The organism is Streptomyces sp. NPDC059166, assembly GCF_042755185.1.
GTDB lineage: Bacteria > Actinomycetota > Actinomycetes > Streptomycetales > Streptomycetaceae > Streptomyces.
The window spans coordinates 1-57,077 of sequence record NZ_JBHZCI010000037.1 but is presented as its reverse complement, the minus strand read 5'-3'; the positions used below and the strand labels follow the sequence as shown (position 1 = coordinate 57,077).

Below are 57,077 nucleotides of genomic sequence, written 5' to 3'. Positions count from 1 at the left end.
CGAGGGCCTCGGCGGTCGACAGCCGCGCCCCGTACAGGAAGAAGAGCAGGGCCACCGCACCGGTGGACGCACCGCTCGCCACGTCCGCCCCGGTGCCCGAGACGGGCAGGAACACCGCGAGCACCACGGTGCCGATCAGCGCGAGGATGTACGCGTCGACCGGCAGCCAGGACGGCAGCGTGGGGATACGGCGGCTGATACTCATGTGCTCCGTGCTCTCTGGGTGATGTCGCGCCCCACCATCGTGCCCGCGAACACCTCCATCGGGAATCCCGTACACCGAACTGACTGTCATCACGCTTCGCGATAACCTCGTCCCATGTACGACCCGGTCCAGCTCCGCACCTTCCTTGCCGTCGCCCAGACCCTGAGCTTCACCCAGGCCGCGCGCCGGCTCGGCGTCCGGCAGTCGACGGTGAGCCAGCACGTGCGCAGGCTGGAGGCCGAGGCCGGCCGGCAGCTGTTCAGCCGCGACACCCACCGCGTCGACCTGACCGAGGACGGCGAGGCCATGCTGGGCTTCGCCCGGACGATCCTGGAGGCGAACGAGCGGGCCGCGGCCTTCTTCACCGGCACCCGGCTGCGCGGACGGCTGCGGTTCGGGGCCTCCGAGGACTTCGTGCTGACCCGTCTGCCGGAGATCCTGGAGTCCTTCCGGCGTGAGCACCCCGAGGTCGAGCTGGAGCTCACGGTGGAGCTGTCCGGCGCCCTGCACCAGCAGCTCGCGGCGGGGCGGCTCGATCTGGTGCTGGCGAAGCGCCGGGTGGGGGACACCCACGGCGAGCTGGTCTGGCAGGACACCCTGGTCTGGATCGGCGCCCCGCAGCTGAGGGTCGACCCGGACCGGCCCCTCCCCCTGATCGCCTTCCCGCCGCCGGGACTCACCCGGGCACGCGCGCTGGAGGTGCTGGAGGAACACGGCAGGGCGTGGCGCTTCGCGTGCACGAGCGCGAGCCTGAGCGCGCTGGTCGCGGCCGCCCGCGCGGGCCTCGGGGTGATGGCCCACACCAGGGGGCTGATTCCGCCGGGCCTCGCACCGGTACCGTCCAGGGCCGGTCTTCCGGATCTGGGTGATGTGGATTTCGTGCTGCTGCACGGGCACCGGAGGAACACCGCCCAGGAGGCCGCTGACGCCCTCGCCGCGGCGATCCTGGCGGGCGGCGACCGCCTCCACCGCGGTCCGGTCATGCCCCCGCACCCGGACCAGGGGTAATCGCGGCGTACAGATTCGGTGGAGATTTCCTCCCCCGCTGCTTACCCGGCGGTCAGAAGTGCGCCCGAGCCTTGCCCATCTGGCCCGATTTCTACGGTGTGCCTGGCCAGATGTCACGTTTTCCGGAGACTTCCTACTCTCCCGCGCACCCGTGCGGTGAGGTAGCGTCGCGGCGCCGTGCGGAGCCACAAGGAGCAGCTCGTTGCGTGAGTTCACCGTCCCACCCATGGCCGCCGCGCCTCAAGTCGGCGGCCTCGCCGATTCCGTCTTCGACTACGCGGAGGAGGACCCCCGCAGGACGGCGCTCGGCCGGAAGGACGCCGAGGGCCGCTGGCACGACGTGTCGGCCGCCGCGTTCCGCGACGAGGTGATGGCCCTGGCGAAGGGGCTGATCGCCCAGGGGATCCGGTTCGGTGACCGGGTGGCCCTGATGTCCCGCACGCGCTACGAGTGGACGCTCTTCGACTACGCCCTGTGGACGGTGGGCGCCCAGTCCGTGCCCGTCTATCCGACGTCGTCGGCCGAGCAGGTCCTGTGGATGCTGCACGACGCCCAGGTCGCCGCCGTCATGGTCGAGCACGAGGACCACGCGATGACCATCGGTTCGGTGATCGACCGGCTGCCGCACCTGCAACGGCTGTGGCAGCTGGACGCCGACGCGGTCGGGGAGCTCACCGAGGCCGGGGCGCTGATCGACGACGAGGTCGTCCACCGGCACCGCCGCGCTGTGACCCCCGAGTCGGTGGCGACCGTGATCTACACCTCCGGCACGACAGGACGTCCCAAGGGCTGTGTGATCACCCACGCGAACTTCATGTTCGAGGCCGACACCATGGTCGGCAAATGGCACCCGGTGTTCCTGTCCAAGGCGGGCGAGGAGGCCTCGACACTGCTGTTCCTCCCGCTGGCGCACGTCTTCGGCCGGATGGTGGAGATCGCCGCGCTGCGTGGAAGGGTGAAACTCGGCCATCAGCCCGAGCTGTCCGCGAAGGCCCTGATGCCCGACCTCGTCGCCTTCCGGCCCACGTTCATCCTGGCGGTGCCGTACATCTTCGAGAAGGTCTTCAACGGCGCTCGGCGCAAGGCGGAGGCGGAGGGCCGCGCCGGGGCGTTCGACAAGGCCGTGGAGATCGCCGTGAAGTACGCGGAGGCCATGGAGGAGCGGGCCTTCGGCACCGGTCCCGGCCCCTCCGCCGGGCTTCGGATGCAGCACCAGTTCTTCGACAAGGTCGTCTACCGCAAGGTCCGCGACGCGATGGGCGGCCGGGTGCGGCACGCCATGTCCGGGGGCTCCGGGATGGAACGCCGGCTCGGCCTGTTCTTCGCGGGCGCGGGCGTCACCGTCTACGAGGGCTACGGGCTGACCGAGACGACCGCCGCGGCCACCGCGAACCCGCCCGAGCGCACCCGCTACGGCACGGTGGGCCGCCCGATCCCCGGCTCGACGGTGCACATCGCCAGGGACGGCGAGGTGTGGGTGCACGGCGCGAACGTGTTCTCGGGCTACCTGGGCGATCCGAAGGCCACGGACTCCGTGCTCCACGACGGGTGGCTGGCCACCGGCGACCTGGGCGCACTGGACGAGGACGGCTACCTGACCATCACCGGTCGCAAGAAGGAGATCCTGGTGACCTCCGGCGGCAAGAGCGTCGCACCGGCGGGGCTGGAGGAGCGGGTCCGGGCCCACCCGCTCGTGGGGCAGTGCATAGTCGTCGGCAACGACAGGCCCTACATCGCGGCACTGGTCACGGTGGACCACGAGGCGGTCGAACACTGGCTCGCCATGCAGGGACGGGCACCCGTCCGCGCCGCCGACCTGGTGCGCGACCCGGACCTGGAGATGGAGGTGCGCCGGGCGGTGGTCGCCGCGAACACCGCGGTCTCCCAGGCCGAGTCCATCCGCACGTTCCGCATCCTGGCGCACCAGTTCACCGAGGAACACGGTCTGCTGACGCCGTCGCTCAAGCTGAAGCGGAAGGCGATCGAGACGGCGTACGCGGCCGAGGTGGACGCCCTCTACCGGTGAGCGGGACCACGAAGGCAACGGGCCACGGCCGGCGTCCCTGATCTCGGATCAGGACTTGGATCCGGTCCTTCCGGATCGCGCCAGCCGGGAATGCCTGAAGGCCCCCGCTCGTTGTCCCGGGGAGTAGCAACCGACAACGTTAGGATCGACCGCTCGTGAGCCAGGTCCCCACCATCACGCTCAACAACGGCCTCGAGATGCCGCAGCTCGGCTTCGGTGTCTGGCAGGTGCCGGACGACGAGGCCACCAGTGCCGTGACCACGGCCCTGGAGGCCGGGTACCGGAGCATCGACACCGCAGCGATCTACGGCAACGAGGCGGGCACCGGGAAGGCCATCGCCGCATCCGGTGTGCCCCGCGAGGAGCTCTTCGTCACCACCAAGCTGTGGAACGCGGATCAGGGCCACGACTCGACGCTGCGCGCGTTCGACACGTCGCTGGACCGGCTGGGTCTCGACTACGTCGACCTCTACCTGATCCACTGGCCGATCCCGTCCAAGGACGCCTACGTCGACACGTACAAGGCGTTCGAGCGGATCCTCGCCGACGGGCGCGCCAAGGCCATCGGCGTATCGAACTTCCACCCCGAGCACCTGGAACGGCTGCTGGGCGAGACCTCCGTGGTCCCCGCGGTCAACCAGATCGAGCTGCACCCGCAGCTCCAGCAGTCCGCCCTGCGCGCCGTGCACGCCGAGCACGGCATCGTCACCGAGGCGTGGTCGCCGCTCGGTTCCGGCCGGGGCCTCCTGGACGTCCCGACGGTGGCCGCCGTCGCGCACAAGCACGGCCGGACACCCGCGCAGGCGGTGCTCCGCTGGCACCTGCAGACCGGCCACGTCGTGATCCCCAAGTCCGTGACCCCGTCGCGGATCGCGGAGAACATCGACGTCTTCGACTTCGAGCTCGACGCCGACGACCTGGCCGCGTTCGCCGCGCTCGACGAGGGCAAGCGGCTCGGCCCGGACCCGGCCTCGTTCGACGCCGGCGCCTGATCCGGCCCGCGGAGGAGCCCCCGTCACGACGGGGGCTCCTCCGCGCTCCCTCCGGTCGGCGGCCCCGCAGGAGCGTCACCTCAGAGGGACTCCGCGAGGCGGCACCGCGGTCACGGCCGTACGCGGAACGCCATCAGCCGGAACTCGGGGTCGTCGCGTGCCCGGTCGGGGTCGGGCAGCGCGGTGAGCTCCGCCGCGAGGCGCTCTCCCGCCCGCCCGGGAAGTGACAGCCGGGACGCGTAGTCACCCCGAAGCGCCGCCCGGGCCACGCGACGCGGTGTGCGTCCCTGGCCGTGACCGGTGAACACGGTCTCACCGGCCGGCTGCATCCCGAAGCGATCGGCGTACCCGATGACGAGTTCGGCGGCATCGGCCGGCCCCGGCCGGAGAAGGGGTGCCAGTACGGCGTCGATGTCGCTGCCCACGTCGTGGCCGGCGTCCTTGTCGACGGTCGCGACGAACACCCCGCCGGGCCGCAGCACCCGGGCCGCCTCCCCCATCACCTCCTCGACCACACCGCCGCCACGGAGCAGGTGCAGCAGCCAGACCGCGCTCACCGCGTCGACCGTCCCGGCGGCCAGCGGCAGGTGCCGCACGTCGGCGAGAACCACCGCGCCCGTCCGCTCGTGCGCGAGCCTCGCCATGCCGAGGGAGGCGTCGGCACCGGCCACCCGGAGCCCCGGCCTGCCGCGCGCGATCAGCTCGGTGACCGACCCTGTCCCGCACCCGATGTCCAGCAGGGACCGCGCGGTCCGGGGCACGAGCCGCAGGACGGCCTCGGCCGCCGCCCGCGCGCGGGGCGTCCCCCCGCGGGTGGAGTCGTAGCGCGCTGCCTGTTCGTCGTAGTCCAGCACGGTGGCAACCCTACGTACTGCTCGGCAGGGGGTGTTGCCCAGGTGCGCCGTCACCCATAACGTGCGCGCATGGAGCTGGAGTTGCGTCACCTGCGCACGGTGAGGGCCATCGCCGACACCGGCAGCCTCACCAAGGCGGCCGCGGCACTCGGGCTCGCGCAGCCCGCGCTCAGCGCCCAGCTGCGGCGGATCGAGAAGGCCCTCGGCGGGCCGCTCTTCGACCGGGACCACACGGGTGCGCGGCCCACCCCGCTCGGCGAACTCGTGCTGGAGCGCGCCCGGGTGGTGCTGCCCGCGGTGAGCGGGCTTCAGGAGGAGGCCGTCCGCTTCGCCAACGCCTGGGCCACCATGGAGCGTTTCCGGCTCGGCGGCACCCACGGGCCGCTGCTCGGCGGACTCGTCGACCGGCTCGCCGGTGCGTATCCGACGGCCCCGGTGACCACGTACACCTCGTGGTCGGTCGCGGAGATCGCCTCGCTGCTGACGGACGGGAGGCTCGACTTCGCACTGATCGGCACCTGCGGGGAGAGCCCGCCACCCATGGCCGACCGGCTGGTCTGGGAGGTGATCGGCGTCGACCCGGTCTTCGTCATGCTGCCCGAGGCCCACCCCCTGGCGGGCCGGGAGGAACTGGAGCTCTCCGCCCTGGCGGACGAGTGCTGGGCCGATGTGCCCGGTGACGGATGCTTCGCCGACTGCTTCGCCTCCGCGTGCACGCGCGCCGGTTTCACACCGGTGTCGGTGTACGAGACGGACACCTCCTCCGTCGTCCACCTGGTCCAGGTGGGGCGGGCCGTCGGGCTGTGCCGCGCCACGTTCCCGCCGACACCCGGCCTGGTGACCCGCCCGCTCACCGGATCGCCGCTGAGCTGGCGCCATCTGCTCGGCAGGCATCCGCGTTCCCCGGCCGTCGGCGCCGCCGCCGGCACGGTGACCGGGCACGCCCGGTCGGCGTACGCGGAGGCGGTGCGACGCAGCGACAGTTACGCGCGCTGGCTCTCCGCGCACCCCCGCTTCGGTCCGGCCCCCTGATCTCCCGCGCCCGCGGGGCTACTTCGCCCCGTGCCCGGCGGCGACCGCCTCGACCCGCCCGGCGAGCTCCAGATCCTTGTGCGTCACGGCCCCTCCCGCGTCGTGGGTGTGCACGGCGAGTGCGACGGTGTCGAACCCCAGGGTCAGGTCCGAGTGGTGGTTGAGCTCGTCCTGGATCCGGGCGACGTGCATGGTCAGCGCGGCGGCAGCGAAGTGCGAGGGAAGCCGGTAGGTACGGGTGATCCGGTCCCCCTCCAGCTGCCAGCCGGGGAGCTCCCGGAGACCGGCCTCGACATCTTGGGCGGACAGCGGTTGGGTGGGCATGCGTGACTCCTCGGCTCATCGGTGCGGTCGTCGGTGCCCCGTGACGTTACGGTCCGCGTGCCCGGGCTGTCGCGTCCGACACGGTGGCCGGTCAGTCGGTCGGTGATCGGTGGTCGGCCGGCGGTCGCGGATCGCCCGGAGTCACGCTCATCCGCCCGTCCGCGGTCTCGTCCAGGGCGCGTCACCCCGTGCCAGCAGGAACGCCGCCGTGCAGGTACCGGCCAGGACGGCCAGTGCGAGCAGCAGCGGCAGGGCCGGGTGCCCGCCGCGCACCGCGAGCGCACCGCCCACCGCGCCTGTGAGCAGCGCCAGCACCGAGAGGCCTCTGCGCCCCACCCTTCCCCCCGGCCCCTTCACCAGCCGGCTGTCGGCGACCGCGCCCGTGAGGGTGCGGGTGAGGACGGTGGTGGTGAGATCGGGGACGGCGAGCGCCCGGACGGCGGCGTTCTGGACTCCGAGGGCGAGGCCGAGCAGGGCGATGAGCGTCAGACGGACGGTGCCGGTGTACGGCGCGTGCGACAGCAGCATCAGGAGCACGGCCACGCCGACGACCGCGGTCTCGACGAGCAGGGCGCGTCGCAACAGCCGGCCCCGGTGCTCCCGCGCCCGATGGGCGACGGCTCCGCCGGCCAGCGCCCCCACCACGAAGGAACCGAACGCCAGGAGGGAGGCGAGCAGCGGGAAGCCCTGGGAACCCGCCAGGGCGAAGCCCGTGAACACGACGTTCCCGGTCATGTTGGCGACGAAGACCCGCCCCAGGACCAGGAAACTGAACGCGTCGACCAGCCCGGTGAGCACGGTCAGCACGAGCATCAGCGGCGGCAGCGGGCCCTGCGCGCCGGCCATGTCGGGCAGGAGGGTGGCTCTGGCCTCACGCAGCACGGCGGACATGAGCGGCTGACTCCGATCCCTGGATGTGATCAGGATTCTGCCGCAGCGACGGCCCCGCACCGCCCGAACGCGCCGGGCCCAGGCCCGGTCACTCCGAGCGGGGACCGCGGACGGGCCGGGGTGGCGGTCCGCCTCCCCCGGCCTGCCCGCCACCGCCGACGCCCGGGCGCACCAGGCGTCCCCGCGGAGGTGCGGGAAGCCCCGGAGGAGCCGGCCCCTTGCGCGCCGTCAGGACGCCTGAGGGCTGTCTTGCGATCCCCGACGGGCCGTCCTCAGGCCGTGGCCGTGTACGCCTCCACCAGCTCGGCGAACTCCTCGGGTGTGGCCGTCCGGATGCCGAGTTCCTCCGCCTTGGCCCGCTTGGACCCGGCCTTCTCCCCCGCCACGAGCAGGCTGGTGCGCTTGGAGACGCTGGACGAGGACTTGCCGCCGGCACGCTCGATGAGTTCGTTCATCTGGTTGCGCGACAGCGGCTCCAGGATCCCGGTCATGGCCCCGGTGACCACGACCGTCATGCCGCTGAGCGGCAGAGCGGCCGAGGGCTCGCCTTCGGCGGGGTCCTCGTCCGGCCCGGCGGGAGGGGTCGCACCGGGTTCCGTCATGTTGACGCCGGCGGCCGTCAGCTTGCCGATCAGGGGCGCGAGTTCGGCGAGTTCGGTGACGACCGACGCGGCCTTCTCCTTGCCTATGCCGTCGACCCGCTGCAACGCCTCGGCGTCGGCCGCGACGATCAGTTCCATCGAGGCGAAGTGCCGGGCGATCCTGCGCGACATGGAACGGCCGGTGCCACGCACTCCCAGGGCGCAGAACACCCTGGACAGCGGGCGGGTCCTGGCGGTCTCGATGGCTGCGAGGAGGTTGTCCGTGGAGGTCTCCCCCATCCGGTCCAGCGAGAGGAGCTGCTCACGCTCCAGCGTGAACAGATCGGCGAAGTCCCGGACGAGACCGGCGTCGACGAGCTGGACGACCCGGGTGGCACCGAGCCCTTCGATGTCGAGCTGGTCGCGCCCCGCCGCGTACGAGACGGAGGCGACGAGACGGCAGTCACGGCCCCGGGTGCAGCGCCAGCGCTGCTCGCTCATGTCGATCTCCGAGCCGCACTGCGGGCAGGACTCGGGGAACTCGATCGGCTGCTCCTCGCCCGTCCGCAGATGGGCGACGGGCGCCTCGATGCGGGGGATGATGTCACCCGCCTTGTAGACCATCACGTGGTCGCCCAGACGCAGATCCCGGCGGGTGATGTCCGCGGGATTGTGCAGGGTGGCGTAGCCGACGGTCGATCCGTCGATCTCGACCGGCTCCAGCACGGCGCGAGGCGCGATGATGCCGGTCCTTCCGACGTTCCACTCGACGCCGAGCAGCCTGGTGACCTTCTCGACCGCCGGCAGTTTGTAGGCGATCGCCCACCGGGGCGCCCGTGTGCCCGTACCCGCGTCGCGCTGGTCCTCGGCCCGGTCCGCCTTGATCACGATGCCGTCGATCCCGAACGGCAGGGTGGCACGCCGCGCCGCGATGTCCTCGACACCTGCCAGCACCTCCTCCGCCGTACCGACGGTCCGCGGGGGCACATCGGTGCCCGCCGCCGTGTGCACGCCGAGCCCGGCGACGTAGGCCAGGGCCTCACTGTGCGGGAGCGTGGCGAGTGCGGCGGTCAGGTCGCCGGAGTCCTCGAGCGCGAGGGCCCCGTACGCGAAGAAGGTCATCTCCACGCGGTACGGGCGGTCCTTGGCCCGCAGGGTGCCCGCCGCGCCGTTGCGCGGGTTGGCGAAGGGGGCGGCTCCGTGAGCGGTGCGCACCGCGTTGGCCTGCTCGAACTGCTCGTCGGTCATGAGTATCTCGCCGCGCACCTCGAGGGTGACGGGCTCTCCTAGCCGGTCGGGCAGCCCCAGCACGGTGCCGATGGCGTGCGAGACGTCCTCGCCGGCCGTACCGTCGCCTCGGGTGATCAGCCGTTCGAGACGACCCCGGCGGTAGCGCGCGGCGACGGCCAGGCCGTCGAGCTTGGGCTCGACGCTCCATGCCGTGACCGGCCTGCCCGTACGCCGCTCGACGGACGCCGTCCAGGTGACGAACTGTTCGGCGGAGAAGACGTTGTCCAGCGAGAGCATCGGGACGGTGTGCGGCACGTCCCCGGACGCCGCGCCACCCGCGACCTTCCCGGTCGGCGACGCGTCGAGCACCTCCTCGGGGTGCTCCTCCTCGTAGGCCGCGATGCCCCGCACGAGCCGGTCGTACGCGTCGTCGTCGAGAGGGCTCTCGCCCGCGGTGTAGTACGCGGCGGCGGCACGCTTCGCCTCTTCCACTGCGGCGGCGTAGGCGGCGGTGTCGGCGAGCACGCCCGTTGGGTTCGTCGTCATGACCGCCATCCTGCCTGCCGCCACTGACAATGCCCCCGCCCGTCGGATCACCGGCCCGGAGGAAGGAGCGTCCTCCCTCGCCCGCCGTACGGGGAACGCCCGGAACCCGTCGGCATCCGGGACCCGTGTCGCATCTGCTGAACGCCTGTGACACGCCTGCGCCGAATCCCTGCGAGATACGTGGAAGGGCGCCGCCCGGCACGGTGACGGCGGCCGGTTCCGCGACCGTCTGCCGCCCGGAGCGGCTCCCGCGCTCCGGCACGCTCCGGGATCCCAGCGGGCGGCACCCAGGAAGCCAGGGCACGGGCACCCACGGCCGCGCCCGGGGCACGGCCGGCTGCTCCGAACCGGCTGTGCCCCCAGGGCCGTGACGTGCCACAACCCTTCGACTGCCCATCGGATCACCCGGTATAAAGACTGCATGACTGCCGATGTCTCGCCGCCCGTACGCCCTGCGACCCTGGAGGACGTGGCCGCGGTGGCCGGGGTATCGCGGGCCACCGTGTCCCGGGTGATCAACGGCGCGACCACGGTCGACCCCGCACTGCGACGGGTCGTGGAGGAGGCCGTGTCCACCACGGGCTACGTCCCCAACCGCGCGGCGCGGTCGCTCGTGACGCGGCGCACGGACTCGATCGCCCTGGTCGTGTCCGAGCGGGACCGGCGCAGCGTGTCGGAGCCGTCCATCGGCCGGATGTTCTCCGACCCGCACTTCGGGCGGGTGGTCGACGGGCTGATGGACGTACTGCGGCCGGCCGGAATCCAGATGGTGCTGATGCTGGCCGACGACGAGGTGTCCCGCAACCAGTTGCTTTCCTATCTGCGCCAGGGCCATGTCGACGGGGTGGTCCTGATCTCCTCCCACGCCGACGACCCGCTGCCGGACCTGCTGCACGACACCCGGCTGCCCGCCGTGCTGGCGTGGCGCCCCCGACGGCACTCCCCGCTCACCTGTGTCGAGGCGGACCAGCGGGCCGGGGCCCGGATGGCCGCCGACCATCTCGCCGGTCTGGGCAGACGGCGCATCGGATCGGTGACCGGGCCCCAGGACATGCCTGCGGGGCAGGTACGTCTGACCGGCTTCCTGGAGGCGCTCGAACGGCACGGGATCCGAGACGTGGTGACCGCCGAAGGGGGCTTCACCCAGGCCGGCGGGGCGTCGGCGATGCGTCGGCTGCTTGCCGAACGGCCCGACCTGGACGCGGTGTTCATCGCCTCCGACCTGATGGCTCTGGGCGCGCTCCCCGTGCTGCTGCGGGCCGGCAGGGAGGTCCCCGGTGATGTGGCGGTGGTGGGCTTCGACGACAGCAACGCGGCGGTGGCGTGCGATCCGCCGCTGACGACCGTCCGGCAGCCGGTGGAGGAGATGGCCTCGGAGATGGCCAGGCTCCTCCTCAAGCAGATCGGCAAGCCGGGTGGCGGACCCGCGCCATCTGTGGTGTTCCACCCCACGCTGGTGCGGCGCGAGTCCGCCTGACGAGATCTCAGCCGCGCTTTCCGGGTACGGCGTCATCGGCGGCGTCCGCCACGTCCTCCCCGTGGTCGCCGTCCGCGACGACGGGGAGGGGAGCGACCGCACCGACCGGCCGCGCGGAGTGTCCGGACGCGTCCCCGCCGGGCACCCCCGCACCGGCCGACGAGCCGGGGAACGGCTCGTCGGCCGCACCCGCCCCGGTGAAGCCGTCCTGGGTCAGCGGCACCTGCGGTCCGGAGAGTTCCCGCAGCCAGCGCGCCAGCACCCGGTGCACCGCCTCCGCCCCCACCGGGCCGGCCCGGACGGGCCCCGGCGGGGCCTCCGCGGCCAGGACGTCGAGCGGGTCGCTCAGGGTGCGGGGCCACAGCAGGAAGGGCCGTGACTGTTCCCCGCCGAGCCCGCCGTGCGAACCGATCTGCTCCTCGAAGGCGTGCACCCGGCCCGTCCCCGGTTCGTACATGGAGTTGACCATCACGTCCGCGACGTGCGGGAAACCGTCGGTGCGCCGGACGGCGTCCGCCGCCCCCTCACCGAACGGCGCGATCGGTCCCTCCCCGTCCGTCAGCTCGGCGACGGGGACCTCGGCCCCGCCCCTGCCCAGCACCACCGAGCCGTGCTTCTCACTGCGTACCAGCAGGAAGCCGATCCCCGGGTGCGAGGCGAGTGTGCCGAGCAGCGCGGGAAAGCGGCTGTCGAGCTGCTCGCGCGAGGCCCGGCCCTCGATGTCCGGGAAGGACAGCAGTCCGAGGTTCCCGGAGGCGAGCACGACGGGGTCGGAGGGCTTCGGGTGCTCGGTCTCCTTCTCGCCGGCCACCGGCCGGTGCAGAGCGATGCGCACCGCGTCGCGGGCCTCCGAGGCGCTGCGGGTGCGCTGGGCACTGCGCGGTACGGGCAGCCCGCAGCCCGCCCGTACGAGTTCCTTGAGCGTGAGGCCGTACCGTCCGGCGAAGGTCTCTCCCGGGCTCTGCCCGTGATCGGACAGCAGCACGATCCGGTAGGCGCGCGGGGTGTGGTCCGCGATCTTCAGGATGAGGCCCAGGGACCGGTCCAGGCGGGTCAGCACCTTCTCCGCGTCCCGGCTGCGGGGCCCCGAGTGGTGGGCGACCTCGTCGTAGGCGACCAGGTCGGCGTAGACGGCGGTGCGCCCGGCGAACATGTCCCCGATGACCGCGGCGACCACCACGTCGCGTTCGACGACTGTCGCGAACGCCCTGATGAAGGGGTAGAGCCCTCCGCGTTTGACCCGGGGCGACTCCTTGCGGACCCGGGCACGGACCGACTGGCCGATCTCCCGGACCACCTCCGCGGCGAAGGACAGCGCGGTGCGGACGGCGTTGGCCGGATCGGAGAAGTACGCGAAGTAGCCGGCGCGCGAGCGGCGTCCCTTGCCCAGCCGGGCGGCCATCGACAGGACCAGGGCGAGCTGGTCCGCGCCCCCGCTGAAGAGGTTGCCACGACTGGCGCCGTCCACGGTGAGCAGGCCGCCGTCATGGGTTCGGGCGATCGCCCTGCGCTGCAGTTCGAGGGCGCTCGCGGGTCTGCTGGAGACCATGACGGTGCCGCTCTCCTTCTCGTACCAGCGGAAGGCGGGCACGTCGAAGTTGCTCCCGTGCAGGAGGGCGAGCTGGCTGGCGCCGGTCTGGCTGGACCAGTCCGTGGTCCACGGGGTGAGCCGGTGGCCCGCCTCGTCGGCGAGCAGACCGGCCACCGTCGGCATGAGTCCGCCGGCGGCGGCCTTGCGCAGTACGTCGTGGCCCACGCCGTCGAGCTGCACGAACACCATGCCAGGTGGGCCGTCGCGCCCGCCGTCCGGGCTGTGGGGCGTGCCGCTGCGTCTGCGGCGCCGGTCGGCGAGGCGCGAGAGTCTGCGCCGGTAGGCGTCGTCGTCCCGCACGGCGAGGGCGGTGGACACCGCCGAGGCGACCGCCGACATGACGGCGGCCACCACCACGGCGGTCTCGGGGTTCGCGTCGCCCCGTCCGTCCGGGATCAGGCGCAGGGCGACGAGCAGCAGTGAGCCGTTGAGGAAGAAGACCAGAGCGCCCAGGACCAGGGCCGGCACGATGAGCAGGGCTCTGACGAGCACCGGCCACACCAGGGCGGACAGCAGGCCGAAGGCGCCCGCGCCCCAGGCCGCGGTGAACGCGGTCCTGGTGACGGTGTCACCGTCGTCGGCCTGGAGCCGGAAGTCGGGCAGGATCCCCGCGAGCGCCAGGAGGGTGAGGGAGGAGACGGCCCACACGGAGACCACGCGCAGCAGGGTCCCCCCAGCTCTGCGCCACCGCCGGTCACTCACGCCGTTCCACCTCACGTCCGGGCCCTCTGTCCGCCGTGGGCCCGCTCCAAGCCTTTCACAGGCCCTCCGTGACCCTTCGGGGCCCCGGGTCCCGCGGGCGGGTCAGCAGCCGTCGTACCCGGCGGTCGGCATGGAGAGCCTGCGGTGGACACCGGCCTTGGCGCGTGGGGTGTAGTCGGGTTCCTCCAGACCGGCGAACTCGAGACGTACGCCGCGCCGCTCGCACTCCGCGGCGAACTCCGGGACGGAGGCGAGCGCACGGGCCAGGACCCGGTCGTTGGGTGCGACGAACACGTCGACCTGCTCTCCGCCGGCTCCCGGCCACAGGGCCCGGTGGTCGGGGCGCAGGCCGTGGACGCGGAGCTGCCGGGTGATGACATAGCCACGGTCCTCGGCCCAGCGGGCGCACATGGCGTGCTGGCTCCGGGTGTCGACGAGGAACGGGTCACCGTCGAGCTCTTCCAGCGGTGTGAGGCTGGCGATGGCCGCCACCCTCACGTCCGCTCCGACATCGCTCATGGACGGATCCCCCCGTATGCGAATACTCCCCCGACCCTACCCCGGCCGTAGCGCTCCGTAGCCGCCTGTCACCCCGGGGGCACCGGCGCACGGGGGCGCGTCGGCGTGGTGGGGGCGCGGAGCGCCTACCCTCGTACGCGTACGGGGATGTCGGGGGCGTGGAGGAGGAGGGGCGACGGTGGAGGTCACCTGGTGGGGTCACGCCACCTGCACCATCGAGGACAGCGGGGTGCGGGTGCTGACCGATCCGCTGTTCGCGCGGCGGTTCGCGCATCTGCGCCGGCGCCGGGGCGAGGTACCGCCACCCGGGGCGGCGGTCGCCGACGCGGTGCTGATCTCCCATCTGCACTCCGACCACCTGCATCTCCCCTCCCTGGCCCGTCTGGCGCCCGGCAGCCTGCTGATCGCGCCCCGGGGCGCGGTCCGCGCGGTCCCCGGTCTCCGGGCGCTGCGGCGGATGCGCGGGCTGCGGATCGAGGAGGTCGCGGCAGGGGACGTGGTGAAGGTCGGTGAGGTCGCGGTCCGCGCGGTTCCGGCCCTGCACGACGGACGCCGCCTGCCGGTGGGCCCGCACCGGGTGCCCGCGCTCGGGTACGTCGTCGAGGGCGAGGCACGCACGTACTTCGCCGGGGACACCGGGCTGTTCGACGACATGGCCGAGGCGGTGGGGCCGGTGGACGTCGCCCTGCTCCCGGTCGGCGGCTGGGGGCCGAATCTGGGCCGTCACCACCTGGACGCGGCCCGGGCGGCGCGGGCGCTGACCGTCCTGGGCCCGCGGTCGGCCGTGCCGGTGCACTACGGCACGTACTGGCCGATCGGGCTCGACGGGGTCCGGCCGCACGAGTTCCACTCCCCGGGGGACGAGTTCGTGCGCCAGGCGGCACGGGTGGCGCCGGACGTCGCGGTGCACCGGCTGGGCCACGGTGAGTGTGTGAGACCGGAGGCCCGCAGGTGATGGCGGAAGTGCTGCGGCAACTGCCGACGGAGTCGACGCAGCAGGCCGTCGGCTATCCGACGCTGTTCCTGCTGGTGGCGGTGGGAGCGCTGGTTCCCGTGGTGCCGACGGGCGCGCTGGTGAGCACCGCGGCCGTGGTGGCGTTCCATCAGGGCTCACCGTTCGCCCTGCTGGTGGTGTTCGCGGTGGCCTCCGGCGCGGCGTTCCTGGGTGACCTGTGCCTGTACTGGCTGGGCAAGCGCGGGGTCGGGTCGCGGAACGGATCGAAGTGGCTGGAGGCGATCACCCGCAGGGCCGCGCCGGAGCGCCTCGCGCAGGCGCAGAGGAAGCTGGACGAGCACGACACCATGGTGCTCGTGCTGTCCAGGCTGGTTCCCGCCGGGCGCATACCGGTGATGCTGGCGTGCCTGCTGGGCGGGATGCCGCTGCGGCAGTTCGCACGCGGCGACGTGCCGGCCTGCCTGGCCTGGGCGGCGACCTACCAGCTGATCGGCATCCTGGGGGGTTCGCTGTTCGCCGAGCCCTGGGAGGGCGTACTCGCCGCGGTCGTGCTGACGGTGCTGATCAGCGGGACTCCGGCGTTGTTGCGGCGGTTGCGGTCGCGTCTGACGGGCCGGGACCGGCCGGCGCCGCCCGCGGCCTGACGGCCGGGGCCGGTGATCCGGACCGGGCATCAGGCGGCCAGGACCCGGGAGCCGCCGACGGGCAGGTCCCAGAGGTCACCGCGTGGGTGGCCTGCCCGCTGCCAGGCGGTACGGAGCCGGGTCAGCGGTTCGAGCACGGGCTCGGCGGAGAGCAGGAACGTCGCCCAGTGCATCGGGGCCATGGCCCGCGCACCGAGGTCCTCGTATGCCTGCACCGCCTCCTCGGGGTCGGTGTGCACGTCGGAGAGCCACCAGCGCGGCTCGTAGGCGCCGATGGGGAGCATGGCCAGGTCCAGGCCGGGGTAGCGGCGGCCGATCTCCTCGAACCAGTGCCCGTACCCGGTGTCCCCGGCGAAGTAGATCCGCCGTCCCTGGGAGTCGCCGAGCACCCAGCCGCCCCACAGGGAGCGGCAGGTGTCCAGGAGGGTGCGCTTGGACCAGTGGTGCGAGGGGACGAAGTCGAAGCGCACATCGCCCAGCTCCACCGATTCCCACCAGTCGAGCTCGGTGACGCGGGTGAAACGGCGCCGCCGGCACCACCGGCCCAGGCCGGCGGGGACGAGGAGCGGCGTGTCGCGGGGCAGTCTGCGCAGGGTGGGCGCGTCGAGGTGGTCGTAGTGGTTGTGGCTGATGAGGACCGCGTCGATGTGCGGCAGATCCTCCCAGCGCACCCCGACGGGGGTGATCCTCGCGGGGGTGCCGAGGATGCGCCGCGACCACACCGGGTCGGTGAGGACGGTGAGTCCGCCGATGCGGACGACCCAGCTCGCGTGCCCGGCCCAGGTGACGGCCAGGGTGCCGGTGCCGGCCGCGGGCAGGGGCTGGGGGGCGTACGGCAGCCTGTGGATGCCCCGTAGACCTTCGGCGTTGGGGCGGAGAGCACGCTCCCGCGCCAGGCGCGTCATGCCCCTGACACCTGGGAGGGGTGCGGTGAGCCGGTCGGCGAAAGAACGGGGCCAGCTCCGGATCTCACCGGGCCGGCGCGGCGTCGAGGCGGGGCGGCCCGGAGGCACGTGGCCGGCCCCGGCGAACGGACGCTCGGTCTGTTCCGTCATCGAGAGGCTCCTGTCATCGGAGTTCGTCGAGGGCTGCTGCGAAAATGCTCAGTGCTCGGGCGACATGGGGCAATTTCAGGGGCTCCACCGCAGTGAGGGACTCCATCTGCTGCTCCGGGGTTGAGCCGAGGAGGGGTCCGGTGCCCAGCCGCACCCGCAGCGAACCGAGTTCGTCTCCGAAGCGGTGCCCGCCCGGGACCGGGGAACCGAGCCGCCGTGTCAGGTGGTCCTCCAGTTCCATGGAGTCCGTGACCCCCCGGGCGGCGAGTCGCGACCGCAGCGGGCCGAGATCGGCGTAGAGGTGGCGCCCCGCCTGCGGGGGCCTGGCCAGAGCGCCGGCGGTGAGGACCACGCGGTGCAGCGCCTGGGCCACCTGGCCCTGGAGACGGGCGGACTGACCGATCCTTTCCGTGACGGCCAGGGGTTCTCCCAGCGCGTGCGCCGCGGCTCTGGCGACGGGTTCCGCGACCAGGGCCCCCAGGGCGGTGAGGAAGTCGAGGACGCGGGCACGGCGTGCGGCCGCGCGGTCGGTCGCGGGGAACCGCGCGACGGCGACCGGCCAGGCGGCGGGGGTCAGCGCCCCCGCGAGGTCGGCGAGGACGGTGACGTCGTCGGGGCACATCTCCGCGGGGCTGAGCAGCACGGTCTCGCGCGGCCGGTGCAGGGTGTCGCGCCATGTCTCGTCGCTGACGATGTGCAGCCCCTCGGAGACGGCGGCCTCACAGGTCTCCCGGAGCAGTTCCGGCGGCGCGAGGGTGGCCGTCGGATCGTCGGCCACCGAGATCAGGAGCAGCCGTGGCCTGCCGCCCTCGGCACGGACCCTGCGCACCGTCTCCAGCAGGGCGTACGGATCCGGGATGCCGCCGCACTCGGCGGGCGTCGGCACGTGGTAGGCGGGCCGGCCGAGGAACCGGGCCTGCGGCATCCACGAGGCGGGGCAGGGCCTCGGCATGAGCACATCGCCGCCGTGTGCGGCGATCAGCGCCAGGAGCAGGGGCTGGGCGCCCGGTGCCGCGGCGATGTGGTCCGCGTCCCCGTGGAGGCCCCGGCGTTCCCAGTAGCCGCCGGCCGCCTCCCGCAGGATCGTTCCTCCTCCGGGTGGTTCCGGTCGTGTCCACCCGGCCGAGGCAGCCAGCACCCCGGCGAGCTCGGGGAGCACGGGGAGACCCGGGTCGGGGGCGGGCGGCCCGTACCGGACCGGACCGTGCCCTTCGTCGGGACGACGGTGCCGCGTCCGTTCGCTCCCGTCCATCCCGGGGCCTCCCTCCGCCGGCGTCGCCCTCAGGGCCTTTATACGGAGGTTCCCCCGGGTCCGCCCGCGCACCGGCTCGGGAACGAGGCGGAAATACGCATGCCGGCCCATGTCCCACGTGGCCGACCGGGGCCGCGGCCGGAGGGGTTCACCGGCTCACCGGGTCGCCCGCACACCCGCGCACCCGCTCACCCGCTCACCCGCTCACCCGCTCACCCGGCGAACGGCGTGCCCGCGGTGCCGTGACCGGCGTCCGGCAGGACGAGCAGGGATCCCGACAGTGGGTGGGGCGAATCGAGGCCGGTGCGAGCCGTCGAGACGTACAGGTCCCGGAGCCCGGCTCCGCCGAAGGCGCAGGCCGTGGGGCGGCGCACCGGCAGTTCGACGATCCTGTCCAGACGACCGTCGGGGGTGTACCGCCTGACGGCCGCGCCGTCCCAGAGGGCGACCCACACGCAGCCGTCGGCGTCGACCGTCAGCCCGTCGGGCCATCCGGCGCCCTGTTCGACGGTGGTGAGGGGACGACGGTTCACGACGCGCTCACCCTCCACGTCGAAGACGTCGACACGCCGCGTGGGCGAGTCGATGTAGTACATCCGCCGGCCGTCCGGGCTCCATCCGGTGCCGTTGCTGACCGTCACCGGCCCCGGGACGGCGCTCACCGTGCCGTCCGGCGCGATACGGGAGAGACCGCCGCCGCCCTCCGCCTCGTCGTAGCGCATGGTGCCCGCCCAGAGCGCGCCGTCCGGTGCCACGGCGGCGTCGTTGCCCCGGCGCCCGGGAACTGGGTCGTGGACGAGCCACTTGAACGCGCCGCCGGCGTCGTACAGCCCCGTGCCGTCCCGGAGGACGACCACCAGTCCACCGCCGGCCCGCGGCTTCGCGGCGCCCACGTGCTGGCCGGTGGCCATCACCGTGCGGCGGCCGGTGGCGGGGTCGTAGGTGTGCACACGGGAGGCGAGGATGTCGACCCAGATCAGCCGGCGCTCCGCCGCGTCCCAGGTCGGGCCCTCGCCCAGTACGGCCTGCTCGCGCACGGCCACCTCCGCGCGGGCGCTCACAGCTGGCTCCGGTGGTGGCCGAGGCGGCCGGACAGTGCGTCTGCCCCGCCCGCCGCGAGCTGGGCGAGTTCCGCCTCGCGCTCCTCGCTCCAGCGGATCATCGGGACGGAGATGGACAGGGCGGCGACCACGCGGCCGGACCGGTCCCGGACGGGGGCGGCCACACAGCTGACGTCGGGATTCGATTCGCGGTGCTCCACCGCTATGCCCCGTTTGCGGACCACCGCGAGCGCCGCCCTCAGCTCCTCGCCGTCGGTCACGCTGTTCTCGGTCATGGCGACGAGTTCGCGGCCTTCGAGGCGGGCGTCGAGCTCCGCGTCCGGCAGCGCGGCCAGCAGGAGCTTGCCCACGGAGGTGCAGTGGGCCGGGAGCTTGCGGCCCGCGGCGGAGACCATGCGCACCGCGTGGGTCGAGTCCACCTTGGCGATGTAGATCACCTCGGCGTCCTCCAGGATCGCCACGTGGACCGTCTCGCCGCAGGTCTCGGCGACCTCGCGGGCCACCTGCTGGCCCTCGGCCGCCAGGTCGAGCTGTTCGGCGTAGCGGCTGCCCAGCTGGTACGTGCGCACGCCCAGCCGGTAGCGGCCCGGCTGTTCCGGCACCGCGACGAGGTAGGAGCGCGCGGCGAGGGTGGTGAGCAGCTCGTGGACCGTGGTCCGGGGCAGTTGGAGCCTGCGGGTCACCTCGGGGGCGGAGAGGGTCCCCTCCCCCTGCAGGAAGAGTTCGAGAACATCCAGCGCCCTGGTCACCGCAGGGACGAGTCGCCCCATGATCGCCCGCCAATCCGTTCGACACTCCGGCCAATGGCCGGAATCACGAACGCAGGCTAACGGCATGAAACTTGTCCGGGCAACGCCCTTGACCACACGAAGCGGGCGGGGCGGGGGCGAACCGTCACATTCCCCCACGAGACGGCCGGTGCCCGGCTCGGGCCCGCCGTGCGCGCCTCCTGGTTCACCGCCCGGTCTCAGGGTATTCGCTGTGCCATGCCGACTTCGAACAGTCTCCCGTCCCCAGGCCGCCTGCGGGCCTGGTTCCATCAACGCGATCTCGCCGTGTTCCAGCGGGTGGCCGACAGACACTGGCCCGGCGCCGAGCCGGTCCTGCCACGGCTGAGCCGCAGCGCCAATCACGGCCTGCTCTGGTTCGGGGCCGCCGCGGGCATGGCGGCGCTGGGCTCCAGCGCGCGTTCCCGCCGGGCGGCCCTGCGCGGGGTCGCCTCCCTGGCCGTCGCGTCGGCCGCGATCAACACGGTGGGCAAGGGAGCCGTGCGCAGGGAGCGGCCGATAGTGGATCTGGTCCCGGTCATGAGGCAGTTGAAGCGCCAGCCGTTCACCACCTCCTTCCCTTCCGGGCACGCGGCGTCGGCGGCGGCCTTCGCGACGGGCGTGGCCCTGGAGTCGAAGGGCTGGGGTGCGGTGGTGGCCCCCGTGGCGGCCGCGGTCGCCGCGTCCCGTGTCTACACCGGGGTCCACTATCCGAGCGACGTGGTGGCCGGTGCGGCGCTCGGTGTGGGTGCGGCGTTCGCACTGCGGGGTGTCGTACCGACCCGCGGCCAGCTGCCCGCCCCCGGGAGGCCGCCCGCCTCGGCCCCGGCGCTGGCCCAGGGCGAGGGTCTCGTGGTGGTGGTCAACAGGGAGTCGGGCTCCGCGACCGCCACGGCGGGCCTCATCCGGGACGTGCTGCCGCTCGCGGAGACGGTGGAGTGCGCGCCCGACGACCTGTCGGCCTGCCTGGAGAAGGCGGCTCGCGAGGGCAAGGCCCTGGGGGTGTGCGGGGGTGACGGCACGGTCAACCTGGCGGCCGCCGTGGCGGCGACCCACTCCCGCCCGCTCGCCGTGTTCCCGGGCGGCACCCTCAACCACTTCGCGTACGACCTCGGCATCGAGACCGTGCAGGACACCGCGGCGGCCCTCACCTCGGGGGACGCGGTGCGGGTGGACGTCGGCCGCTTCCGTCCCGGCCCGAACGGGCCGGGCGGCGCCCACGGCTACTTCATCAACGCCTTCAGCCTGGGCGTCTATCCGGAACTCGTACGGACCAGGGAGCACTGGGCCCCGAGGATCGGCGGCTGGCCCGCGGGGGTGCTGGCGGCCTTCGAGGCACTGCGCGGCAGCCGTCCGCTCACGGCCGAACTCCAGGGCAGGCGACGGCCGCTGTGGCTGCTCTTCGTGGGCAACGGCATGTTCCGGAGGGTCGGCCCCGCCCCGGGCCGCCGGCACAACCTGGCGGACGGGCTGCTGGACGTACGAGTGGTCCACGGCGGGCGCACCCCGGGACTGCGGCTGCTCGCCGCGGCGGTCGCCGGCCCGCTGACACGGTCGCCCGTCCATGCGGCGGTCCGCCGCCGCAAGGTACGCATCGCCGGACTCACCCCGGGCACGCCCTACGCATATGACGGTGAAGTGGCGCACTCCGGTACGGAGTTGATCATCGACAAGCTGCCCGAAGCCCTGACCGTCTACTGCCCCATGCCCATCTGACCGATCACATGGTGAGACGCCCATCTCAGGATGCGACATTGCGGCGTACCGTTACGGCATCGCCTGCAACTGAGGCCCGAGAGAGGACGTACGGCCATGCCGAAGGAAACAGCGGTCTACACACACGGCCACCACGAGTCGGTCCTGCGGTCCCACCAGTGGCGGACCGCCGCCAACTCAGCGGCCTACCTGATCGGCGAACTCCGCCCGGGTCAGACGGTTCTGGACGTCGGATGCGGACCGGGCACCATCACGGCGGACCTCGCCGCCCTGGTGGCGCCCGGCCGTGTGACGGCTGTCGACTCCAGTGCCGGGGTCCTGGAGCAGGCGGCCTCGGCGGCAGCCGAACGGGGCCTGGAGAACGTGGAGTTCGCCACCGCCGACGTCCACTCCCTGGACTTCCCGGATGATTCCTTCGACGTGGTCCACGCCCACCAGGTGCTCCAGCACGTGGGCGATCCGGTCCAGGCCCTGCGGGAGATGCGGCGCGTGTGCCGCCCGGGCGGCGTGGTCGCGGCCCGCGACAGCGACTACGCGGCGATGGCCTGGTACCCGGAGGTACCCGGGATGCGGGAGTGGCAGCAGCTGTACGACCGGGTCGCCCGGGGCAACGGCGGTGAGCCCGATGCGGGCCGCCGGCTGCTGTCGTGGGCGCGGCAGGCCGGGTTCACCGACATCACCCCGACGGCGGGCAACTGGTGCTTCGCCACACCCGAGAGCCGAGCCTGGTGGAGCGGCCTCTGGGCGGACCGCACCACCGCGTCCGTCTACGCGAAACTGGCCGTGGACGGCGGACACGCCGACGAAGGACAGCTGAAGGCGATCGCGGACGCCTGGCGTGCCTGGGGCGCCGAGCCCGACGCGTGGTTCATGGTCCCGCACGGCGAGGTGCTCTGCCGGGTCTGATCCGGTTCCGGCGGGCGAACCGATCACATCGCACGGGGCAGGCAACTACCCTCGGACGCATGGAGATCCTGGGAACCACGCTGCGCATCTGCGTCGACGACCTGGAGGCCTCGGTGGCCTTCTACGAGGGCCTCACCGGCACTCCGGCACTGCGCTTCGAGCGCGGCGGGGTGTCGGTGGCCGCGATCGGGTGCTTCCTCCTGATGAGCGGGCCGGAGTCGGAGCTGGAGATCCTGCGCAAGGTCTCCGCGACGATCGCCGTCAAGGACGTCGACGAGGCGCACACCGCGCTGACCAGGGTGGGCGCGAGGATCGTGGCCGGCCCGGTGCCCACACCGGCCGGCCGCAATCTGATCGCCCTGCACCCCGACGGATCGGTCTTCGAGTACGTCGACCGCAACGTGCCCGCCTGAGACCGGGCCCGTCAGGCCCCCTCTTCGGCGAAGGCGCCGACGACCAGGTCGGCCAGGAGGTCTCCCGCGGTGTCGTCCGGATCCAGATCGGGATCGTAGATCGTGACGTTGAGCCCCACGCAGCGGGGCGACCGCACCAACGGGGCCAGGAGAGCAGCGAGTTCACGGGGCTGGAGCCCGCCGTCGTCCGGGCTGTCGACGGCGGGCATCACACCCGGGTCGAGGACGTCCGCGTCGAGGTGCACCCAGAAGCCGTCGAGGACGTCCGCCTCCAGCGTCCGCACCACCGCGCGGGAGATCTCGGCCGGGCCCCACTCCCTGATCTCGCCGACCGTGGCGTGAGTGATCTTCAGGGCCGTCAGCTCGGCGCGGTCCTCGTCACCGTCGCGCATTCCGAACAACCGGATGTCCTCGTCCTTGAGATAGGGGCCCAGGCCGTCCAGATCGGAGAGGCCGGCCTGTCCTCGTCCGGTGGACAGGGCGAGTTCCTCACCGCCCGCCGCGCCGACGTGCTCGCTGTTGCCCGGGTGGCGGAAGTCCGCCGAGCCGTCGATCGCGGCGAGTCCGAATCTGCCGATCCGTCGCAGGGCGAGAGCCGCGCCGAGCTGGATCGAGCAGTCCCCGCCGAGCACCACGAGGAGTTCACCCGCCCGGACGTGGCCCTCGATGCGGTCGGCGAGCGTGCGGGTGTAGCGGGCGATCGCGTCCGCGTGGAAGACACCGTCTCCCTCGCGCCAGTCCCCGCGGTCGTAGCGGGGCGGTACGACGACACCGCCCTCCAGCGCCCCGAGACGCTGGACGATACGCCGCTCACGGAGCGCACCGGCGAGTTTGTAGCAGCCCGGCACCGTTCCGGGGGCGGGAGGCCGCAGCCCCAGGTTCGACGGGGCGTCGAGCACGACACGGGTACGCATGCGTCCATCCTCACCTCACCGGCCGCCGCGTGTCAGCCCGTTCGCGGAGGCCCCGTGGACATCCCTCACCGCCGGACGGATCTCAGCCACGCGTCCTGGCGACGCACTCCCTCACCACGTCGCGCAGACCGTCCGAGCGGGAGAGCAGCTCGCGCTGGGCACGGGCCCCGGTGCCCCTCGTGAGGACGGCCCGCATGCCCTCTTCCGCCCTTCGGACGTCACCGCAGTCCTCCAGCGCGTCGCCGACGTGGTCGAGCAGGGCTCGTACGACGTCGGCCGCGGGCTCGGGGCGCATGGTCAGCGGATGCAGCAGTCTGCCGTCGAGGCCCGAGCGGGCGGCCTGCCACGCGGACATCCGCAGGACGCCGACCGGGACCGCGGACGGCGGCTCACCCGCCTTCCAGGCTCGTGCGGCCGTCTCCACCAGACCGCGGGCCAGGGTGGCCAGCAGAACGGTGTCCGCGGGGTCGAGACAGACGTCGGCGACTCTGATCTCCACGGTGGGATAGCGGTGCGAGAGCCGTGCGTCGAAGTAGATCATCCCCTCGTCGCGCAGCACCTCGGTGTCGATCAGCGCCCGGACCTGCTCGTGATAGCGGTCCGCCGATCCGAACACCTCAACGGGTCCCGCCGAGGGCCAGCGCCCCCAGACCATGCTGCGATAGCTGTCGTACTCGCTGTCCTGGCCCTGCCAGAAGGGGGAATTGGCGCTGAGGGCGAGCAGGACGGGAAGCCAGTCCCGTACCCGGTCGAGCACCGCCACGCCCTCCTCGTCCGACTCCACCGACACATGGACGTGGCAGCCGCAGGTCAGCTGCTCCTGCGCCGTCAGACCGAACTTCTCGGCCAGCCACCGGTAGCGCTCTCCCTGCCCTATGGCAGGTCCGACCGGCAGCGGCGAGGTCGCCAGGGCCGCCACCGCGGCGCCCGCCTCGGCCGCGCTCCGGTCCGCCTCCGCCCGCGAGCGGCGGATCTCCTGGGCCAGCTCGTCCATGGCGTCGCGCGGCTCGGTCGCGAACTCCAGCTGTTGGTCGTGCAGTTCGCTCTCGAATACCGAGTCGCCCTCGGCCCGGCGTTCGGCGAGGGCCAACACCGCCGTGGACAGGGCCCTTGGTTCGCCGCTCTCCTCATCGACGAGCAGGAGTTCTTCCTCGACTCCGACAGTCCGCACGCCCTCATCCTCTCCGCCGACCGCGGACGTCCGACCGTCGTGGTGCCCGCTGACCCCCGCGTACCCCCGGTGGCACCGATCAGGCCGGCCCTGTCGCGGGGCACGGCCGGTGGGGGGTGGACGACGGGAGGAGCGCGCTACCGGGAGGATCTGCTGCGGAACAGGTAGGCCCCGCAGAGCCCGCCCACCACGAAGACACCGAGCAGGGCGGCCCAGAGGGGCATGGTCACCTTGGGAATGATCACGCGGATGGTGACCTCGTCGGTGTTCACGCAGATGAAGACGATCGCCAGGGCGGCCAGCACGATGACGGCGATCCTGGCGGGAGCGAAGGCGCCCTTGGACTCGCTGGACACATCCTTGGGACTCATGACGGCCCGCCCTTTCGCCGGTTCCTGGTGCCGGGGCCGGAACAGCGGCACCCCGGACCTCAGGATGACCCGACGGGAGGTCCGGGGTGCGGTGGAGCGGGGCCGTACGGGTGACGGTCAGCCGACGACGGGCAGCTCCAGCACTCCCGTGTCCTGCGGGGCGCTGACCACGGTCACGGGCTTGATCCCCCGGTTGCCGAAGTACGCCGTGTCACTCCCCGCGATCACGAAGCGCATCCGGTGTCCGGCCTCGAACCGGTGCACGATGCCGGGCAGCTCGACGGTGAAGGGGCGGGTGACGTCGGGGACACGCACCGGGGCGACCAGCCGGTTCACCAGCTTCTGGGTGCCGTCGGGTGCGACGTCGTACAGCTTCGCGAACAGCACGAGCCTGTCCGCCGCGTCCCCACTGTTCTGGACCCGTTCCGTTTTCGGTGAGACGACCTTCAGGCCGGCCTTCGGCGCTCCCACGACGTCCACGGGGGCGGCCAGCGGGGCACCGGTCCAGGCGAGGTGGGTGCCCTTGGTGTCGTACGGGGCCGGGTCGGGCAGGCCGATGAGTCCGGCGAGGGAGCTCTCGGAGTGACTGGTCGGCAGCGGCAGGTTGGTGTACCCGCGACTGCCCCGGGTGACCTTCGAGCGGCTGTCCACGAGGGAGCCGTCGCCGGAGAGGTACACGGTGCGGGACAGGGCCGGTACGGCTGCCGCCGTACCGTATCCGCTCTCCCAGTCGCGGTAGTAGGCGAACTCGGGTCCGGTGCCCGCGCTTTCGTCGTGCCGGAGGTAGCGGTCGAACCAGGAGAGGATGCGCTGCCCGACGTAGCTGGTCTCCAGATTGCCCTGGCCGAGGTCGAGTTCACCGGGCACGGAGCCGCCGCTGTGGCCCCAGGCCTGCCAGATCATCTTCGTCTCGGTGCCCTGGGCCTCGAGCGTCCGGTAGGTGGCGGTGGCCTCGTTGAGGTTGAAGAGGCTGTCCGCCTGGCCCTGGACCAGCAGGGTGGGGGCCGTGACCCCGGACAGGTAGGAGACCGGCGAGACACCGCGCGCGTACGTCAGCATCTCCTGGGTGGCCGCGGCCGGGTAGCGGCCGGAGTTCAGGAGGCGGACGGTGTCGCAGGCCTGAGCCGCGAAGTGGAGGCAGGAGAGGCTGCCGAAGCGCGAGGGGTCCAGACTCGGCACCAGCAGGGGCTGCCCCTCACCCATCAGGTAGAAGCCGTTGCTCCACTGCCATTTGAAGACGCCGGGCGTGCCGGAGGTCACGCCCCGGGCCGCACCGGTCGCGTTGGGGGCGAGCGAGTACGCGAGGTCGTTCCAGGTGATGAGCGGGACGAGGGCGTCCACCCGGTGGTCGGTGGAGGCCGTGGCCATCTGGATGGCCCCGCCGTAGGAACCGCCGATCATGCCGACCACCGGGTCGCCCGGCGCGTCGGAGCTGACGTAGTCGGCCCGGGTGCCGTCGTCGGCGGCGCGGGTTCCGGCGAGGAAGTCGACCAGCCCGGAGGCCGCCTCGCCGTCGATCGCGGGGTCGTTCAGCGTGATCAGGCAGCCGGACCTGCCGAAGCCCAGACCCGAGTAGACGAGGGAGACGTAGCCGCGCCGGGCGAAGGACGCGCCGATGACGTCGGTGGAGCCGTCGTCCTTGCTGCCGCCGAAGCCGTTCGTCGCGAGGACCGCCGGGGCGGGGTGCTGTGCGTCGACGCCGTCCGGCCGGTAGAGGTCGGCGTCGACGGTGCAGGACCGGTCTCCGGCTCGGACGGTGAACTCCAGCGGGGTGACCGTGTACCCGTCGGCCGCCACGGCGGGCTGAGTGGCCGTCAGGGCGAGTGGGACGACCAGGGCCGCCCCGGCGATCAAGGTGAGCGGACGGCGGAATCTGGGCACAGCACGCGACACATGGACCTCCACAGCGAGGACACCCTACCGACCGGTAAGTACCGGGCCCGGCCCATGCTGTGACACAGCTCATACCGCTGTCAACGCACGGGAGCCGAGTTTCCGGATGGTGTCCCGCCGCAGCGGACGCCGGCCGCTCGCGAGGACGACGGCCCGCCCCCCGGTCCTCACACCAGCGCGGGCACCTCGAACGTGAGGGTGCACCGGCGGCCGTCCGCGGGCGCGTCAAGCACCGCCGGCACGCCGAGCGGTACGGTCAGCGCCGTGGGGCCGTGCCCGAAGCCCAGCTCCTCCACGACCGGGATCCCGAGGCCGCCGAGCCGGTCGGCGAGCACCGCCCGCACCCCCTCGTAGGGCCCGCACCCCTCCCAGGAGCCGCACACCACCGCCGCCACGCCTTCCAGAGCTCCGATCCGGAGCAGCCGGGTGAGGATGCCGTCGAGCCGGTACGGCTCCTCCCCCGTGTCCTCGATGACCAGGAGCCCTCCCTCGGCGGACGTCCGCGCCCCGGGCGTCCCCGCGTCCGCCGCGAGCAGGCTGACGCAACCGCCGTAGGTGACGCCCCGGGCGGTGCCCGGCACGAGGGCCACCGCCGTGCCGAGGCCGATGGTGCGCACCGCCTCCGGCTCGAACAGGGTGGTGCGGAGCGCCTGCTGGGTGGGCGAGTCCTTGAGGAAGACCTCGGTACCGATCATGGGGCCGTGCAGGGTCGAGAAGCCGGCCCGCAGCGCGAACGCCTCGTGCAGCACGGTGATGTCGCTGTAGCCGACGAACACCTTCGGCCCGGCGGCCCGGATGGCGGCCCAGTCGAGCAGGTCGACCATCCGGTGGGCGCCGTACCCGCCCCGGGCGCACAGCACGGCGTCCACGGACGGGTCGCACCACGCCTCCTGGAGATCCGCGGCGCGGTGCTCGTCCGTCCCGGCGAGGTGCCCCAGTCGCGGGTGGGTGTCGCGGGCATGCGGCGCCACGACGGGGTCGAGGTCCCAGCCGCGCAGGAGGTCGAGACCGCGCTCCAGGCGGTCGGCCGGTACGGGCCCGCTCGGCGCGACGACGGCGACCCGGGCGCCGGGCCGGAGCCGGGCGGGGCGGGTCAGGGGCTCCAGGGTCACTTCCGCAGCTCCAGCCGGGGGACGTCGGTACGGTCGAGGCCGAACGTCTGGGCGTACAGGGAGAGTTCCGCCTCCAGGGCGCGCCGGACGGTGTCCGCACGGCGGAATCCGTGCCCCTCTCCCTCGAAGGCGAGGTAGGCGTGCGGGATGCCCCGTCCTTCGACCGCGGCCAGGAAGCGCTCGCACTGGACCGGCGGGCAGATCGGGTCGTCCAGCCCCTGGAGCAGGACGAACGGCGCGGTGAGGCGGTCCGTGTGGTGCACGGGCGAGCGTTCGTGGTAGCGCTCGGGCACCTCGGCGTACGGGCCCACGAGGGACTCCAGGTACTGCGACTCGAAGTCGTGCGTCTCACCGGTCGCCCAGCCGGCGAGATCGAGGATCGGGTAGCTGATGGATCCGCAGGCGTAGACGTCGGTCTGCACCAGGGAGGCGGCGGCGGTCCAGCCCCCGGCGCTTCCACCACGGATCGCCAGCCGCGCCGCGTCCGCCGATCCCTCCTCCGCGAGTCCGACGGCGACGGCGGCGCAGTCCTCGACGTCGACGACGCCCCACTGCTCCCGGAGGCGTTCGCGGTAGGCACGGCCGTAACCGGTGGACCCGCCGTAGTTCACCTCGGCGACCCCGATCCCGCGGGAGGTGAAGTACGCGACCTCCAGGTCGAGCACGAGCGCCGACCTGCCGGTGGGCCCGCCGTGCGCCCAGATGACGTAGGGCGGCAGTTCGCCCTCGGGTCCGGTGAAGCCCGGGTTCCGGGGCGGGTACACATGGGCGTGGATCTCCCGGCCCCCCGGTCCGGCGAAGGTGCGGATCACCGGATCGGGGCAGAGGGCGGGGTCGACGGCGTCCTGGTGGGGCGCGCCGATGGCGCGGGTGTGTCCGGTGGCGGTGTCGAGCTCCACGACCTCGTACGACGTGTGCGGGCTCGCGGCGATTCCGACGACCCTGGTGTCCTGGACGGCGATCGTCTCGGCCCACGCGGTCCACGGGCCGACGGCGTCGACGAGGTCGCCGGTCTCCGGGTCGAGCACTCCGAGGGAGGTGGTTCCACGGCCGTGGACGACCGCGATCAGGCCGTTGTCGAGGAGGTGGAACCATCGCAGGCCGATCCTCCAGAGCGGCCCGCCGAACTCCTCGTCCCGGCCGCCGCAGAGCCGGTGGCGCGAGGCACCGCCGTCCGCCGCGTCGGGGCTGATCCGCTGGAGCTCCCACCAGCCTTCGGCGTCGGACACGAAGAGCAGCGTCCCGTCTCGGTCCCATTCGACCTGCACGACCGACTCGTCCACGCCACCGGCCAGGGGGCGGGCGTTCCCGAAGCCGCTCCCGTGGACGTCGGCGACCATCGCGACGGTACCGTCCCACGGCATGCGCGGGTGGTCCCACGCGATCCAGGCGGCCCGGCGGCCGTCCGGGGAGAGCCTGGGTCCGGTGACGAACCTGTGGCTGTCGTCGCTGAGTTCGCGGACGGAGCCGCGGTCGCGTGCCGCCGACCCGTCCAGCGGTACGGCGGCGATCACCCGCCGGACATCGGTGGGCGACGGACCGGTGAACTCCTCCATCACACACCAGACCTCGTCGCGGTCGAGGTGCAACTGCGGCTCCACCCAGCGCAGTCCGCCGCCGAGTGCGGAGACCGGGGTGAGCGGCCACGGCTCGTCGGGCCCGTCCGGCGCGTAGGCGTACAGCCGCTGGTCGGGGAAGTGGACGAAGACGACGAGGGGGCCGCCGTCCTCACGTGCCGCGCCCGCCCAGGGCAGCCCGCCGTACTCGATGACCCGGCTGCGCGGGTTCCACGGTTCGGGGAGCACCGACCGGATGGTGCCGTCGGCGGTGCGGCGTACGAGGGCGCGGCGGCCGCCCTCCGCGGGGCGCGGTTCCGTCCACCACACCTCGTCGCCGACCGTTCCGACGAACTCGGGCCGTCCGTCGTGGGACGCGGTGAGCGCCGCGTCGATCGGTGACGGCCACGTGCCGTACGCCGCTGTGGACACCATGGTCGGGTTTCCCCCTCTTCGGTCGGGCGCGGAGCTCGGTGGGAGCACGTCGCCGCGTTCGGTTCGGCCGGTTCGTACGCGTCCGGGGTCAGGCCTGACGCAGGAAGTGGTCCAGGACCCTCACACCGAAGTGCAGGGCCTCGACGGGGACCCGTTCGTCCACGCCGTGGAAGAGTGCCTGGTAGTCGAAGCCGACGGGCAGCTTCAGCGGGGAGAAGCCGTAGCCGGTGATCCCGAGGCGCGAGAACTGCTTGGCGTCGGTGCCGCCGGACATGCTGTAGGGGACGGCGTGGGCGCCGGGGTCGAAGAGCTCGACGGCCGTGCGCATCTTCGCGAACGTCGGCGAGTCGACGGGGGCCTGGAGCGGGATCTCCCGGTGGTCGAACTCCCAGTCGACCCCGGGGCCGGTCAGCCTGTCGAGCGTCTCGTGGAATTCGTCCTCGCCCCCGGGGACCATCCGTCCGTCGATGCGGGCGGTGGCATGTCCGGGGATGACATTGACCTTGTAACCCGCTTCCAGCATCGTCGGGTTGGTGCTGTTGCGCACGGTCGGCGCGATCAGGGCGGCCGCCGGCCCGAGCTTCGCGAGGACCTCGTCGACGTCGAAGCCGGGTGCGTCGGGGTCCACCCGGATGTGGTGGAGTGCGGCGATCTCGACGAGGGCCGCGCGGACCGTCGGGGTGAGCCTGACCGGCCACTCGTACTCGCCGATCCGGGCGACGGCCGCGGCGAGCCTGCTGACCGCGTTGGCCCGGTTTACCTTGGATCCGTGGCCTGCCCTGCCCTCGGCGGTCAGCTTGAGCCATCCCGTTCCGCGCTCCCCCGCCGCGATGGGGTAGAGCGACATCCCCGGTCCGGCGTGGAAGGTGAAGGCCCCCGACTCGCTGATGCCCTCGGTGCACCCCGCGAAGAGGTCCTTGTGCCGGTCGGCCAGGAATCCCGCGCCGTCGTGCGCGCTGGCCTCCTCGTCGGCCGTGTAGGCCACCACGATGTCGCGGCGGGGCCGGACGCCCGCACGCGCCCAGGCCCGGACGACGGCGAGGACCATGGCGTCCATGTTCTTCATGTCGATCGCGCCGCGCCCCCAGACGACGCCGTCGCGTACCTCACCGGAGAAGGGGTGCACGGTCCAGTCGGCCGCCTGGGCGGGCACCACGTCGAGGTGACCGTGGACCAGCAGGGCGTCGGCCGACGGGTCGGTGCCCTCGATCCGCGCGACCACGTTGGTCCGGCCCGGCGTCCGCTCGAGGAGCCGGGGCTCCAGTCCTGCCTCGGCGAGCCGCTCGGCGACGTACTCGGCGGCGGGACGCTCCCGGCAGTCTCCGTCGCCGCGGTTGGACGTGTCGATCCTGATGAGCTCGGAGGTGTAGGTGACCGATTCGGCGAGAGCCTGCTCGTCGACGGGTCCGGTGGGGTGGTCCGCCTCAGCCATACTGCTCCTCCACGGCGGCCGACACGATCGTCGTCACCGCCTTGAACGTGCGAATACCTTCGTACATCGTCTTGCTGGTGTAGCCGACGCGCCGTTCGCCGCACACCGCCACACCCGGGACCACCGTCGCGGCGGCCGCCAGGTGCTCCGCGTCGAACTCCAGCTCCACCCGGTAGGAACCACCGGTCACCGGCGGACGTCGGACGGCCAGCGCGGTCGCCTCGGCTGCGGCAGCCCTGATGTCGGCGGCGGTCCGTGCGGGGGTGCGGCACACGGCGGCGTACCGCGAGACGTAGTCCTTGACCGCGACCGTACGGGCGTCCGGGGCGTACCCGGCGGCGTCCGCGCAGGTCAGGTCGTCGCCGGTGACCAGGACGACCGGGACCCCGTACTCCGCCGCGACATGGGCGTTGAGCAGCCCCTCGCTCGCTCGGACGCCGTTCAGCCAGACGCCGGTGATGGAGTTGGCCAGGTAGGTGTGGGCGAGCACGCCCTCCGTCCCGGCACCCGTGTGATAGCCGACGAAGGCGACGCCGTCGACGTCCCCGTGCTGGATCCCCTCGACCATGGAGAGCGACTTGTGCTTGCCGGTGAGCATCTGGACCCGCTCGTCGAGCCGCTCCAGCAGCAGGTTGCGCATGGTCCAGTGCGCCTCGTTGACGAGCACCTCGTCCGCTCCGGCGTCGAGGAATCCGAGGGCCGCCGCGTTGACGTCGGAAGTGAAGAGGGAACGGCACCTCTCCCACTGCGGGGTGCCCGGCAGCACGTCGGCCGGCCAGGTGACTCCGGTGGCGCCCTCCATGTCGGCGCTGACGAGGATCTTCACGGTGCGCGGTCCTGTCGCTGGTCGGTCGCTCCTCCGGCCGTCGCCGGCCGGAGGATCTTCGTGCCGCATCACCGTACGCGCCGGGACAGCACCGGGCCAGAGCCCTGATGATCTGTCACTGGTCCAGTCCGGTGAAGCCTCCGCCGCACGGTGGCCGTACGGCGGAGGACCCGGGGCGGTGCCCCTCGTCAGGGACGGGCGGTGCCCTTCACCAGCTCGGCGATCCGGGCGAGCTCGTCCTCGCCGAACTCCAGTCCGCGTACGGCCTCGACGCTGTTCTCCAGCTGGACGACGCTGCTCGCGCCGACGACGGCGGAGGTGACCCTCCCGCCGCGCAGGACCCAGGCGAGGGCCATCTGGGCCAGGGACTGGCCGCGTTCGCGCGCCAGGTCGTTCAGCGCGCCCAGCCGGCTCACCAGGTCGGGGGTGACGGCCTCGGCGGAGAGGAACGGGCTGCTGCCCGCCGCGCGCGAACCCTCCGGGATGCCGTTCAGGTAACGGTCCGACAGGATGCCCTGCTCCAGCGGTGAGTACGCGATGGATCCGCTGCCGAGCTCGTCCAGGGTGTCCAGCAGTCCGTCCTCCACCCAGCGGTCGAGCATGGAGTAGCGCGGCTGGTGGATGAGGAGGGGGGTGCCCAGCTCCTCGAGGATGCGGGCGGCCTCGCGGGTCTGCTCGGCGGAGTAGTTGGAGATTCCCGCGTAGAGCGCCTTGCCCTGGCGCACCGCCGTGTCGAGCGCGCCCATCGTCTCCTCGAGCGGGGTGTCGGGGTCGAAGCGGTGCGAGTAGAAGATGTCGACGTAGTCGAGACCGAGCCGCGTCAGGCTCTGGTCCAGCGAGGACCGCATGTACTTGCGGGAGCCCCACTCCCCGTACGGCCCCTCCCACATGTGGTAGCCGGCCTTGGTGGAGATGACGATCTCGTCGCGCAGGCCCGCGAAGTCCGACTTCAGCGCGCGTCCCATGGCGGTCTCGGCGGAGCCGGGGGGCGGGCCGTAGTTGTTGGCGAGGTCGAAGTGGGTGATGCCGAGGTCGAAGGCCCGGCGGAGGATCTCGCCCTGGCTCTCCGGGGTCCGGTCGCCTCCGAAGTTGTGCCAGAGACCGAGCGACAGCGCGGGCAGCAGCAGGCCGCTGCGTCCGGTGCGCCGGTAGGGCATGGCGTCGTAGCGGTCGGCGGACGGAAGGTACATGCGGGCACTCCACGAGGGCAGGGCGTAGCGCTCCGGGTCCGGAGCGGTGTGCCCAAGCCTGGCGGAGAACGATCCAGCGGTCCAACAGGAGATTCCGCTGGGATTGATCGGATAGGTTGCTCAATCATGGAACTGCGTCAGCTGGAGCACTTCGTCGCCGTCGCCGAGGAGCAGCATTTCACCCGGGCGGCCGAGCGGCTCGCCGTGTCACAGTCCGGTCTGTCGGCTTCGGTGCGCGCTCTGGAGCAGGAGCTGAGGACGCCCCTGTTCAGCCGTACCACGCGTTCGGTGCGGCTGACGGAGGCCGGGGCGGCCCTGCTGGTCGAGGCGGAGCGCACCCTGGCGGGCGCCCGGGCGGCACGGGACGCCGTGGACGCCGTACGAGGGCTGCTCCGCGGCACCCTGACGCTGGGGGTGGAGCAGTGTGTGGCCGGGGTCAGCACGGCCCGGCTGCTCGCGGCCTTCCACCGGGAACACCCCCACATGGAGATCCGGCTCCGCCAGGAGGGCACGTCCCGCCTGCTGGAAGGGGTCGCGGGCGGGCGGCTGGACCTCGCCTTCGCGGCGACCGTCAGCCCGCCCGAGTGGCGGGGCGGACTCGTCCCGCTGGCGCGGGAACCCATGGTCGTCCTGTGCGCTCCGGGCCACCGGTTCGCCGGGGCGGACGCGGCGCCCGGGTGGGAGGATCTGCGCGGCGAGTCGTTCATCGACTTCCATCCGGACTGGGGTCCCCGCCGGGCGGCGGACGAGGCCTTCGCCGCGGCGGGCGTGCGCCGCACGGTGGCACTGGAGGTCAGCGACGTGCACAGCCTGCTGGAACTGGTGCACGAGGGCCTGGGGATCGCCGTCGTACCCCACCACTTCTCGCGCAAGCCGGAGGCGGGCGGCCTGGTCGCGGTGGAACTCGCCGGTTCCCGGAGCCGGTTCTACGAGAGCGTGGTGGTGCTCCCGCCCGCCGGAGCCCTGAGCCCCGGGGCGCGGGAGCTGATGAGACTGGTGCGGGAGTCCGGCCCGCACTGAGCGGGACGGCCCACGGGCGCCCCCGCGCCGAGCGGGACAGCCTGTTGATGCCCCCGCGCCGAGCGGGACAGCCTGCCGACGCCCCCGCGCCCCGGACGCGGCGGCGCCCCCTCCCCGGCGCCCGCCCGGACACCGCACCCCCGGAGTGCGCCGGCGCGGTGCCCCGACCCCCGGAGCCCCCTGGCCGGAACGGAGCGAGGTCGGCCAGGGCCTCACGGCGGAGGCCACGCGCCTGCTGCCGTGGCACCGGGGGTGTGCGGACGCACCGCACACCCCTGCGGCCCTGTCCCTCAGTCCTCGTGCCCCAGTTGCAGGTCACGCTCCGTCCGCCCGCCACCGGGGAGCTGGAGCACGGTGGCCACCGGCGGGTAGCCGGCGGCGATGACCGTGTACTCGCCGGTCGACAGGTCCACGAACCGGAAGGCCCCGTCGGCACCGGTGGTGAGGGTGTTCACCACGTTGCCCGCGGCGTCCAGGAGCGTGACCCTCGCGTCCTCGACGGCACGCCCGCCAGGCGCGCGGACGACGCCGCGCAGCACGGCTCCTCCCGCGAGTTCGATGTCCTGCCTGGTCTCCCGGGCCGCCTGCACGCTGACCGGGAGCGCCGCGGGACGGAAGGCCGGGGCGCTGGCCGCGAGGGTGTACTCCCCCGCGATCAACTCGGTGATGACATAGGCGCCTTCGCGCCCTGTACGGGTGGTCGCGACGACTTCGCCCCGCACGTCGGTGAGGGTGACGGCAGCGTCCCTGACAGGCGCGCCGTCGGGGGTGAGGACCGCCCCGGCAAGCCGTCCGGCCCCGCCCAGGACCACGTCGAGCTCGACCGGTCGCTCGCCCACCGTGACGCTGACGGCCTGCGGCTGATGGCCACCGGCCGCGGCGATCAGCACATAGGCGCCCGCTGCCGGGGCGTTCAGCGCGTAGCACCCGTCGTCGCCGCTCGCACCGCGTCCGACCTGACGCCCCTGACCGTCGATGAGGGTGAGGGCGGCCCTGCCCACCTTGGTGCCGTCGGAGTGCTGGACGCAGCCGCACACCGGGATCCCGTGCGTCGGCACGGACTGCGCCGGCCCCGGGTCGGTACGGGCGGCGGGAATGGACTGGGTGACGGACGGATCGGCGTCCGTGTGGGAGGTGGGGTGGGACACCAGAGGTTTCTCCTTGAGGAAGAAAGCGAGGAGGAGGCCGAGCAGGAGCACCGGCACGAGGTACAGGAAGATCCGGGGCATGGCGTCGGCGTACGCCTGGATGTACGCGTCGCGCAGCGCCGGTTCCATGGTGTGGACCAACTGGGGGGTGATCGACTCGGCGTCCGGCAGATCGGCCCCGGTGGGCAGCCGTACCCCGAGCGCGTCGGCCAGGCGGCCCGCGAACAGGGTGCCGAAGATCGCGGCTCCGACGCTTCCGCCGATCTGGCGGAAGTAGTTGTGGGCGCTCGTGGCCGTCCCGAGGTCGGAGGGGCGTACGGAGTTCTGCACCGCCAGCACCAGGATGGACATCACCAGGCCGATCCCGATGCCCAGTACGGCCTGCCAGAGGCCGTACTCCAGCGAGGAGGTGTCCGTGTCCAGCCGGGAGAGCAGCCACATGCCGACGGCCGAGACGGCCGCGCCGACGAGGGGGTAGACGCGGTACCGGCCGGTGCGCGAGACGAGTTGGCCCGAGACGACGGAGGAGATGACGATGCCGCCCATCATCGGCAGCATCAGCAGCCCCGACTCGGTCGCCGACACCCCCTCGACCATCTGGAGATAGCTCGGCAGGTAGCTGGCCGCGCCGAAGAGCGCGACCCCGATCACCGCGCCCACGAGCGAGGTGACGTTGAAGACCGAGTCGCGGAACAGCCTGAGCGGGATGACCGGTTCGGCGGCCCGGCGTTCGACGGCGAGGAACAGCAGGGTGGTCACGACGGCGCCCGCGGTGAGTCCCACGATCGTCCTGGAGCCCCAGGCGTACTCGGTGCCGCCCCAGCTGGTGAGCAGGACGAGACAGGTGGACGCGACGGCGAGCAACAGCGCGCCCAGCACGTCGAGTCGGGGACGGACCGCCGGCTTGGGGAGTTTCAGCACGACCGCGATGACGGCGAGGGTCACGATGCCGAAGGGCACGTTGATGTAGAAGCACCACCGCCAGGAGGCGTGGTCGGTGAAGAAGCCGCCCAGGAGCGGGCCGGCTACCGAGGCCAGCCCGAAGACCGCCCCGATGAGGCCCATGTAGCGCCCGCGCTCCCGGGAGGGGACGATGTCGGCGATGATCGCCTGGACCCCGATCATGAGTCCGCCGCCGCCGATGCCCTGGACCGCCCGGAAGGCGATGAGTTCGTCCATGGTGCGCGACCAGCCGGCGAGCGCGGACCCGATGACGAAGACGATGATCGCGAACTGGAAGACGCCCTTGCGGCCGAAGAGGTCGCCGAGCTTGCCGTAGATCGGAAGACCGATCGTCGAGGCCAGGAGATACGCGGTGACGGCCCAGGACATCTTGTCCAGCCCGTGGAGTTCACCGACGATCTTCGGCAGCGCGGTGGCGACGATCATCTGGTCGAGGGCCGCGAGCAGCAGGGTGAGCATCAGCCCGAGGAAGACGAGCCTCACCCTGCGGGGGCCGAGGTCGGGGGACGGCGCGGCCGGCCCGGACAGAGCCGGCGGGGGCGGTCCGTACTCCGGCCCGCCGGAGACGTCCGCCTCCCCGGGCGGCCCGTACTCGGTTCCGCCCTCGTCCTTCACCAGAGTGATCCCACCCACCACGTGACGCTCCCCTCGTCGCAGCTGCGCCGCTCATTTCTCGCATCAGCGAGCAAGAGGGGGCAAACGCGACCGGGCGCACGCACGGCGCACTCAAACGGCTTATGCGCCGGTGGGAGGCGCTACGGCGCACAACCGGCCACTCCGGAAAACCACCCGTTCCGGTGAGGCCGGCGTGACGCCAACAGGGGTACGGGCGAGGCTACTTCTCGACCTCGCGCGCCAGGTTCTGCAGCAGCTCGGCGTAGATCCGTCCGAGGCCCTTGGGGGCGAAGGTCTTCTCGAAGAAGCCGCCGATGCCGCCCGCACCCTTCCAGACGGTGGTGACGACCGCCTTGGACCTGCCCTCACCCGCCGGGGTGACCGTCCAGGTGGTGACCATCGTGGAGTTGCGGTCCTTCTCAACCAGCTGCCCTCCCCCGTAGCCTCCGGCATGGGAGGCGCCGCCAGGCTCCGTGACGTCGAGCAGGCAGTCGCGGACACGCTTGCTGGTGGCCTGGAGCTTCCAGTGGACGAGAGTGCCTTCACCGTCCCCGCCCTCGCGGACCTCGTACTCACTGAAGTGCCCGGTGAGCACCTTGCCGCGGACCTCCTTGTAGTCGGCGAGCGCGTCGAACACCGTATCTGCGTCCGCCGCGATGATCCGCTCCGTCGTGGCCTCGACCTGCGCCATGCCTGCTCCTCCAGCACTCGGTTGTTCGGGGTGCTGCCGAGCCAACCACCTCGGGCACGGCCCCTCAAAATCGGCCCCCGGACCGAGCCCCGCACGATCAAGGGAACAAGTGTTCTATTCTCTGCGCAGTACTACCGAGGAGGCGTCCATGCGCTGGGACAATCTGGCAGAGAACACCACGAACAGCACGGACGGTGCCCTCTTCGCCGCGGACGCGGTGACGACGCGCACCTTCGACACCCCTGAGTTCAGGGGGATCACCTTTCACGAGATCCGGGCCCGTTCGATCGTGAACCGCGTCCCCGGGGCGTCCCGCATGCCGTTCGAGTGGACGGTGAATCCGTATCGGGGCTGCACGCACGCGTGTGTCTACTGCTTCGCCCGCCGGACCCACGGCTACCTGGACCTGGACACCGGCCTCGGATTCGACTCCCAGATCGTCGTGAAGGTCAACGCCGCCGAACTGCTGGGCCGCCACCTCTCCTCCGACCGGTGGCACGGCCAGCACATCGCCATGGGCACCAACGTCGACTGCTACCAGCGGGCGGAAGGCCGCTACCGGTTGATGCCCGGCATCATCGGGGCCCTGCGTGACCACGCGAACCCCTTCTCCGTGCTGACCAAGGGCACCCTGATCCTCCGGGACCTCGATCTGCTCCGGCAGGCCGCCGAGGTCACCGAGGTCGGCGTCTCCGTGTCCGTGGGGTTCACCGACACCGAGCTGTGGCGCACCGTCGAACCAGGCACTCCGTCGCCCGGGCGCCGGCTGGACGTCGTGCGCGCCCTCGCGGACAGCGGGATCGGCTGCGGGGTGCTGATGGCGCCCGTGATCCCCTTCCTCTGCGACAGCCCCGAGCAGCTGCGCGAGACGGTCCGCGCCATCGCCGCCGCCGGGGCCACCTCCGTGACCCCGCTCGTACTCCATCTGCGCCCAGGTGCCCGCGAGTGGTTCATGGCCTGGCTCGGACGCCACCATCCGCATCTCGTGGAGCGGTACGACCGGATGTACGCGGACGGGGCGTACGCGCCGACCTGGTACCAGCGGGCCGTCACCCGCCGTGTCCACGAGTTCGCCGCCGAGTTCGGCATCGGCCCGGCGGACCGCGGCGGCGCACACCGCGCCGCGCCCCGGACGCCAGGAGCTCCCGCGAGCGGCCCCACCCAGCTGAGTCTGCTCTGACCGCCTCCGCCTCCCGGCCCCGAACGGGTCAACTCTCGGCCTCACGCGTCCCCCCGGCCCCGGATACGGGAAGCATGCGGCGGGGCTGTGCCACCCACAGCCGCGTTGCCCATCACGGGAGGCCCCATGACGAAACGTTCAGGAATTCTTGTCGCGGTCGGCGCCACGGTCGCGGGTCTGGTGACCGCCGCGCCGTTCACCCCAGCCGCCGCGGCGGCGCCCGCGGCCGCCCCGCTCAAGTGGACCGCCTGCGGGACGAAGGCGTATCCCAGGCTGCAGTGCTCGACGGTCACCGCCCCGCTCGACCATGACAACCCGTCAGGCAGGCCGGTCACCCTCGCGCTCTCCCGCATCCCTCACACGGCGAAGAAGTCTCAGGGCCCACTGCTGGTCAACCCCGGCGGGCCGGGCGGCAGCGGGCTCTCCATGGCCGGCTTCGTGGCCGCCTCGCTGCCGAAGAAGCTCGCCGCCCAGTACGACGTGATCGGGTTCGACCCCCGTGGGGTCGGGAAGAGCCGGCCCGCCCTGGACTGCCTGCCGAAGTACTTCGCCCCGGTGCGCCCGGACTCGGTGCCGGACTCCGCCGCGTCGGAGCGGACGTCCCGCAACCGGGCCGCGTCGTTCGCCGCCGCGTGCGGCGAGAAGCACGGCGACCTGCTGCCGTACATGGACACCGTCAGCGCCGCGAAGGACCTGGACGTCATCCGCCGGGCGCTGGGCGCGAAGCGGATCAACTACTTCGGCTACTCCTACGGCACCTATCTCGGCGCGGTCTACGCCAAGCTGTTCCCCGAGCACACCCGCCGCCTGGTCCTGGACTCGGTCGTCGACCCGGACGGGGTCTGGTACGAGGACAACCTGGGGCAGGACCACGCGTTCGACGCCCGGCACAAGGCCTTCGCCGCGTGGGTCGCGAAGAACGACGCGACGTACCGCCTCGGCAAGGACCCGGCGGCCGTGGAGGCCGCCTGGTACGCCATGCGGGACGCGGTGAGGAAGCGCCCCGCGGCCGGAAGGGTGGGCCCCTCCGAGCTCGAGGACACGTTCATGCCCGGCGGCTACTACAACGGCTACTGGCCGCGCCTGGCGGAGGCGTTCGCCGCCTACGTCAACGACAAGGACGAGGACGCGCTCGCGACGGCGTACAAGGACTTCGCCGAGGTCGACCGGAGCGGGGACAACGGGTACTCCGTCTACACGGCGGTGCAGTGCCGCGACGCCGGCTGGCCGCGGGACTGGAGCGACTGGCGCGGCGACACCTGGCGGGCACACGCCAAGGCGCCCTTCATGTCATGGAACAACACCTGGTACAACGCCCCGTGTGCCACCTGGCCCGTGGAGCCGCTGGAGCCCCTGCGGGTCACCAACGACGAGATCGGCCCCGCCCTGGTCCTCCAGGCCACGGATGACGCGGCCACCCCGTACGAGGGCGGCGTCACCATGAGCCGCGCACTCAAGGGCTCCGGACTCGTGGTCGAGCAGGGCGGCGGCAACCACGGCATCACGCTGAGCGGCAACGCCTGCCTGGACAGGCACCTGGTTCGCTACCTGACGGACGGCACCCTCCCGGCAGCCCCGGGCAGCGGCCCGGACGCGGTCTGCGACGCTCTGCCGGAGCCGAAGGCGGCCACGGCCACGAAGGCGGGCGCGAACACGAAGGGCAGCACCCTGCACGGGTTGCTGGGCTTCCGGGGCTGATCCGCGCCGGGCCCGCCGGGGGCGTACGCCGGGAGTGTGCCGCGTGCTTCACGCGGCACACTCCCCCGTACGCCCCGGCGTGCGTGCCGGGGCGCGGCACCTGCCGACGAGGACCTGGCGGGGGCTTCGGTGCCCCGAGGGCTCAGATGGTGGCGGTGTCGATCACGAAGCGGTAGCGCACGTCGCTGGCGAGCACCCGCTCGTACGCCTCGTTGATCTGGTCCGCCCGGATCAGTTCGATCTCCGCGCCGAGCGCGTGCCGCGCGCAGAAGTCGAGCATCTCCTGCGTCTCGCGGATCCCGCCGATCCCGGAACCCGCGAGGGTCTTGCGGCCTCCGATGACGGAGAACAGGTTCAGCGAGACCGGCTCCTCCGGCGCTCCGACGTTCACCATGGCGCCGTCGGTCTTGAGCAGCGCGAGGTACGCGTCCAGCGGCAGGGGTGCCGAGACGGTGGAGATGATCAGGTCGAACGAGCCCTTGAGCTGCTCGAACGTCTTGGGGTCGCTGGTCGCGTAGTAGTGGTCGGCGCCCAGCTTCAGCCCGTCGGCCTCCTTGCGCAGCGTCTGGCTGAGCACGCTCACCTCGGCACCGAGTGCGTGCGCGATCTTGACACCCATGTGCCCGAGGCCGCCGAGGCCGACGATCGCGACCTTCTTGCCGGGGCCGGCCTTCCAGTGGGCGAGCGGCGAGTACGTGGTGATGCCCGCGCAGAGCAGCGGTGCCGCCTCGTCGAGGGCGATGCCCTCGGGGATGCGCAGGGTGTAGTTCTCGTCGACCACGATGTGGGTGGAGTACCCGCCGTAGGTGGGTTCGCCGTCCTTGCCGACGGCGTTGTACGTGCCGATGTTGCCCTCGGAGCAGTACTGCTCCAGACCGGCCAGGCAGTTCTCGCACGTACGGCACGAGTCGACCATGCAGCCGACGCCGACGCGGTCGCCGACCTGGAACTTCGTCACGCCCGGACCGACCTCGGCGACGACGCCCGCGATCTCGTGGCCGGGCACCATCGGGAAGATGCCCTCGCCCCAGCCGTTGCGTGCCTGGTGGATGTCCGAGTGGCAGATCCCGGCGTACTTGATGTCGATCAGTACGTCGTACTCGCCGACCGGGCGGCGCGGCACGGTCGTGCGCTCCAGCGGGGCCTTGGGGGCGGGGGCGGCGTATGCGGCGACGGTGGTGACAGTCATCCGGAAAGGATCTCCTCAAAGGTGGGGTGGTTCTCCTCCACTGTGCCTCCTACCCGGCCGTCAGGGTCACACCGGCCCTCGTGCCGCACCCGGATACCGGGAGGGGGACCCGGCGCGCCTGGCTCGTGGACGCTCGCGACGGGTGACGTCCCGGTGCCCGCAGTGGCCGGAAACGGGCCGATTGCGGCTGAGCGCCATGGCGAACCGCGCGGCGCGCCGGCCGCCCCTGCCGACGAGCGGATCGCCACCCTCGAGGTGCGTCCGCTCAGGGCCGCCCGGCTCGTACAGGGCCGGAGCAGGGGTCGGGCCGGGCAGCCGGAGGCGGTGTGCGTCAGCTCGTCGACGGGTTCACGGTCAGGGTGGCCGTGTTGTTCGTCAGGTCGGGGTCGAAGGTGCGGACGGCGGGCTCGTAGGCGTCGTTGTAGACGGCGGCTCGGGCGGTGGCGTCCGGGACGACCTCGTCGATGTGGAGGGTGAAGGGGAAGGTGTGGGCGGCGGCCTTGCCGGATTCGGTGAGGTAGATGGGGGTGTTGCAGCGGTAGCGCGTCTCGGACCGGGACCAGCAGGTGTCGGGTGCGGAGGCGACCGATGTGCCGGCGGGGATGTCGATGTCGACGGTCGCGGCGGGTTCGCCCGCGCCGAGGGAGGCGACCCAGGCGGGGCCCGCGTTGTGGACGGTGACGGTGGCGGGGACGGTGTCGCCGGCCGCGCCGGAGACGGTGGAGGCGGTCAGACGGTAGTCGGCCTGGTTGACGGTCTTCACCGTGAAGCTGCGGTACGGCTGGAGCTCGTCGGAGGGGGCGGCGGCCGGGGTGAGGTTCAGCTCCGGGCCGGCACCCGGCGTGAAGGCGCGGCCGGTGCGGGCCTCGGCGAGCGCCTGCTCCGAGTAGGGCTGGGCCGAGTAGTCGACGCGGTCGAAAAGGGCTATGTCCTTGGTGCGGAACTTCAGCGGGAGGGAGTGGTACGAGCCCGGGGTCGTCCGCTCGTCCAGGACGCAGAGGAACGTACGGCCGGTGACGGCGTTCGTGGACTCGCAGTTGGAGGGGACGGACATGCCGAGGCGGATGCCGCGGGAGGTGAAGACGGTGAGCAGGGTGCGGTCGGCGGTGCGGTTGCCCTGGTTGCCGAGGACGACGGAGGAGTCGAAGGGCTGGTCGGGGGCCATGCCGGTGCGGTACTCGGCCTGGGTGAGGCCGAGCGCGGGGCCGTCGTTGACGGCGACGTAGGTCTCGCCCGGGTAGGCGTTCATGCCGCCGGCCTGGGCGGTGTAGCGGATGTAGCCGTCGTTGCCGTCGGTGGCGCCCGGCTTGGTGGTCAGGCCGATCCGCGCGGCGGGGGCGTTGGCGCCGCCGGGGAGTTCGGGGGTGGTGCAGACGGCGGTGGTCTCGTTCTCCGGGCGGCAGTTCGCGGGCCAGGTGACCTCGGCGAACGAGGCGACTCCGGAGGCGTCGACGGTGAGCGTGCCGGCCGGCACGGTGGTCGCCGTGTTGTCGTGGCTGATCTGCACGGTCAGCGACTGCGACGGTGCGGGGGAGCCGTCCTCGGACGGGCCCGGGAGGGTGAGCTCGTACGGGTCGGACCAGAGCCACAGGGCGTCGGAGGCGGCCGCGGGGGGGGCCGCGGCCGGGCCGGTGACGGCGGCGAGCGCGCCGAGTGCGGCGGCAAAGGCGATGAGCGTCTTCTTCACGGGGATCAAGACAGCGGAGATCGGCGGATGGTTGCACGGGTGAGGAGGGCCGGTTTCGGTCCGCCGGGTCGGCCGTGCGGCCGTCGAGGATGCCCGAGCGGGCGATGAGGTAGCCGAGTTGGGCGCGGCTGCCGCTGCCGAGGGTGAACGTTCGGCGATGTGGCCGCGGCAGGCACGGGCCTTCACGCCGAGGCGGCGGGCGATCCTTCGTCGACGGGGGTCTCGGCGAGGAGGTGGGCGATGGCCGGCTGGGTGCCGGTGATCCCGTCGGGGCGGGCTCCGTGGGGGCATTCCTCGGACCGGTGCCACCCCCGGGCAACCCGCGCCCGCCGTCACCCCTCCCGCCCTCACCCCGCCGGCAGCCGCCCCAGCGCCTCCTCCGCCGCCGCGCCGAGTCGCGGGTGCGGCAGGGCCGCCTCCAGTACGGGGCGGGCCCTGCCGTCTCCCAGGGCTCCGAGTCCCTCCACGCACGCGAGGGCCACGCGCCAGTGCGGCTCCTCGGGGGCCAGGAGCCGGTGCAGGGTGCTGACCAGCGCGGGTACGGACTCCGGTGCGCGCAGCGCGGTGAGCAGCCGCACCGGGTGCAGGGCGTAGGCCGTGCGCATGGTGTTGGTGGCGAGGGCGGCGGCCGCGCGGGGGGTGCGGGGGTCGTTCAGCAGGCGGAGCGCGTGCGCCGCCGAGACGCACCGTTCGGGATCGCGATGGTTGAGGAGGAGGACAAGCGCTTCGAAGGAGCGGCGGTCCCCCAGGCAACCGAGCCGGAACGCCGCGATCTCCCGGGCCCAGAGCGGGCGTTCGCGTTCGACCAGCACCCCCGCGAGCTCTTCGGGGTCCTCGGTGGCGATCAGCCTGCGAAGGGCCTCCGGCTCCCGCGCCTCGCGCCCCAGCCTGTCGGTCAGTGAGCGGAACTCCTCGTCCATGACGATGAGTTTATCGACGAGGACGCTGCGTGTTCGGCGAACTGTGTGCCGGCGCACAGGCCGCCAGGGCTGGCGCGCTCGTTACTCGCCGGTTAGTCTCAGGTGAGCGGGACACACACCCGCCGGCTCCAGTGGCCTGGTGACGCAGCCACCCGGAGTGCTTGTCGGTTCGGCAGTTCGTGAGACGAGGCTCGGGGCAGAGCCCGTCACCCCTCCCCCGGTGCGCCGTGCGCGTCCGGGGACCGTGCACCACGACACGCAATTCCCTCGCACCGAGCGCCGGTCGGGCTTCCGCCCACGCGCGCCGTGCCCCGCCTCAGTCGTCACTCACCCTGGAGTCCCGTGATGGACACCCCGCTCAGCACCATTGCCGTGGTCGGCCTCGGCACGATGGGAACCGGCATCGCCGAGGTCCTGACCCGAGCCGGCCGCGAGGTCATCGGCATCGACGTCGACGAAGCCGCCGCACGGCAGGCAGTCGCCGCCCTGGAAGCCTCCACGGCGCGCGCCGTGCTCCGTGAGCGCATCACGGAGCAGGAGCGGCACGACATCCTGGCGCGGTTCCGTACCTTCTCCGATCTGCGGGCCGCGGCCGACGCGGAGCTGGTCATCGAGGTCGTGCCGGAGAACTACGAGATCAAGCAGCAGGTCTTCCGGGAGCTCGACGCGGTGGTCTCCCCCACCACCATCCTCGCGACGGGCACCAACGCCCTGTCGGTGACCAGGCTGGCCGCCGAGTCGCAGCACCCCGAGCGGGTGCTCGGTCTGCACTTCTTCAATCCCGCACCGGCGATGAAGCTGGTCGAGGTGGTCTCCTCCGTGCTGACGGCTCCGCCCGCCGTGGAGAGCGTCACCCGGCTCGCCCGCGAGCTGGGCAAGGAACCGGTCGCGGTCGGTGACCGGCCGGGGTTCGTCGCGGACGGCCTGCTGTTCGGCTACCTCAACCAGGCCGCGGCGATGTACGAGGCGAACTACGCCTCGCGTGAGGACATCGACGCCGCGATGAAGCTGGGCTGCGGGCTGCCGATGGGCCCGCTGGCGCTGCTGGACCTGATCGGCGTCGACACGGCCCGCACGGTCCTGGAGGCCATGTACGCGGCCTCCCACGACCGGCTGCACGCCCCCGCCCCGGTGCTCGGGCAGCTCAGCGAGGCGGGACTCACCGGACGCAAGGCCGGCCGCGGCTTCTACACCTACGACGCGCCCGGCAGCCAGACCGTGGTGCCGGACGCCCTGACGCCGGTGGACGGGACGGGCACGGTCACGGGTCGCACGGTCTCCTCCGTCGGCGTCGCGGGGTCGGGGACGATGGCGTCGGGCATCGCCGAGGTGTTCGCGAAGTCCGGCTACGCGGTCGTGCTGGCCGCGCGCAGCCAGGAGAAGGCGGACAGGGCCAAGGAGCGCATCGCGAAGTCCCTGGAGCGTTCGGTCGCCAAGGGGAGAATGACCGCCGAGGCCCGGGACGGGGCGCTCGCCCTGATCACCGCGGCGGGCACGCTGGACTCGTTCGCCGAGGTGGACCTCGCCGTGGAGGCCGTCGCCGAGGATCTGGACGTCAAGCGGGAGCTCTTCGCGACCCTCGACAAAGTGTGCAGGCCCGGAGCGGTGCTCGCCACCACCACCTCCTCACTGCCGGTGGTGGCGATCGCGAGAGCGACCGCCCGCCCCGAGGACGTCGTCGGGATGCACTTCTTCAACCCCGCTCCCGCGATGAAGCTCGTCGAGGTGGTCCGTACGGTCCTGACCGCCGACGACGTCCACGCCACGGTCCGCGAGGTCTGCGTCAAGGTGCGCAAGCACCCGGTGGACTGCGGTGACCGGGCGGGCTTCATCGTCAACGCCCTGCTGTTCCCCTACCTCAACAACGCGATCAAGATGGTCGAGGAGCACTACGCGACGCTGGACGACATCGACGCGGCGATGAAGCTGGGCGGCGGGTATCCGATGGGGCCGTTCGAGCTCCTGGACGTGGTGGGCCTGGACGTCTCGCTCGCCATCGAGAAGGTTCTGCACAGCGAGTTCCGCGATCCGGGACTCGCTCCGGCACCGCTGCTCGAGCACCTGGTGGCCGCCGGCTGCCTCGGCCGCAAGACGGGGCGCGGCTTCCGCGAGTATGCCCGCCGCTGACCCCGGTGCAGGGTGGGGCGGGTTGCTGCGGCCCTCGGGCGACCCGCCCCCACAGGCGCACTCTCCTGCACCGATGGGTTACGTTCACCTCATGTCCCAACCCGCCAAGTCCCCTCGTTCCTCCGCCGCGACGGACGCCCCGGAGAGTGCCGCGAGCACCCGGGCCGCCGCCCAACGGCTCAAGATGCGCCGCGAGCTGGCCGCCGCGGCGATGGAACTCTTCGCCACCAAGGGGTACGAGGCGACGACGGTCGACGAGATCGCCGGGGCCGCCGGGGTCGCCCGGCGCACGTTCTTCCGCCACTTCCGCTCGAAGGAGGAGGCGATCTTCCCGGACCACGACGACACCCTCGTCAGGGCCGAGGCCGTCCTGAACGCCGCTCCCGCACACGAGCACCCGCTCGACACGGTGTGCCGCGGCATCAAGGAGGTCATGAAGATGTACGCGGCGAAGCCGGCGGTCTCCGTGGCTCGGTACAAGCTGACCCGTGAGGTGCCCACGCTCCGGGAGGCCGAGATCGCCTCGGTGGCCCGCTACGAGCGACTGTTCACGCGCTATCTGCTGGGCCACTTCGACGAGCGCGACCACCATGTGGAGAACGACGACCCGCTGCTCGCCGAGGTCGCCGCGTCCGCCGTGGTCACCGCGCACAACCACGTGCTGCGCCGCTGGCTGCGCGCGGACGGCCAGGGTGACGTGGAGAGCCAGCTCGACCACGCCTTCGCGATCGTGCGGGAGACCTTCGGCACGGGCATCGGTGCGGGGCGGACGATGGGCGGCGACTCCGGCAGGTCCCCCGCCGCCTCGGTGTCGAAGGAGGGCGAGGTCCTGGTCGCCGTGGCGCGTACGGACGCGCCGCTCAACGAGGTCATGCGCACGATCCAGCAGGCTCTCAAGGAACACTGACGGACGCCTGCGGGTCGTCCCCCGCCGGCCCGGACACGGGCACGGTCTCGTGCCAGGGCGGCGGCGCGGCGCCCTCGCCCCACGCGGTGAGCTCGTCGAGTCCCACGCAGAGGATCCCGCACCGTCCCGCGTACTCCAGAGCGGGCGCGGTGAAGTCGCTCGTGGTGACGACGACGGCCACGTCCGCGCCGTGCACGGCGTAGCAGGTGCCTCCGAAGCGCTGGAGGTCCTGGGAGCCGACCTTGTTGTCCGCCGTGTACCTCTTGCACTGGACCACCAGACGCCTGCCGTCCGGCGTCGTGGCGATCACGTCCGCGCCCAGATCGCCCGCGCCGCCGACGACCTCGGCGTCGGGGCAGCCGTCCCGCCGGCAGAGCGCGGCCACGGCCTCCTCGAACGCGTAGGGGTCCATGGTCGTGCAGTCGGCCGGCAGCGGGCGCCACAGCGGTTCGGTGACCTGTACGCCGGCCGCCTCGTGCTCCTCGAGCGCGGCGTCCACGACCTCGTACGCGGTCTCGACCACCGCGTTCGCGGCCCTGGCCGCCCGTCTGCGGTCCTGGCGCCTGCGCAGGAGGGGGACGGCCCCCGCCACCAGCAGTGCGGCCATGACCACGGCCGGCGCCGGATGCCGCTCGGCGCTCCGCAGAGCGGTGCGCAGCGCCAGTCCGCCCCCGCAGAGGAGGATGGCCGCGAGGGCGAATCCGAAGGCCGTCCTGCGGATGTCGAACCCGGTTCCCCGCCCGTCGCGCGGCCCTCCGCGCCGTCGTATGCCCACCGTGCACCCACCCCTGCCGTTCGCGTTCCGTCAAGATCACTTCCATCTGCCCACCGGACGGCGGTTGACGCCGTGCGACCTGGAAACCACGTGGTCAAAGGCGGATGCACGAGTCCGGACGCCGCATGACGGCCCGCACGGCGGCCTCACCCGTCCGGGCGGCGCCCCATCGTCCCCGCGGGGCCGCCTCGGGGACGACGGGGCGCCATTCCCTCGGGGACAAGGGCCCCTTCCCTCGGGGCGGACAGGAGCGGGACACCGGCCCCGGTCCCCACGCGGGCCGGGCTCCGGCGACCGGGGCGCGACGACGCCGTACGTGTATCGAACCGCGCCGTGGCACCCGCAAAAGATGGAGCAACGGGGCATACCGCCCATGATGTTGCTCATGCGTGCCCACGAGATGACAACTGAGAGAAATTGTTGGCACTGGGTGCCTTGCCACCTGTCACGCAGTGCCATAAGTTGAAGGTGTCCGGGCGGCCGGCGTGCAGAGATCTCTCGTACGCCGGCTGTCCCCGCGGACCACGTGTCCACGCGCCCGGGCGCCTGCGTCACAGGCAACCCTTCTGCTCCACCGAGCAGGCACGCAGCACCACCCGCCGAACCGACGGCACACCTCCACACCGCACCACTCCCCTGACCACAGGGGTCCTTCCGGCGTTCCCTCGACGCCGGAGACCCGATCTGCCGGAGGCATCACCGTGAAGGAAATCCTGGACGCGATCCAATCGCAGGACAGCACGGCCGCGGACTTCGCCGCGCTGACCATCCCCGAGTCGTACCGTGCGGTGACCGTGCACAAGGACGAGGCCGAGATGTTCGCCGGCCTCGCCACCCGCGACAAGGACCCCCGCAAGTCCCTGCACGTGGACGAGGTCCCCGTGCCCGAACTCGGCCCCGGCGAGGCGCTCGTCGCCGTCATGGCCAGTTCGGTGAACTACAACTCCGTCTGGACCTCCATCTTCGAGCCGGTGTCGACCTTCGGCTTCCTGGAGCGCTACGGCCGGCTCAGCGAGCTCACCAAGCGCCACGACCTGCCGTACCACGTGATCGGCTCCGACCTGGCGGGCGTCGTCCTGCGCACCGGCCCCGGCGTCAACGCCTGGAACCCCGGCGACGAGGTCGTCGCGCACTGCCTCTCGGTCGAGCTGGAGTCCTCCGACGGCCACAACGACACGATGCTCGACCCGGAGCAGCGCATCTGGGGTTTCGAGACCAACTTCGGTGGTCTCGCCGAGATCGCGCTCGTCAAGTCCAACCAGCTGATGCCCAAGCCGAAGCACCTCAGCTGGGAGGAGGCCGCCTCCCCCGGACTGGTCAACTCGACGGCGTACCGCCAGCTCGTCTCGCGCAACGGCGCCGGGATGAAGCAGGGCGACAACGTGCTGATCTGGGGCGCGAGCGGTGGACTCGGCTCGTACGCCACGCAGTTCGCGCTGGCCGGCGGCGCCAACCCGATCTGCGTGGTCTCCAGCCCGGAGAAGGCCGAGATCTGCCGGTCGATGGGCGCTGAGGCGGTCATCGACCGCAACGCCGAGGGCTACAAGTTCTGGAAGGACGAGCGCACCCAGGACCCCAGGGAGTGGAAGCGCTTCGGCAAGCGGATCCGCGAGTTCACCGGCGGCGAGGACATCGACATCGTCTTCGAGCACCCGGGCCGCGAGACCTTCGGCGCCTCGGTCTACGTCACCCGCAAGGGCGGCACGATCACCACCTGCGCCTCCACCTCGGGCTACATGCACGAGTACGACAACCGCTACCTGTGGATGTCGCTCAAGCGCATCATCGGTTCCCACTTCGCCAACTACCGCGAGGCGTGGGAGGCCAACCGCCTGATCGCCAAGGGGAAGATCCACCCGACGCTCTCCAAGGTCTACTCCCTGGAGGACACGGGCCAGGCCGCGTACGACGTCCACCGCAACCTCCACCAGGGCAAGGTCGGCATCCTCGCCCTGGCACCCCGCGAAGGCCTGGGCGTGCGCGACACCGAGCTCCGCGAGCAGCACGTGGACGCCATCAACCGCTTCCGCAACGTCTGAGGTCCACCATGACCGAACGTCAGAAGGACCGTCCCTGGCTCATGCGGACGTACGCCGGCCACTCGACGGCCGAGGCGTCCAACGAGCTGTACCGGCGCAACCTCGCCAAGGGCCAGACGGGTCTGTCGGTCGCCTTCGATCTGCCCACGCAGACCGGCTACGACCCCGACCACGTGCTCGCCCGCGGCGAGGTGGGCCGGGTCGGCGTGCCCGTCTCGCACCTCGGTGACATGCGCCGGCTGTTCCAGGACATCCCCCTGGAGCAGATGAACACGTCGATGACGATCAACGCCACCGCGATGTGGCTGCTGGCGCTGTACCAGGTGGTCGCCGAGGAGCAGGGCGCGGATCCCGGCCGGCTCCAGGGCACGACGCAGAACGACATCGTCAAGGAGTACCTGTCGCGGGGGACGCACGTCTTCCCGCCCGGGCCCTCACTGCGGCTGACCACCGACATGATCACCTACACGGTCAACCGCATCCCGAAGTGGAACCCGATCAACATCTGCAGCTACCACCTGCAGGAGGCGGGGGCCACGCCGGTCCAGGAGATCGCCTACGCGATGTCCACGGCGATCGCGGTCCTCGACGCGGTGCGTGACTCAGGACAGGTGCCGCAGGAACGGTTCGGCGATGTCGTGGCCCGGATCTCCTTCTTCGTGAACGCGGGCGTCCGCTTCATCGAGGAGATGTGCAAGATGCGCGCCTTCGGCCGCATCTGGGACCGGGTCACGCGCGAGCGGTACGGCATCGCGGACCCCAAGCAGCGCCGGTTCCGCTACGGCGTGCAGGTCAACTCCCTGGGACTCACGGAGGCTCAGCCGGAGAACAACGTCCAGCGGATCGTGCTGGAGATGCTGGCCGTGACCCTCTCCAAGGACGCCCGCGCCCGCGCCGTGCAGCTGCCGGCCTGGAACGAGGCCCTGGGGCTGCCGCGCCCCTGGGACCAGCAGTGGTCGCTGCGCATCCAGCAGGTCCTGGCCCACGAGAGCGACCTGCTGGAGTACGAGGACATCTTCGCCGGATCGCACGTCGTCGAGGCCAAGGTCGACGAGCTGGTCACGGAGTCGCTGGCCGAGATGGACCGGATCGAGCAGATGGGCGGCGCGATGGCGGCCGTCGAGTCCGGCTACCTCAAGTCGGAGCTGGTCTCCTCGCACGCGGCACGGCGTGCCCGCATCGAGTCCGGTGACGAGAAGATCGTCGGCGTCAACGTCTACGAGACGACCGAGCCGAACCCTCTGACGGCGGATCTGGACGCCGCCATCATGACGGTCGACCCGGCGAACGAGGCGCGGGTCGTCGAGGCCCTGCACGAGTGGCGCGACAACCGCGACGAGCCACGTGCCACGGAGGCGCTGGCGGCCCTGAAGAAGACCGCGGCGGGCACCGGCAACATGATGGAGGCGACCGTCGAGTGCGCCCGTGCGGGCGTCACCACCGGGGAGTGGGCCTGGGCCCTCCGCGACGTCTTCGGGGAGTTCCGCGCTCCGACGGGCGTCTCGTCCGCGCCGGTGGCGGTGACCGCCGAGCCGGGCACCCCTCTCGCCGTCGTACGCGAGAAGGTCGACCGCACCGCGGCGGACCTGGGTGTCGGCCGGCTCCGGCTGCTGGTCGGCAAGCCGGGCCTGGACGGGCACTCCAACGGCGCCGAGCAGATCGCCGTGCGCGCCCGGGACGCGGGCTTCGAGGTGGTCTACCAGGGCATCAGGCTGACGCCCGAGCAGATCACCGACGCGGCACTGGCCGAGGACGTGCACTGCGTCGGCCTGTCCATCCTGTCCGGCTCGCACGCCGAGCTGGTACCGGACGTGCTGCACCGCCTGCGCGAGGCCGGCGCCCCGGACATCCCGGTGATCGCCGGCGGCATCATCCCCCAGGCCGACGCGCGCGCCCTGATCGAGGCCGGTGTGGCCGCCGTCTTCACCCCGAAGGACTTCGGCATCACGGAGATCATCGGCCGTATCGTCGACGAGATCCGGAAAGCGAACAAGCTCGACCCTCTGGAGGTCCCCGCATGACCACGCCCAGCCCGTCCCCCGCCGCCGCCCCGAACCGGCTGCGCCCCCGCCGCTCGTGTCTGGCGGTGCCCGGATCGAACCCGCGGTTCCTGGAGAAGGCCCAGGGCCTCCCGGCCGACCAGGTCTTCCTGGACCTGGAGGACGCCTGCGCGCCGCTCGCCAAGGAGGGCGCGCGGCACCACATCGTCGACGCCCTCAACAACGGCGACTGGACCGGCAAGACCCGGGTCGTACGGGTGAACGACTGGACGACGCACTGGACGTACCGCGACGTCATCACCGTCGTCGAGGGCGCGGGCCCGAATCTCGACTGCATCATGCTGCCGAAGGTCCAGGACGCCCAGCAGGTCGTCGCGCTGGCCCTGCTGCTGACCCAGATCGAGAAGACGATGGGCTTCGAGGTCGGCCGGATCGGCATCGAGGCGCAGATCGAGAACGCCAAGGGCCTGGTGAACATCGACGACATCGCCGCGGCCTCCCCGCGCCTGGAGACCCTGATCTTCGGCCCGGCCGACTTCATGGCCTCGATCAACATGAAGACGCTGGTCGTCGGCCAGCAGCCGCCCGGTTACCCGGCCGACGCCTACCACTACATCCTGATGCGCATCCTGATGGCCGCCCGTACGCACGACCTCCAGGCGATCGACGGCCCGTTCCTCCAGATCCGCGACGTGGACGCCTACCGCGAGGTCGCGGGGCGCGCGGCGGCGCTGGGCTTCGACGGCAAGTGGGTGCTCCACCCCGGTCAGGTCGACGCGGCGAACGAGGTGTTCTCCCCGTCCCAGGAGGACTACGACCACGCCGAGCTCATCCTCGACGCGTACGACTGGTGCACCTCCGAGGAGGGCGGCAAGAAGGGATCGGCGATGCTCGGGGACGAGATGATCGACGAGGCGAGCCGCAAGATGGCCCTGGTCATCGCGGGCAAGGGACGCGCCGCCGGCATGCAGCGCACCTCCAAGTTCGAAGCCCCGGAGGCCTGAGATGCAGTTCGGACGCACCTACGAGGAGTTCGAGGTCGGCGCGGTCTACAAGCACTGGCCCGGGAAGACGGTCACGGAGTACGACGACCACCTCTTCTGCCTGCTGACCATGAACCACCACCCGCTGCACATGGACAGCAACTACGCCGAGCGGACGACGGACTTCAGGAAGAACGTCGTCGTCGGCAACTACATCTACTCCCTGCTGCTCGGCATGTCCGTGCCGGACGTCTCCGGGAAGGCCATCGCCAACCTGGAGGTGGAGTCGCTGAAGCACGTGGCCCCGATCTTCCACGGCGACACGATCTACGGCGAGACGACCGTGCTCGACAAGACGCCGTCGAGGTCCAAGAACGACCGGGGCATCGTGTACGTCGAGACGAAGGGCTACAAGCAGGACGGCACGCTCGTCTGCGTGTTCCGCCGCAAGGTGATGGTGCCCACCAAGACGTACATCAAGGAGCGCGGCGGAGAGCAGCCCGGCCGCCCCGAGTTCGATCAGCCGTCGAGCAAGAACGTGGAGAAGCAGCCATGAGCCGACTCGCGCAGACCGCCGGTCTGACGGATGTCCAGCAGGAGATCCTCTCCACCGTCCGGGATTTCGTGGACAAGGAGATCATCCCTGTCGCGACCCAATTGGAGCACCGCGACGAGTACCCGACCGAGATCGTCGAAGGCCTCAAGGAGCTCGGTCTCTTCGGGCTGATGATCCCGGAGGAGTACGGCGGTCTGGGCGAGTCGCTCCTGACGTACGCGCTCTGCGTCGAGGAGATCGCCCGCGGCTGGATGAGTGTGTCGGGCATCATCAACACGCACTTCATCGTGGCGTACATGCTCAAGCAGCACGGCACCCAGGAGCAGAAGGACACCTTCCTTCCGCGCATGGCCCTGGGTGAGGTGCGCGGCGCCTTCTCGATGTCCGAGCCGGCCCTGGGGTCCGACGTCTCCGCGATCTCGTCCAAGGGCGTCAAGGACGGCGACGAGTACGTCCTCGACGGTCAGAAGATGTGGCTGACGAACGGCGGCACGTCCACCCTGGTCGCCGTCCTGTGCCGGAGTGACGAAGGACACCCGGAGGGAACGGCGCCGCACAAGTCCATGACGACCTTCCTCGTCGAGAAGGAGGCGGGATTCGGCGAGGTCCGCCCCGGCCTCACGATCCCGGGGAAGATCGACAAGATGGGCTACAAGGGGGTCGACACGACCGAGCTCATCATGGACGGGCTACGCATTCCGGCCAATCGTGTACTGGGCGGGACGACGGGCCGAGGTTTTTACCAAATGATGGACGGCGTCGAGGTGGGACGCGTGAATGTAGCCGCACGTGGCTGCGGTGTCGCACAACGTGCGTTCGAACTCGGCGTGTCGTACGCCCAGCAGCGCCAGACCTTCGGGAAAGCGATCGCCCAGCACCAGGCGATCCAGTTCAAACTGGCCGAAATGGCCACCAAGGTCGAAGCCGCCCATGCGATGATGGTGAACGCGGCACGCAAAAAGGACTCCGGGGAGCGGAACGACCTGGAGGCAGGGATGGCGAAGTACCTCGCCTCCGAGTACTGCAAGGAAGTCGTCGAGGACGCCTTCCGTATCCATGGCGGCTACGGCTTCTCCAAGGAGTACGAGATCGAGCGCCTCTACCGCGAGGCCCCGATGCTGCTGATCGGTGAAGGTACCGCCGAGATCCAGAAAATGATCATCGGTCGCCGGTTGCTCGAGGAGTACCGGCTCCAGGGCTGAAATGTCCCTTACGGGGTGATTTGGTGGCGAAGAAGATCACACCCGGTCACCCCCGTGCGGAGCCTTTCAGCTGTCCGACTCGGCTGCTGGCTTGCCCAGTTGCCGCTCGCACCCGATAGCATCGCGGGAAAAGCCGCCGTCCCCCCGTTGCCAGCGCGGCATCATCCGCTACGAAGGTCATCCATGCCCGACAGCCAAATCTCTGCATCCCGCGGCGGAGTCCGCCTTGCGCGCGGAGCTTCGCCGTGGCTCCTCCCGACCGTCGCCACCGCGGCGCTCAGCCTCGCCCGGGCCCGCAGGTCCGGCCGCTGGGCCGCCGTGGCCGTGCCCACCACCGCGCTCGCGGCGGGCATGCTGTGGTTCTTCCGCGACCCCGAGCGCGAGATCACCCAGGGCCGCGTCATCTCGCCGGCCGACGGCGTGGTGCAGAGCATCATGCCGTGGAAGGACGGGCGCACCCGCGTCGCGATCTTCATGAGCCCGCTGAACGTCCACGTCAACCGGGCCCCCCTGGCCGGCACCGTGACCTCGGTCGAGCACATCCCGGGCGGGTTCGTCCCGGCGTTCAACAAGGAGAGCGAGAACAACGAGCGCGTTGTCTGGCACTTCGACACCGAGCTCGGCGACATCGAGATGGTGCAGATCGCCGGAGCCGTCGCCCGTCGCATCGTCCCCTACGTCCCGCAGGGGACGAAGGTGGAGCAGGGCGAACGCATCGGCCTGATCCGGTTCGGCTCGCGTGTGGACATCTACCTCCCGGAAGGTGTCGACGTCGCGGTCGAGGTCGGCCAGGCCACCACTGCGGGGGTGACTCGAATTGACCGTGATTGATCCCGAGACCCAGGCGAGCTGGGTTCCCGAGGCGGACGAGCAGGACGACGCGGAGGACATGCCGCTCTCCATGCGGCTGTCGATAGCGGACACGCTCACGCTCGGTAACGCCACGTGCGGTTTCATGGCGGTGTACTTCACCACTACCGGGATCCTCATCCCGCACCTCACGGGCAGCGACGAGTCCGGCATGGCGAGGCACTCCGCGGCGACCGCGGTGATCCTCATGCTCATGGCCGCCGTGTTCGACCTCTTCGACGGCCTCGTGGCACGCAAGCTGCGCTCCTCGCCGATGGGGGCGGAGCTGGACAACCTCTCCGACCTGATCAGCTTCGGCCTGGCACCGGCCTACTTCGTGCTGGTGTACGGCATGGTCGCGGACGACGCACACCAGCGGGTGTCGGCGCTCGCGGCGATCGTGGTGCTGCTGGCGGTGGTGCTCAGGCTTGCGCGCTTCTCGTGCGTGACCTTGAAGGACGGCATGTTCCAGGGCATGCCGAGCCCCTTCGGAGCGCTGACGGTCGTCTCGATCGTGCTGCTCGAGCTGCCCTTCGTGCCGACGCTGCTCGCGATCATCGGAGTGGCCTGGCTCATGGTCAGCCGGGTCGAGTACCCGAAGCCGCGCGGTGTCCTCGCGGTGGCGATGCTCAGCTGGATCGTCGCGGCGATGGGGCTCCTGGCGGCCTGGGCGTTCGACGCTCCCGGCGGGCAGCTGCTGCTGCAGACCGGCTGCGCCCTCCAGGTCGTCCTGGGCGCGGTGATCCCGCTCTTCGCCACGGCGCGGAGGGTGAACACCTTCCGTGACAACCGGCGCGAGGCACGGGCTGCTCAGCTCCCGTAGACAGCGCGCCAGGCGGCGCGGACAGAGAGGCGGCCCGGATGCTCCCCAGCATCCGGGC

The 57,077-nt window shown here is 71.9% G+C and carries 48 protein-coding genes (1 of these 48 running past the window's edge); 22 read left to right on the top strand and 26 right to left on the bottom strand.

Translation table 11 applies throughout. From position 1 onward, the window contains the following. Positions 1-205, bottom strand: the 5' end (the start) of a protein-coding gene (locus ACFXOA_RS25135; RefSeq protein WP_385032792.1) for a bile acid:sodium symporter family protein. Its footprint begins 821 nt before the window's first position; the window shows 205 of its 1,026 coding nt (coding positions 1-205); the start codon lies at positions 203-205; its stop codon lies off the left edge, out of view. 114 nt (positions 206-319) lie between these two features. On the opposite strand from ACFXOA_RS25135, the gene ACFXOA_RS25130 reads away from it, so the two are divergent. The 3 genes from ACFXOA_RS25130 (at position 320) to ACFXOA_RS25120 (ending at position 4,231) form a co-directional block, all read left to right on the top strand. Next, a complete protein-coding gene (locus ACFXOA_RS25130) occupies positions 320-1,213 on the top strand; it encodes a LysR substrate-binding domain-containing protein (RefSeq protein WP_385032789.1) in 894 nt (297 codons plus the stop codon). Between the two features lie 226 nt (positions 1,214-1,439). Continuing rightward, positions 1,440-3,239, top strand: a complete 1,800-nt coding sequence (locus ACFXOA_RS25125) for an AMP-dependent synthetase/ligase (RefSeq protein WP_385032826.1) — start codon at positions 1,440-1,442, stop codon at positions 3,237-3,239. Between the two features lie 155 nt (positions 3,240-3,394). Then, complete coding sequence (locus tag ACFXOA_RS25120) at positions 3,395-4,231, top strand: aldo/keto reductase (RefSeq protein ID WP_385032786.1); 837 nt, start codon at positions 3,395-3,397, stop codon at positions 4,229-4,231. 110 nt (positions 4,232-4,341) lie between these two features. On the opposite strand, the gene ACFXOA_RS25115 is transcribed toward ACFXOA_RS25120, so the two are convergent. Continuing rightward, positions 4,342-5,085, bottom strand: coding sequence for a methyltransferase domain-containing protein (locus tag ACFXOA_RS25115; protein ID WP_385032783.1), 744 nt, complete (start codon positions 5,083-5,085; stop codon positions 4,342-4,344). 69 nt (positions 5,086-5,154) lie between these two features. Between ACFXOA_RS25115 and ACFXOA_RS25110 the strand changes: the two genes are divergently transcribed. Further along, complete coding sequence (locus ACFXOA_RS25110; protein ID WP_385032780.1) at positions 5,155-6,117, top strand: LysR family transcriptional regulator; 963 nt, start codon at positions 5,155-5,157, stop codon at positions 6,115-6,117. An 18-nt stretch (positions 6,118-6,135) separates the two neighbouring features. Here ACFXOA_RS25110 and ACFXOA_RS25105 read toward each other — a convergent pair whose 3' ends face one another. The 3 genes from ACFXOA_RS25105 to ligA all read right to left on the bottom strand — a co-directional run bounded on the left by ACFXOA_RS25105 (position 6,136) and on the right by ligA (position 9,689). Further along, on the bottom strand, positions 6,136-6,441 hold the full coding sequence (locus ACFXOA_RS25105; RefSeq protein WP_385032777.1) for a 4a-hydroxytetrahydrobiopterin dehydratase: 306 nt from the start codon (positions 6,439-6,441) through the stop codon (positions 6,136-6,138). A 147-nt stretch (positions 6,442-6,588) separates the two neighbouring features. Continuing rightward, positions 6,589-7,332, bottom strand: a complete 744-nt coding sequence (locus tag ACFXOA_RS25100; RefSeq protein WP_385032774.1) for a DUF1275 family protein — start codon at positions 7,330-7,332, stop codon at positions 6,589-6,591. Positions 7,333-7,604: 272 nt separating this feature from the next. Next, positions 7,605-9,689 (bottom strand): NAD-dependent DNA ligase LigA, encoded by a 2,085-nt coding sequence (gene ligA / locus ACFXOA_RS25095; RefSeq protein ID WP_385032771.1) that lies wholly within the window; start codon positions 9,687-9,689, stop codon positions 7,605-7,607. Between the two features lie 421 nt (positions 9,690-10,110). Between ligA and ACFXOA_RS25090 the strand changes: the two genes are divergently transcribed. Further along, positions 10,111-11,166: a LacI family DNA-binding transcriptional regulator gene (locus ACFXOA_RS25090; RefSeq protein WP_385032768.1), complete on the top strand. Its 1,056-nt coding sequence runs from the start codon at positions 10,111-10,113 to the stop codon at positions 11,164-11,166. A gap of 7 nt (positions 11,167-11,173) precedes the next feature. Here the strand turns inward: ACFXOA_RS25090 and ACFXOA_RS25085 are convergent, their stop codons facing one another. Both ACFXOA_RS25085 and ACFXOA_RS25080 read right to left on the bottom strand, forming a co-directional pair. Next, positions 11,174-13,459, bottom strand: coding sequence for a phage holin family protein (locus tag ACFXOA_RS25085; protein ID WP_385032765.1), 2,286 nt, complete (start codon positions 13,457-13,459; stop codon positions 11,174-11,176). Between the two features lie 102 nt (positions 13,460-13,561). Beyond that, positions 13,562-13,978, bottom strand: coding sequence for a hypothetical protein (locus tag ACFXOA_RS25080; RefSeq protein WP_385032762.1), 417 nt, complete (start codon positions 13,976-13,978; stop codon positions 13,562-13,564). A gap of 178 nt (positions 13,979-14,156) precedes the next feature. On the opposite strand from ACFXOA_RS25080, the gene ACFXOA_RS25075 reads away from it, so the two are divergent. Both ACFXOA_RS25075 and ACFXOA_RS25070 read left to right on the top strand, forming a co-directional pair. After that, a complete protein-coding gene (locus ACFXOA_RS25075) occupies positions 14,157-14,933 on the top strand; it encodes an MBL fold metallo-hydrolase (RefSeq protein ID WP_385032759.1) in 777 nt (258 codons plus the stop codon). Continuing rightward, a complete protein-coding gene (locus ACFXOA_RS25070) occupies positions 14,933-15,577 on the top strand; it encodes a DedA family protein (RefSeq protein WP_385032756.1) in 645 nt (214 codons plus the stop codon). Before ACFXOA_RS25075 ends, ACFXOA_RS25070 begins: the two co-directional genes overlap by 1 nt. Positions 15,578-15,606: 29 nt before the next feature. Here the strand turns inward: ACFXOA_RS25070 and ACFXOA_RS25065 are convergent, their stop codons facing one another. From ACFXOA_RS25065 to ACFXOA_RS25050, 4 genes are all read right to left on the bottom strand, one after another. After that, positions 15,607-16,632: an MBL fold metallo-hydrolase gene (locus ACFXOA_RS25065; protein ID WP_385032753.1), complete on the bottom strand. Its 1,026-nt coding sequence runs from the start codon at positions 16,630-16,632 to the stop codon at positions 15,607-15,609. 13 nt (positions 16,633-16,645) lie between these two features. Beyond that, positions 16,646-17,884, bottom strand: a complete 1,239-nt coding sequence (locus tag ACFXOA_RS25060) for an aminotransferase class I/II-fold pyridoxal phosphate-dependent enzyme (RefSeq protein ID WP_385032750.1) — start codon at positions 17,882-17,884, stop codon at positions 16,646-16,648. Positions 17,885-18,096: 212 nt separating this feature from the next. Then, positions 18,097-18,945: an SMP-30/gluconolactonase/LRE family protein gene (locus ACFXOA_RS25055; protein WP_385032747.1), complete on the bottom strand. Its 849-nt coding sequence runs from the start codon at positions 18,943-18,945 to the stop codon at positions 18,097-18,099. Further along, a complete protein-coding gene (locus ACFXOA_RS25050; protein ID WP_385032744.1) occupies positions 18,942-19,715 on the bottom strand; it encodes an IclR family transcriptional regulator in 774 nt (257 codons plus the stop codon). The genes ACFXOA_RS25055 and ACFXOA_RS25050 overlap by 4 nt, the downstream gene beginning before the upstream one ends. A gap of 216 nt (positions 19,716-19,931) precedes the next feature. Here ACFXOA_RS25050 and ACFXOA_RS25045 point away from each other — a divergent pair, with 216 nt between their 5' ends. From ACFXOA_RS25045 to ACFXOA_RS25035, 3 genes are all read left to right on the top strand, one after another. Then, a complete protein-coding gene (locus tag ACFXOA_RS25045; RefSeq protein WP_385032741.1) occupies positions 19,932-21,428 on the top strand; it encodes a bifunctional phosphatase PAP2/diacylglycerol kinase family protein in 1,497 nt (498 codons plus the stop codon). A gap of 96 nt (positions 21,429-21,524) precedes the next feature. Next, entirely contained in the window at positions 21,525-22,334 is an 810-nt protein-coding gene (locus ACFXOA_RS25040) for a methyltransferase domain-containing protein (RefSeq protein ID WP_385032738.1), read from the top strand. A gap of 59 nt (positions 22,335-22,393) precedes the next feature. Next, positions 22,394-22,747, top strand: a complete 354-nt coding sequence (locus ACFXOA_RS25035) for a VOC family protein (RefSeq protein ID WP_385032735.1) — start codon at positions 22,394-22,396, stop codon at positions 22,745-22,747. Between the two features lie 11 nt (positions 22,748-22,758). Here the strand turns inward: ACFXOA_RS25035 and ACFXOA_RS25030 are convergent, their stop codons facing one another. The 9 genes from ACFXOA_RS25030 to ACFXOA_RS24990 all read right to left on the bottom strand — a co-directional run bounded on the left by ACFXOA_RS25030 (position 22,759) and on the right by ACFXOA_RS24990 (position 33,647). Continuing rightward, positions 22,759-23,661, bottom strand: a complete 903-nt coding sequence (locus ACFXOA_RS25030; protein ID WP_385032732.1) for an arginase family protein — start codon at positions 23,659-23,661, stop codon at positions 22,759-22,761. Positions 23,662-23,743: 82 nt separating this feature from the next. Then, the gene (locus ACFXOA_RS25025) at positions 23,744-24,832 is read right to left on the bottom strand and encodes a glutamate--cysteine ligase (protein ID WP_385032729.1); all 1,089 of its coding nucleotides are present in this window, start codon (positions 24,830-24,832) and stop codon (positions 23,744-23,746) included. Positions 24,833-24,969: 137 nt separating this feature from the next. Continuing rightward, positions 24,970-25,203: a DUF1049 domain-containing protein gene (locus ACFXOA_RS25020; protein ID WP_385032726.1), complete on the bottom strand. Its 234-nt coding sequence runs from the start codon at positions 25,201-25,203 to the stop codon at positions 24,970-24,972. A 117-nt stretch (positions 25,204-25,320) separates the two neighbouring features. Continuing rightward, on the bottom strand, positions 25,321-27,108 hold the full coding sequence (locus ACFXOA_RS25015; RefSeq protein WP_385032724.1) for a CocE/NonD family hydrolase: 1,788 nt from the start codon (positions 27,106-27,108) through the stop codon (positions 25,321-25,323). 155 nt (positions 27,109-27,263) lie between these two features. Next, positions 27,264-28,208, bottom strand: coding sequence for an LD-carboxypeptidase (locus ACFXOA_RS25010; RefSeq protein WP_385032721.1), 945 nt, complete (start codon positions 28,206-28,208; stop codon positions 27,264-27,266). Then, entirely contained in the window at positions 28,205-30,199 is a 1,995-nt protein-coding gene (locus ACFXOA_RS25005) for a prolyl oligopeptidase family serine peptidase (protein ID WP_385032718.1), read from the bottom strand. The genes ACFXOA_RS25010 and ACFXOA_RS25005 overlap by 4 nt, the downstream gene beginning before the upstream one ends. Positions 30,200-30,287: 88 nt before the next feature. Further along, positions 30,288-31,631 (bottom strand): M20/M25/M40 family metallo-hydrolase, encoded by a 1,344-nt coding sequence (locus tag ACFXOA_RS25000; protein ID WP_385032715.1) that lies wholly within the window; start codon positions 31,629-31,631, stop codon positions 30,288-30,290. After that, positions 31,624-32,457 carry a M55 family metallopeptidase gene (locus tag ACFXOA_RS24995; RefSeq protein WP_385032712.1) on the bottom strand — a complete coding sequence of 278 codons (834 nt, stop codon included), beginning with the start codon at positions 32,455-32,457 and terminating at the stop codon, positions 31,624-31,626. The genes ACFXOA_RS25000 and ACFXOA_RS24995 overlap by 8 nt, the downstream gene beginning before the upstream one ends. A gap of 188 nt (positions 32,458-32,645) precedes the next feature. Next, positions 32,646-33,647 (bottom strand): aldo/keto reductase, encoded by a 1,002-nt coding sequence (locus ACFXOA_RS24990; RefSeq protein WP_385032709.1) that lies wholly within the window; start codon positions 33,645-33,647, stop codon positions 32,646-32,648. Positions 33,648-33,773: 126 nt separating this feature from the next. Between ACFXOA_RS24990 and ACFXOA_RS24985 the strand changes: the two genes are divergently transcribed. Next, positions 33,774-34,667 carry a LysR family transcriptional regulator gene (locus ACFXOA_RS24985; RefSeq protein WP_385032706.1) on the top strand — a complete coding sequence of 298 codons (894 nt, stop codon included), beginning with the start codon at positions 33,774-33,776 and terminating at the stop codon, positions 34,665-34,667. A 290-nt stretch (positions 34,668-34,957) separates the two neighbouring features. On the opposite strand, the gene ACFXOA_RS24980 is transcribed toward ACFXOA_RS24985, so the two are convergent. Together ACFXOA_RS24980 and ACFXOA_RS24975 are read right to left on the bottom strand one after the other, a co-directional pair. Beyond that, positions 34,958-37,414 (bottom strand): MFS transporter, encoded by a 2,457-nt coding sequence (locus ACFXOA_RS24980; RefSeq protein ID WP_385032703.1) that lies wholly within the window; start codon positions 37,412-37,414, stop codon positions 34,958-34,960. Positions 37,415-37,613: 199 nt separating this feature from the next. Next, positions 37,614-38,084: an SRPBCC family protein gene (locus tag ACFXOA_RS24975; protein ID WP_385032700.1), complete on the bottom strand. Its 471-nt coding sequence runs from the start codon at positions 38,082-38,084 to the stop codon at positions 37,614-37,616. Between the two features lie 148 nt (positions 38,085-38,232). Here ACFXOA_RS24975 and ACFXOA_RS24970 point away from each other — a divergent pair, with 148 nt between their 5' ends. Next, complete coding sequence (locus tag ACFXOA_RS24970) at positions 38,233-39,264, top strand: Rv2578c family radical SAM protein (RefSeq protein ID WP_385032698.1); 1,032 nt, start codon at positions 38,233-38,235, stop codon at positions 39,262-39,264. A gap of 126 nt (positions 39,265-39,390) precedes the next feature. After that, a complete protein-coding gene (locus tag ACFXOA_RS24965; RefSeq protein ID WP_385032695.1) occupies positions 39,391-40,962 on the top strand; it encodes an alpha/beta hydrolase in 1,572 nt (523 codons plus the stop codon). A 142-nt stretch (positions 40,963-41,104) separates the two neighbouring features. Here the strand turns inward: ACFXOA_RS24965 and ACFXOA_RS24960 are convergent, their stop codons facing one another. The 3 genes from ACFXOA_RS24960 to ACFXOA_RS24950 form a co-directional block, all read right to left on the bottom strand. Next, the gene (locus ACFXOA_RS24960) at positions 41,105-42,151 is read right to left on the bottom strand and encodes an NAD(P)-dependent alcohol dehydrogenase (protein ID WP_385032692.1); all 1,047 of its coding nucleotides are present in this window, start codon (positions 42,149-42,151) and stop codon (positions 41,105-41,107) included. Positions 42,152-42,482: 331 nt separating this feature from the next. Next, the gene (locus tag ACFXOA_RS24955; protein ID WP_385032689.1) at positions 42,483-43,838 is read right to left on the bottom strand and encodes a hypothetical protein; all 1,356 of its coding nucleotides are present in this window, start codon (positions 43,836-43,838) and stop codon (positions 42,483-42,485) included. 347 nt (positions 43,839-44,185) lie between these two features. Then, a complete protein-coding gene (locus tag ACFXOA_RS24950; RefSeq protein WP_385032686.1) occupies positions 44,186-44,758 on the bottom strand; it encodes an adenylosuccinate lyase in 573 nt (190 codons plus the stop codon). A gap of 345 nt (positions 44,759-45,103) precedes the next feature. On the opposite strand from ACFXOA_RS24950, the gene ACFXOA_RS24945 reads away from it, so the two are divergent. Next, positions 45,104-46,885: a 3-hydroxyacyl-CoA dehydrogenase family protein gene (locus ACFXOA_RS24945; RefSeq protein ID WP_385032683.1), complete on the top strand. Its 1,782-nt coding sequence runs from the start codon at positions 45,104-45,106 to the stop codon at positions 46,883-46,885. A 91-nt stretch (positions 46,886-46,976) separates the two neighbouring features. After that, on the top strand, positions 46,977-47,792 hold the full coding sequence (locus ACFXOA_RS24940; protein ID WP_385032679.1) for a TetR family transcriptional regulator: 816 nt from the start codon (positions 46,977-46,979) through the stop codon (positions 47,790-47,792). On the opposite strand, the gene ACFXOA_RS24935 is transcribed toward ACFXOA_RS24940, so the two are convergent. Continuing rightward, positions 47,779-48,567, bottom strand: coding sequence for a restriction endonuclease (locus ACFXOA_RS24935; RefSeq protein WP_385032676.1), 789 nt, complete (start codon positions 48,565-48,567; stop codon positions 47,779-47,781). The genes ACFXOA_RS24940 and ACFXOA_RS24935 overlap by 14 nt on opposite strands. 701 nt (positions 48,568-49,268) lie before the next feature. On the opposite strand from ACFXOA_RS24935, the gene ccrA reads away from it, so the two are divergent. From ccrA to pssA, 7 genes are all read left to right on the top strand, one after another. After that, complete coding sequence (gene ccrA, locus ACFXOA_RS24930) at positions 49,269-50,606, top strand: crotonyl-CoA carboxylase/reductase (protein ID WP_385032673.1); 1,338 nt, start codon at positions 49,269-49,271, stop codon at positions 50,604-50,606. A gap of 8 nt (positions 50,607-50,614) precedes the next feature. Beyond that, positions 50,615-52,627 carry a protein meaA gene (locus ACFXOA_RS24925; protein ID WP_385032670.1) on the top strand — a complete coding sequence of 671 codons (2,013 nt, stop codon included), beginning with the start codon at positions 50,615-50,617 and terminating at the stop codon, positions 52,625-52,627. Then, on the top strand, positions 52,624-53,610 hold the full coding sequence (locus tag ACFXOA_RS24920) for an HpcH/HpaI aldolase/citrate lyase family protein (protein ID WP_385032666.1): 987 nt from the start codon (positions 52,624-52,626) through the stop codon (positions 53,608-53,610). Before ACFXOA_RS24925 ends, ACFXOA_RS24920 begins: the two co-directional genes overlap by 4 nt. 1 nt (position 53,611) lies before the next feature. Then, positions 53,612-54,145 carry a MaoC family dehydratase gene (locus ACFXOA_RS24915; RefSeq protein WP_385032663.1) on the top strand — a complete coding sequence of 178 codons (534 nt, stop codon included), beginning with the start codon at positions 53,612-53,614 and terminating at the stop codon, positions 54,143-54,145. Further along, complete coding sequence (locus ACFXOA_RS24910) at positions 54,142-55,347, top strand: acyl-CoA dehydrogenase family protein (RefSeq protein ID WP_385032660.1); 1,206 nt, start codon at positions 54,142-54,144, stop codon at positions 55,345-55,347. Before ACFXOA_RS24915 ends, ACFXOA_RS24910 begins: the two co-directional genes overlap by 4 nt. A 183-nt stretch (positions 55,348-55,530) precedes the next feature. Beyond that, on the top strand, positions 55,531-56,178 hold the full coding sequence (locus tag ACFXOA_RS24905) for a phosphatidylserine decarboxylase (protein ID WP_385032657.1): 648 nt from the start codon (positions 55,531-55,533) through the stop codon (positions 56,176-56,178). Next, positions 56,165-57,019, top strand: coding sequence for a CDP-diacylglycerol--serine O-phosphatidyltransferase (gene pssA / locus ACFXOA_RS24900; RefSeq protein WP_362544661.1), 855 nt, complete (start codon positions 56,165-56,167; stop codon positions 57,017-57,019). The genes ACFXOA_RS24905 and pssA overlap by 14 nt, the downstream gene beginning before the upstream one ends. The last annotated feature ends 58 nt before the right edge of the window (positions 57,020-57,077 follow it).

What these genes read in the sequence shown, in the direction of transcription:
- ACFXOA_RS25130 (WP_385032789.1), top strand. Translation starts at nt 320, where the DNA reads ATGTACGACCCGGTCCAGCTCCGCACCTTCCTTGCCGTCGCCCAGACC.
- ACFXOA_RS25125 (WP_385032826.1), top strand. Translation starts at nt 1,440, where the DNA reads ATGGCCGCCGCGCCTCAAGTCGGCGGCCTCGCCGATTCCGTCTTCGAC.
- ACFXOA_RS25110 (WP_385032780.1), top strand. Translation starts at nt 5,155, where the DNA reads ATGGAGCTGGAGTTGCGTCACCTGCGCACGGTGAGGGCCATCGCCGAC.
- ACFXOA_RS25105 (WP_385032777.1), bottom strand. Translation starts at nt 6,441, where the DNA reads ATGCCCACCCAACCGCTGTCCGCCCAAGATGTCGAGGCCGGTCTCCGG.
- ACFXOA_RS25100 (WP_385032774.1), bottom strand. Translation starts at nt 7,332, where the DNA reads ATGTCCGCCGTGCTGCGTGAGGCCAGAGCCACCCTCCTGCCCGACATG.
- ligA (WP_385032771.1), bottom strand. Translation starts at nt 9,689, where the DNA reads ATGACGACGAACCCAACGGGCGTGCTCGCCGACACCGCCGCCTACGCC.
- ACFXOA_RS25090 (WP_385032768.1), top strand. Translation starts at nt 10,111, where the DNA reads ATGACTGCCGATGTCTCGCCGCCCGTACGCCCTGCGACCCTGGAGGAC.
- ACFXOA_RS25080 (WP_385032762.1), bottom strand. Translation starts at nt 13,978, where the DNA reads ATGAGCGATGTCGGAGCGGACGTGAGGGTGGCGGCCATCGCCAGCCTC.
- ACFXOA_RS25070 (WP_385032756.1), top strand. Translation starts at nt 14,933, where the DNA reads ATGGCGGAAGTGCTGCGGCAACTGCCGACGGAGTCGACGCAGCAGGCC.
- ACFXOA_RS25065 (WP_385032753.1), bottom strand. Translation starts at nt 16,632, where the DNA reads ATGACGGAACAGACCGAGCGTCCGTTCGCCGGGGCCGGCCACGTGCCT.
- ACFXOA_RS25060 (WP_385032750.1), bottom strand. Translation starts at nt 17,884, where the DNA reads ATGGACGGGAGCGAACGGACGCGGCACCGTCGTCCCGACGAAGGGCAC.
- ACFXOA_RS25050 (WP_385032744.1), bottom strand. Translation starts at nt 19,715, where the DNA reads ATGGGGCGACTCGTCCCTGCGGTGACCAGGGCGCTGGATGTTCTCGAA.
- ACFXOA_RS25045 (WP_385032741.1), top strand. Translation starts at nt 19,932, where the DNA reads ATGCCGACTTCGAACAGTCTCCCGTCCCCAGGCCGCCTGCGGGCCTGG.
- ACFXOA_RS25040 (WP_385032738.1), top strand. Translation starts at nt 21,525, where the DNA reads ATGCCGAAGGAAACAGCGGTCTACACACACGGCCACCACGAGTCGGTC.
- ACFXOA_RS25035 (WP_385032735.1), top strand. Translation starts at nt 22,394, where the DNA reads ATGGAGATCCTGGGAACCACGCTGCGCATCTGCGTCGACGACCTGGAG.
- ACFXOA_RS25030 (WP_385032732.1), bottom strand. Translation starts at nt 23,661, where the DNA reads ATGCGTACCCGTGTCGTGCTCGACGCCCCGTCGAACCTGGGGCTGCGG.
- ACFXOA_RS25020 (WP_385032726.1), bottom strand. Translation starts at nt 25,203, where the DNA reads ATGAGTCCCAAGGATGTGTCCAGCGAGTCCAAGGGCGCCTTCGCTCCC.
- ACFXOA_RS25005 (WP_385032718.1), bottom strand. Translation starts at nt 30,199, where the DNA reads ATGGTGTCCACAGCGGCGTACGGCACGTGGCCGTCACCGATCGACGCG.
- ACFXOA_RS25000 (WP_385032715.1), bottom strand. Translation starts at nt 31,631, where the DNA reads ATGGCTGAGGCGGACCACCCCACCGGACCCGTCGACGAGCAGGCTCTC.
- ACFXOA_RS24990 (WP_385032709.1), bottom strand. Translation starts at nt 33,647, where the DNA reads ATGTACCTTCCGTCCGCCGACCGCTACGACGCCATGCCCTACCGGCGC.
- ACFXOA_RS24985 (WP_385032706.1), top strand. Translation starts at nt 33,774, where the DNA reads ATGGAACTGCGTCAGCTGGAGCACTTCGTCGCCGTCGCCGAGGAGCAG.
- ACFXOA_RS24975 (WP_385032700.1), bottom strand. Translation starts at nt 38,084, where the DNA reads ATGGCGCAGGTCGAGGCCACGACGGAGCGGATCATCGCGGCGGACGCA.
- ACFXOA_RS24970 (WP_385032698.1), top strand. Translation starts at nt 38,233, where the DNA reads ATGCGCTGGGACAATCTGGCAGAGAACACCACGAACAGCACGGACGGT.
- ACFXOA_RS24965 (WP_385032695.1), top strand. Translation starts at nt 39,391, where the DNA reads ATGACGAAACGTTCAGGAATTCTTGTCGCGGTCGGCGCCACGGTCGCG.
- ACFXOA_RS24960 (WP_385032692.1), bottom strand. Translation starts at nt 42,151, where the DNA reads ATGACTGTCACCACCGTCGCCGCATACGCCGCCCCCGCCCCCAAGGCC.
- ACFXOA_RS24950 (WP_385032686.1), bottom strand. Translation starts at nt 44,758, where the DNA reads ATGGACGAGGAGTTCCGCTCACTGACCGACAGGCTGGGGCGCGAGGCG.
- ACFXOA_RS24945 (WP_385032683.1), top strand. Translation starts at nt 45,104, where the DNA reads ATGGACACCCCGCTCAGCACCATTGCCGTGGTCGGCCTCGGCACGATG.
- ACFXOA_RS24940 (WP_385032679.1), top strand. Translation starts at nt 46,977, where the DNA reads ATGTCCCAACCCGCCAAGTCCCCTCGTTCCTCCGCCGCGACGGACGCC.
- ACFXOA_RS24925 (WP_385032670.1), top strand. Translation starts at nt 50,615, where the DNA reads ATGACCGAACGTCAGAAGGACCGTCCCTGGCTCATGCGGACGTACGCC.
- ACFXOA_RS24920 (WP_385032666.1), top strand. Translation starts at nt 52,624, where the DNA reads ATGACCACGCCCAGCCCGTCCCCCGCCGCCGCCCCGAACCGGCTGCGC.
- ACFXOA_RS24915 (WP_385032663.1), top strand. Translation starts at nt 53,612, where the DNA reads ATGCAGTTCGGACGCACCTACGAGGAGTTCGAGGTCGGCGCGGTCTAC.
- ACFXOA_RS24910 (WP_385032660.1), top strand. Translation starts at nt 54,142, where the DNA reads ATGAGCCGACTCGCGCAGACCGCCGGTCTGACGGATGTCCAGCAGGAG.
- ACFXOA_RS24905 (WP_385032657.1), top strand. Translation starts at nt 55,531, where the DNA reads ATGCCCGACAGCCAAATCTCTGCATCCCGCGGCGGAGTCCGCCTTGCG.